This is a genomic window from Psychrobacter arcticus 273-4 (assembly GCF_000012305.1).
Taxonomy (GTDB): domain Bacteria; phylum Pseudomonadota; class Gammaproteobacteria; order Pseudomonadales; family Moraxellaceae; genus Psychrobacter; species Psychrobacter arcticus.
In genome coordinates this window covers 1,211,102-1,268,772 of the sequence record NC_007204.1, presented here as the reverse complement: position 1 = coordinate 1,268,772, position 57,671 = coordinate 1,211,102, and the positions used below count along the sequence as shown (strand labels likewise).

44 protein-coding genes (2 of these 44 running past the window's edge) are annotated in these 57,671 nt (G+C 43.3%); 11 read left to right on the top strand and 33 right to left on the bottom strand.

Translation table 11 applies throughout. The features are described 5' to 3' along the window. On the top strand, positions 1 to 1,673 hold the final stretch of the coding sequence (locus PSYC_RS05545) for an AAA family ATPase (RefSeq protein ID WP_011280337.1). Its footprint begins 2,251 nt before the window's first position; the window shows 1,673 of its 3,924 coding nt (coding positions 2,252-3,924); its start codon lies beyond the left edge, outside the window; the stop codon is at positions 1,671 to 1,673. Positions 1,674 to 1,851: 178 nt separating this feature from the next. On the opposite strand, the gene PSYC_RS05540 is transcribed toward PSYC_RS05545, so the two are convergent. Next, a complete protein-coding gene (locus tag PSYC_RS05540) occupies positions 1,852 to 6,711 on the bottom strand; it encodes an NAD-glutamate dehydrogenase (protein WP_011280336.1) in 4,860 nt (1,619 codons plus the stop codon). A gap of 439 nt (positions 6,712 to 7,150) precedes the next feature. On the opposite strand from PSYC_RS05540, the gene purD reads away from it, so the two are divergent. Together purD and PSYC_RS05530 are read left to right on the top strand one after the other, a co-directional pair. After that, on the top strand, positions 7,151 to 8,476 hold the full coding sequence (gene purD, locus PSYC_RS05535; RefSeq protein WP_041758004.1) for a phosphoribosylamine--glycine ligase: 1,326 nt from the start codon (positions 7,151 to 7,153) through the stop codon (positions 8,474 to 8,476). Between the two features lie 506 nt (positions 8,477 to 8,982). Then, a complete protein-coding gene (locus PSYC_RS05530) occupies positions 8,983 to 10,377 on the top strand; it encodes an ABC1 kinase family protein (RefSeq protein ID WP_187147117.1) in 1,395 nt (464 codons plus the stop codon). 163 nt (positions 10,378 to 10,540) lie between these two features. Here the strand turns inward: PSYC_RS05530 and PSYC_RS05525 are convergent, their stop codons facing one another. Beyond that, positions 10,541 to 11,206, bottom strand: coding sequence for a DUF938 domain-containing protein (locus PSYC_RS05525; protein ID WP_011280333.1), 666 nt, complete (start codon positions 11,204 to 11,206; stop codon positions 10,541 to 10,543). 203 nt (positions 11,207 to 11,409) lie between these two features. Here PSYC_RS05525 and PSYC_RS05520 point away from each other — a divergent pair, with 203 nt between their 5' ends. Then, a complete protein-coding gene (locus PSYC_RS05520; RefSeq protein ID WP_011280332.1) occupies positions 11,410 to 11,607 on the top strand; it encodes a DNA gyrase inhibitor YacG in 198 nt (65 codons plus the stop codon). A 63-nt stretch (positions 11,608 to 11,670) separates the two neighbouring features. Beyond that, the gene (locus tag PSYC_RS05515) at positions 11,671 to 12,852 is read left to right on the top strand and encodes an aspartate aminotransferase family protein (RefSeq protein WP_011280331.1); all 1,182 of its coding nucleotides are present in this window, start codon (positions 11,671 to 11,673) and stop codon (positions 12,850 to 12,852) included. Between the two features lie 154 nt (positions 12,853 to 13,006). On the opposite strand, the gene PSYC_RS05510 is transcribed toward PSYC_RS05515, so the two are convergent. The 5 genes from PSYC_RS05510 to PSYC_RS05490 form a co-directional block, all read right to left on the bottom strand. Then, positions 13,007 to 13,906 (bottom strand): LysR family transcriptional regulator, encoded by a 900-nt coding sequence (locus PSYC_RS05510; protein WP_011280330.1) that lies wholly within the window; start codon positions 13,904 to 13,906, stop codon positions 13,007 to 13,009. Between the two features lie 234 nt (positions 13,907 to 14,140). Then, the gene (dnaX, locus tag PSYC_RS05505) at positions 14,141 to 16,036 is read right to left on the bottom strand and encodes a DNA polymerase III subunit gamma/tau (protein ID WP_011280329.1); all 1,896 of its coding nucleotides are present in this window, start codon (positions 16,034 to 16,036) and stop codon (positions 14,141 to 14,143) included. 226 nt (positions 16,037 to 16,262) lie between these two features. Further along, positions 16,263 to 17,807: a lysine--tRNA ligase gene (lysS, locus tag PSYC_RS05500; protein ID WP_011280328.1), complete on the bottom strand. Its 1,545-nt coding sequence runs from the start codon at positions 17,805 to 17,807 to the stop codon at positions 16,263 to 16,265. Positions 17,808 to 18,058: 251 nt separating this feature from the next. After that, entirely contained in the window at positions 18,059 to 19,147 is a 1,089-nt protein-coding gene (gene prfA, locus PSYC_RS05495; RefSeq protein WP_011280327.1) for a peptide chain release factor 1, read from the bottom strand. Positions 19,148 to 19,531: 384 nt separating this feature from the next. Further along, positions 19,532 to 20,677, bottom strand: a complete 1,146-nt coding sequence (locus PSYC_RS05490; protein WP_011280326.1) for a beta-ketoacyl-ACP synthase III — start codon at positions 20,675 to 20,677, stop codon at positions 19,532 to 19,534. A gap of 574 nt (positions 20,678 to 21,251) precedes the next feature. Between PSYC_RS05490 and PSYC_RS05485 the strand changes: the two genes are divergently transcribed. Beyond that, a complete protein-coding gene (locus tag PSYC_RS05485) occupies positions 21,252 to 22,016 on the top strand; it encodes a DMT family transporter (RefSeq protein ID WP_011280325.1) in 765 nt (254 codons plus the stop codon). A gap of 358 nt (positions 22,017 to 22,374) precedes the next feature. Continuing rightward, positions 22,375 to 22,884: a lyase family protein gene (locus PSYC_RS11930; RefSeq protein WP_264622166.1), complete on the top strand. Its 510-nt coding sequence runs from the start codon at positions 22,375 to 22,377 to the stop codon at positions 22,882 to 22,884. Positions 22,885 to 23,121: 237 nt separating this feature from the next. Here PSYC_RS11930 and hrpA read toward each other — a convergent pair whose 3' ends face one another. Then, the gene (gene hrpA / locus PSYC_RS05475) at positions 23,122 to 27,393 is read right to left on the bottom strand and encodes an ATP-dependent RNA helicase HrpA (RefSeq protein ID WP_011280324.1); all 4,272 of its coding nucleotides are present in this window, start codon (positions 27,391 to 27,393) and stop codon (positions 23,122 to 23,124) included. Positions 27,394 to 27,837: 444 nt separating this feature from the next. After that, positions 27,838 to 29,259, bottom strand: a complete 1,422-nt coding sequence (locus PSYC_RS05470; protein ID WP_011280323.1) for an SLC13 family permease — start codon at positions 29,257 to 29,259, stop codon at positions 27,838 to 27,840. Positions 29,260 to 29,627: 368 nt separating this feature from the next. On the opposite strand from PSYC_RS05470, the gene PSYC_RS11665 reads away from it, so the two are divergent. Continuing rightward, on the top strand, positions 29,628 to 29,789 hold the full coding sequence (locus PSYC_RS11665) for a hypothetical protein (protein WP_011280322.1): 162 nt from the start codon (positions 29,628 to 29,630) through the stop codon (positions 29,787 to 29,789). Positions 29,790 to 29,877: 88 nt separating this feature from the next. On the opposite strand, the gene PSYC_RS05465 is transcribed toward PSYC_RS11665, so the two are convergent. Continuing rightward, positions 29,878 to 30,573: a YoaK family protein gene (locus PSYC_RS05465; protein ID WP_011280321.1), complete on the bottom strand. Its 696-nt coding sequence runs from the start codon at positions 30,571 to 30,573 to the stop codon at positions 29,878 to 29,880. Positions 30,574 to 30,684: 111 nt separating this feature from the next. Beyond that, positions 30,685 to 31,491 (bottom strand): enoyl-ACP reductase FabI, encoded by an 807-nt coding sequence (locus PSYC_RS05460; protein ID WP_011280320.1) that lies wholly within the window; start codon positions 31,489 to 31,491, stop codon positions 30,685 to 30,687. A gap of 362 nt (positions 31,492 to 31,853) precedes the next feature. Between PSYC_RS05460 and folE the strand changes: the two genes are divergently transcribed. Next, on the top strand, positions 31,854 to 32,450 hold the full coding sequence (gene folE / locus PSYC_RS05455; protein WP_187147116.1) for a GTP cyclohydrolase I FolE: 597 nt from the start codon (positions 31,854 to 31,856) through the stop codon (positions 32,448 to 32,450). 150 nt (positions 32,451 to 32,600) lie between these two features. On the opposite strand, the gene msrA is transcribed toward folE, so the two are convergent. From msrA to PSYC_RS05410, 9 genes are all read right to left on the bottom strand, one after another. Further along, on the bottom strand, positions 32,601 to 33,851 hold the full coding sequence (msrA, locus tag PSYC_RS05450; RefSeq protein WP_011280318.1) for a peptide-methionine (S)-S-oxide reductase MsrA: 1,251 nt from the start codon (positions 33,849 to 33,851) through the stop codon (positions 32,601 to 32,603). Between the two features lie 117 nt (positions 33,852 to 33,968). After that, on the bottom strand, positions 33,969 to 35,294 hold the full coding sequence (locus tag PSYC_RS05445; protein ID WP_011280317.1) for an iron-containing alcohol dehydrogenase: 1,326 nt from the start codon (positions 35,292 to 35,294) through the stop codon (positions 33,969 to 33,971). Positions 35,295 to 35,392: 98 nt separating this feature from the next. Next, positions 35,393 to 37,090: an ABC transporter ATP-binding protein gene (locus tag PSYC_RS05440; RefSeq protein WP_011280316.1), complete on the bottom strand. Its 1,698-nt coding sequence runs from the start codon at positions 37,088 to 37,090 to the stop codon at positions 35,393 to 35,395. Between the two features lies 1 nt (position 37,091). Then, entirely contained in the window at positions 37,092 to 38,174 is a 1,083-nt protein-coding gene (locus PSYC_RS05435) for an ABC transporter permease (RefSeq protein WP_011280315.1), read from the bottom strand. Then, positions 38,174 to 39,241, bottom strand: a complete 1,068-nt coding sequence (gene yejB, locus PSYC_RS05430) for a microcin C ABC transporter permease YejB (RefSeq protein WP_011280314.1) — start codon at positions 39,239 to 39,241, stop codon at positions 38,174 to 38,176. The genes PSYC_RS05435 and yejB overlap by 1 nt, the downstream gene beginning before the upstream one ends. Positions 39,242 to 39,319: 78 nt before the next feature. Beyond that, positions 39,320 to 40,099, bottom strand: a complete 780-nt coding sequence (gloB, locus tag PSYC_RS05425) for a hydroxyacylglutathione hydrolase (RefSeq protein WP_011280313.1) — start codon at positions 40,097 to 40,099, stop codon at positions 39,320 to 39,322. Positions 40,100 to 40,183: 84 nt separating this feature from the next. Next, positions 40,184 to 42,016 (bottom strand): extracellular solute-binding protein, encoded by a 1,833-nt coding sequence (locus PSYC_RS05420; RefSeq protein ID WP_011280312.1) that lies wholly within the window; start codon positions 42,014 to 42,016, stop codon positions 40,184 to 40,186. 249 nt (positions 42,017 to 42,265) lie between these two features. Continuing rightward, the gene (gene serC / locus PSYC_RS05415; RefSeq protein ID WP_011280311.1) at positions 42,266 to 43,387 is read right to left on the bottom strand and encodes a 3-phosphoserine/phosphohydroxythreonine transaminase; all 1,122 of its coding nucleotides are present in this window, start codon (positions 43,385 to 43,387) and stop codon (positions 42,266 to 42,268) included. Positions 43,388 to 43,539: 152 nt separating this feature from the next. Beyond that, complete coding sequence (locus PSYC_RS05410; RefSeq protein ID WP_011280310.1) at positions 43,540 to 44,445, bottom strand: hypothetical protein; 906 nt, start codon at positions 44,443 to 44,445, stop codon at positions 43,540 to 43,542. A 710-nt stretch (positions 44,446 to 45,155) separates the two neighbouring features. On the opposite strand from PSYC_RS05410, the gene PSYC_RS05405 reads away from it, so the two are divergent. Continuing rightward, positions 45,156 to 46,397 carry a tyrosine-type recombinase/integrase gene (locus PSYC_RS05405; protein ID WP_041757634.1) on the top strand — a complete coding sequence of 414 codons (1,242 nt, stop codon included), beginning with the start codon at positions 45,156 to 45,158 and terminating at the stop codon, positions 46,395 to 46,397. Positions 46,398 to 46,498: 101 nt separating this feature from the next. Here PSYC_RS05405 and PSYC_RS05400 read toward each other — a convergent pair whose 3' ends face one another. The 6 genes from PSYC_RS05400 to PSYC_RS11380 all read right to left on the bottom strand — a co-directional run bounded on the left by PSYC_RS05400 (position 46,499) and on the right by PSYC_RS11380 (position 53,153). Next, the gene (locus PSYC_RS05400; protein ID WP_011280308.1) at positions 46,499 to 46,969 is read right to left on the bottom strand and encodes a hypothetical protein; all 471 of its coding nucleotides are present in this window, start codon (positions 46,967 to 46,969) and stop codon (positions 46,499 to 46,501) included. Further along, the gene (locus PSYC_RS05395) at positions 46,966 to 47,583 is read right to left on the bottom strand and encodes a lysozyme (protein ID WP_011280307.1); all 618 of its coding nucleotides are present in this window, start codon (positions 47,581 to 47,583) and stop codon (positions 46,966 to 46,968) included. The genes PSYC_RS05400 and PSYC_RS05395 overlap by 4 nt, the downstream gene beginning before the upstream one ends. Before the next feature lie 51 nt (positions 47,584 to 47,634). Continuing rightward, positions 47,635 to 48,027 carry a hypothetical protein gene (locus tag PSYC_RS05390; protein ID WP_011280306.1) on the bottom strand — a complete coding sequence of 131 codons (393 nt, stop codon included), beginning with the start codon at positions 48,025 to 48,027 and terminating at the stop codon, positions 47,635 to 47,637. A 47-nt stretch (positions 48,028 to 48,074) separates the two neighbouring features. Beyond that, complete coding sequence (locus PSYC_RS05385; RefSeq protein ID WP_083756034.1) at positions 48,075 to 51,947, bottom strand: tape measure protein; 3,873 nt, start codon at positions 51,945 to 51,947, stop codon at positions 48,075 to 48,077. 45 nt (positions 51,948 to 51,992) lie between these two features. Further along, positions 51,993 to 52,304, bottom strand: a complete 312-nt coding sequence (locus PSYC_RS05380) for a hypothetical protein (RefSeq protein WP_011280304.1) — start codon at positions 52,302 to 52,304, stop codon at positions 51,993 to 51,995. A gap of 75 nt (positions 52,305 to 52,379) precedes the next feature. Then, entirely contained in the window at positions 52,380 to 53,153 is a 774-nt protein-coding gene (locus PSYC_RS11380) for a KilA-N domain-containing protein (RefSeq protein ID WP_011280303.1), read from the bottom strand. Positions 53,154 to 53,333: 180 nt separating this feature from the next. Between PSYC_RS11380 and PSYC_RS05370 the strand changes: the two genes are divergently transcribed. After that, positions 53,334 to 53,702 (top strand): Arc family DNA-binding protein, encoded by a 369-nt coding sequence (locus tag PSYC_RS05370; RefSeq protein WP_011280302.1) that lies wholly within the window; start codon positions 53,334 to 53,336, stop codon positions 53,700 to 53,702. A gap of 124 nt (positions 53,703 to 53,826) precedes the next feature. Here PSYC_RS05370 and PSYC_RS05365 read toward each other — a convergent pair whose 3' ends face one another. The 7 genes in view from PSYC_RS05365 to PSYC_RS11250 are tightly spaced (at most 59 nt apart) and all read right to left on the bottom strand, a layout consistent with a single transcriptional unit that may run on beyond the window. After that, positions 53,827 to 54,429 (bottom strand): hypothetical protein, encoded by a 603-nt coding sequence (locus PSYC_RS05365; RefSeq protein WP_011280301.1) that lies wholly within the window; start codon positions 54,427 to 54,429, stop codon positions 53,827 to 53,829. A gap of 59 nt (positions 54,430 to 54,488) precedes the next feature. Further along, on the bottom strand, positions 54,489 to 54,623 hold the full coding sequence (locus tag PSYC_RS11925; protein WP_011280300.1) for a hypothetical protein: 135 nt from the start codon (positions 54,621 to 54,623) through the stop codon (positions 54,489 to 54,491). 2 nt (positions 54,624 to 54,625) lie between these two features. Beyond that, positions 54,626 to 55,060: a hypothetical protein gene (locus PSYC_RS05360; RefSeq protein ID WP_011280299.1), complete on the bottom strand. Its 435-nt coding sequence runs from the start codon at positions 55,058 to 55,060 to the stop codon at positions 54,626 to 54,628. Continuing rightward, complete coding sequence (locus PSYC_RS05355) at positions 55,057 to 55,287, bottom strand: hypothetical protein (RefSeq protein WP_011280298.1); 231 nt, start codon at positions 55,285 to 55,287, stop codon at positions 55,057 to 55,059. The genes PSYC_RS05360 and PSYC_RS05355 overlap by 4 nt, the downstream gene beginning before the upstream one ends. 2 nt (positions 55,288 to 55,289) lie before the next feature. Continuing rightward, positions 55,290 to 57,203, bottom strand: coding sequence for a hypothetical protein (locus tag PSYC_RS05350; protein WP_011280297.1), 1,914 nt, complete (start codon positions 57,201 to 57,203; stop codon positions 55,290 to 55,292). Positions 57,204 to 57,212: 9 nt separating this feature from the next. Then, entirely contained in the window at positions 57,213 to 57,557 is a 345-nt protein-coding gene (locus PSYC_RS05345) for a hypothetical protein (RefSeq protein ID WP_011280296.1), read from the bottom strand. After that, positions 57,554 to 57,671 carry the end of a hypothetical protein gene (locus tag PSYC_RS11250; protein ID WP_011280295.1) on the bottom strand. 254 nt of this gene lie beyond the right edge of the window, so only the last 118 of its 372 coding nucleotides appear in the window; its start codon lies off the right edge, out of view; the stop codon is at positions 57,554 to 57,556. Before PSYC_RS11250 ends, PSYC_RS05345 begins: the two co-directional genes overlap by 4 nt.

Sequence of the window (57,671 nt, the reverse complement as noted above, 5' to 3'; positions counted from 1 at the left end):
AAGACCTATTAATTCAACATGATGACTTAACGGCAAGCATATCAGAGCTAAATATTGCTATAAAGAGTGATGAAAATCAGCAGCAGGTACTGATGAGCAAGTTAAATAATCTGACGACGGATATCAAGCTACACTCGCAGAAAGCAGGGACCATTGAGGATAAGATAGCCGCCAACTTTTTGGCATTAGCCGCTATTACTAGCAGTATTTTATCATTGGCAGATAAGTATCCGGCGGATAGCTATAGAGAATATTTGAGTATTGATTTTCAAAGAACAGACATTCAAAGCGCACTTAAGCAATTGGACGCTAGTATTGATGAGCAAACCATACTAGATAGCAGCGACTATGAGCGTCATATTAATAGATTACGTCAACAACGCAGCATGCTAAGCCAGCTAAAAAAGCATTTTAATGAGCAAAAAAATAGCCAGCAACAGCTAAGCAATACATTGAGTACGGTGCGCGCTCAAATTGACACCAAACAAGCTCAGCTCACCTCTGATGAAAGCGCTCTAAAAAGACTCGAACACTTGATAGCGGATAAAAATGTCGCTCTTGAGCAGGTCAAGAGCGACAGGACTGCAATTTTTGCAGACAAAAACACAGAGTCTGAAGACACACTACTGCGCAGCGCAGTCGATGACGCAAAAGCCAAACAGGCAAATGCTCAAAGACAGTTAGACAGCACGCAGCAAGTATTAGCGCAATTGCAAAGCAGACAACGACAGATATTGGCAGCATTGCAGTCTGCTACGACAGCACTGAATACGCAACAAGCTGTATTTCTGGAGCATCTAGAAGCGGCGCAGTTTATGGATGAAGATGCTTTTATCCGTGCACGCCTGCCTAAAGAAGAGCGTGATGCTTTACATCTCCGTAAACTTGCGATTGATAGTGCCTTGCAGCAGGCAAAGTCACAGTTAGATAGCACCCAGCAATCATTAGAGCAGAACCTGTCTCTTGCTATGACAAATGCCAGCCAAGAAACGATTGCTGCCCAACATCAGCACATTCAGATGGAGATAGATCAGCTCAGCCAACAGATTGGTGCTATTGTTCAAAAGCTCAAAGACAATGAGAACCAAAAAGGTCAACGAGCAGCCCAACTTACCGCCATCAATGTGCAAAAAGAAAAATTAAAAATTTGGCAGCAGCTGCATATTTTAATTGGTTCAGCGGATGGTAAGAAATATCGCACCTTTGCACAAGGCTTAACCTTTGAAGTTATGATTAGCCATGCCAATAGCCAATTACAAAAGATGAGTGACCGCTATCTGCTGATTCATGATGACAGCAATCCGCTTGAGCTTAATGTCATTGATAACTATCAGGGCGGCGATATTCGTAGTACCAAAAACTTATCCGGCGGCGAAGGCTTTATCATCAGTCTGGCGCTTGCCCTTGGATTGTCGCAAATGGCCAGTCACAATATCCGTGTGGATTCGCTGTTTTTGGATGAAGGTTTTGGCACGCTTGATGAAGAGTCGTTGGATATTGCTCTAGATACCTTGACTGGCTTGCAACAAGAAGGGAAATTGATTGGTATAATCTCTCACGTACAGGCGTTAAAAGATCGTATCTTGACCCAAATAAAGGTTGAAAAAATATCTGGCGGCTTTAGCCAAATCAGCGGTCAAGGGTGTCGGCGTATTGTGAATGACAAAGTATAATAAGTTAAAGTGGTTGATGACGATGTATGATAAAGAAGTACATTTAAAAAACTATCAAATGATACTGGCACTGCCATTTAGCACAAAAACATAAAAACATAAAAACATAAAAACATAAAAACCACCGTTAATGAATAACGGTGGTTTTTTATAATAAAAAATAGTTATTTAGTGCATTTTATTTATTCACTAAACCACTTAACTCACTCATCAAGACTGATAACGTTGATAAGCTGATATGACTATCATCATTGCTATCAAGTTTGTCCATCTCAGCAGTGATGCCGGCAAGCTGGCTGGCATACCGCGATTTCCAATCATTGAATGCTTGGATCGCATCAGGCTGAGTCAATAACGTATCCATCAGCATGCGTAAGCTGCGCGATACTTCATTGGCAAGTGCGTGACGGGCACGGCGATCCCAGTGATCCTGCTGCGGTAACGTGGCGATATTATCCATCATCCAATCAAGCTGCAAAACGTGATAAGCCTCAAAGTATAAAGTGGCAATCTCATCAACCGGACGTTCGTACTGCTCTGCTAAGAGTGCAGCATCAAGCGCATCAACATGGTATGGCAACATCGCAAACATTGATGCATCATTGGCGGAGAGACCATCTTCTATCAAGCTTGTGGTATCGGCTTGCAAGTATTGTGAGAATTGCTGCTCAATAAATCCGCCTGATTTGGTTAGCTTTTCAACACTATCTTCAAAACGGCTAATCATATCGGCCACTTGCAAATCTTGTCCAAAGGCATTGATAAACCAGACCACGCCGTTTTCGAGTGCATCGCGCAAACGTAGTTCAAGCTCGAGCAGCAAGATGGCATCCACTTGATTATCAAGTGCTTCTAGCAGCTCCCATGCTTTTGAGACATGGAATACATCACGCGCAATGGCATAGCCACGCACGATAGTGGCAAGCGTTTGTCCTGTTTCTTCATGCAGACGGAATAATGCTTCGATACCCAGACGGTTGACCACACTATTGGTCAGATACGTACTGATGATTTCACGGTGCAAACGGTGCTCGGTCATCTCATCAAAGAAGCGCGATGACAGCTCATCAGGGAAGTATTTACGTAATTCATTAACAAAATATGGCGCATCCGGTAAATCTGAGAGCAGTAAGTTATCATAAACCCACATTTTTCCGTAAGCCATCACAACTGCTAGCTCAGGATTAGTCAGACCTGTACCCGCTTTTTGGCGTTTGGTAATCTCTTCATCTAATGGCAAATACTCAATTGCACGATCCAGACGCCCTTCTGCTTCTAACATCTGAATAAATCGCTGATGATCACTTAAGTTTGCAGCTGCAAGTATTTGGCTCAGCTCAATTGCTTGCGGTTGCAGATAGTTTTGACGCAGCACCAATTCGCTAATGGTCTCGGTCATGCTCTCAAGAAGCTCATTACGCTGCTTCAACGTCATATCACCTTGCTCAACCACTTTGCCAAGTAAGATTTTGATATTGACTTCATGATCTGAGCAGTTAACGCCGCCTGAGTTATCGATCGCATCGGTATAAATGCGCCCACCAGTTTGGGCATACTCGATACGACCTCGCTGCGTGAACCCTAGGTTACCACCTTCACCGACGATAGTCGCACGTAATTCGCCACCGTTGACACGTACGGCATCATTGGCACGATCACCTACATCGTCATGGCTCTCCTCACTGCTTTTCACATAGGTACCGATACCACCATTCCAAATGAGATCTACTGGCGATTTTAGCAATGCGCTGATAAAATCATTAGGTGCTAAGCTGTCATCTGAGATATCGAACAGTACTTTCATCTCAGGGCTGATAGCAATAGTCTTGTCTTGGCGTGAGAAGATACCACCGCCTTGGCTAATGAGTGACTTTTCATAGTCCTCCCATGATGAGCGAGGTAGATCAAATAAGCGCTCACGCTCTGCAAAAGACGCCGCTGTATCTGGATTGGGATCAATAAAAATATGCAGATGGTTAAAGGCAGCCACCAGTTTAGTATGGGTTGATCTAAGCATACCGTTACCAAAGACGTCACCACTCATATCGCCAATAGCAACGACGGTAAAATCATCACGATTTTGAATGTCCATGCCGCGCATACGGAAGTGGCGCTTAACCGACTCCCAACCACCGCGGGCGGTGATGCCCATCGCTTTGTGGTCATAACCGACCGAGCCACCAGAAGCAAAGGCATCATCTAGCCAAAAGTTATATTCAGTAGACAAAGCATTGGCAATGTCAGAAAAGGTTGCCGTACCTTTATCGGCAGCGACCACCAAATACGGATCATCTTCATCATGACGTACGGTATTGGCTGGCGGGACAATCACCCCATCGACGATATTGTCGGTCACATCAAGCATACCGCGAAGGAATGTTTGGTAGCAGGCAATGCCCTCAGCTTGGAACACATCACGACCATCCGCCATCGTTTTAGTCTTAACGATAAAACCGCCTTTTGAACCAACCGGTACGATAACGGCATTTTTGACCATTTGTGCTTTAACCAAACCGAGTACTTCGGTACGGAAATCTTCCATACGATCAGACCAGCGCAGCCCGCCGCGCGCGACTTTACCGCCACGCAAATGCACTGCTTCAACGCGTGGCGAATAGACAAAGATCTCAAACATCGGCTTAGGTTTTGGCAGGTTTGGTATATCTGCTGCCAAAAATTTAAAGGACAAACGATCTTTACGTTGTCCATCCGCCTCTCTTTGATAAAAATTGGTTCGTACCATGGCGTTAATTAAATCCAAGTACCAGCGGAAGATACGATCTTCATCCAAGCTACTGACACCTGCTAATGCGGCGGTGATCTGCTCTTGAATCTGGCTGGTTTTGCTGGCTCGTTCCTCTTCACTATATTTAGGATTCATCCGTGCATCAAACAAACTGCCTAATGCCACGCTGATAGCGCTGTTTTTTACGATGGTTTGTTGGATATAAACATTTGAGAACGGTGCTTTCGCCTGCATCATATAGCGTGATAAGGCACGCAGTACCACCACATCATAAGTATCTAACTTGGTGGTCAATACCAACTCGTTAAGTGAATCACTCTCAACCTGTCCTGCCCAAATTTGCTGTAAGCTGTCTTCAAACTGCGCGCGCACCACTTGCATATCAATGGTATCGACGTGCTCTAAAATCAGCTCATACTCCTGCATCCAAATAGGTTGCTCAGGTAGATCAAACTCATAGGTCTGCGCTGAGATAACTGACACCCCAAAATTCTCTAGTACGGGTAAGACTTTGGATAAAATAACCGCTTTTTGGCGACCATATAGCTTTAAATGCAACTGATTGCTTGCATCACCTGTCGATTGATATAAGTGCCAAATCATCGGCTGCTCATCGCTCAATCCAGCCAAACGCTTGGTATCTTCAACGGCAGTACGTGCATCGAATCGCTCTTGGTAAGCGGCAGGTATATAACTTAAAAATCTACGCGTCAAGGCATTGGCATGCTGCTCACCCACGTTATCCAGCAGCATTTTTTGATAATTATCACTCCACGACTGCATCAAAGAGGACAGCTTGGCTTGGAGCGCAGCAGTATCCACCTCATGTACTTGACCTGGCACTGTACGGACATGCACATGGACGCGGGCATGTTCAGATTCATTAAACTCCGTCGTAAAGCCTGAAGATGTGCCACCATAGGCTTCTTTTAGGACATTTTGGACCTTGATGCGAAGTTCTGTATTGAATTTATCACGCGGAATATAGACCAAGCAGGAAACAAAACGCTGGTAATGATCGATACGGCAAAATAAGCGCAGGCTTTTTTTGTCCTGTAGCTGACTGATTCCTAGAACTGTCGGGTAAAGATCTTCAATGCTGGCTTGAAATAAATCATCGCGCGGCAAGGTATTAATGATATGCATCATTTTATGATACGCATGACCATCACGTGGTAGTTTTGCCATCGCCATGATTTTGTTAGATTTTTCTCGTAATAATGGAATTTGTTGTACGCTTAGCTGATAAGCTTGCGCTGTAAAGAGACCAATAAAGCGATGCTCACCGACGAGCTTGCCATTATCGTCAAATTTATGAATGCCCAAAAAATCCATATAGACTGGTCGGTGTACGGGCGATACTCGGCTTGATTTTGACAAGACCAGCACTTGCGGCGCTGTTAGCAGTCTTTTTAGATTGCTTGGCAGCTCGTCAAAGCTTTTTGAAAGCTGATCCTCACTACCACCGCGTAATAACCCAAGCCCACTGTTACCAATAGAAAATAAATCTAAATCACTGCGGTCGGCTTGATTGGCTGTGTTGCCAACACTATCAACCTCGACGCTGTGCCCGTCTTCTAAGCGGTACTCTCGATATCCCAAAAAGATAAAGTGGTCGTCTAGTACCCAATCTAAAAATGCTTGAATCTCTTGCTGAGAATAAAATACTTCCGGCAGTGTTTTTGTAGCAAGGTCTGCTTTTATATCGGTTAGCTTGGCGCGTATCTGCTGCCAGTCATCAACGACAACATCAAGTGTGTCTACTTTTGCCAACAGCATCTGTTTTAATGCTGCCAATTCATCATTGTCTTGATAAGAGATTTCACAGTGAATCAAAGACATGTGTGAAGTACCACTTTCTTGGGCGCTTTCAACTTTAGTGATCGCCCCATTTTCATCGCGTTCGACATTGACGATGATATGATAAGTACGATGCACATCGATGCCTTGCTCTTCAAGACTCATCAACAGTGTGTCGACCAAAAATGGTCTGTCATAGGCAACGATTTGGATAACGGTATGTGAGCTATGAAAATGCTGCTCTTCTGCAATGGGATTTAAAATAGCAAGCTGCGGCTGGCTGCGGTCATAGGCTTTTAGTAGCGTAAAATGATGCAGCGCCATCCCTGCTAAATCAGCATTACTGATGTCCTTTGCAGTCTCTTGATGTAGTGGCTGATAGTAGCTATGGATAAAGTGGTCAAATAATGATTTGTCCGCTTGTACATAACTGGTGGCAATATCGCTTATCTGGCTGATCCGCTCTTTTGCGATATTTAGAGAGTTTGGCATATCCTTTGTCCTTGCGCTTTTTTATAAGCTTCTTATTTATATGTTATGTGTGTATTGGCTAAGTTTACACTTATTGATCATTAACAATCATTGTTTGTCTGACTCCCGCTGTACGAATTATTTTGTGAGGTTGAACTGACCCGATAAGTCAATAATTTCACTCAACGCTCTGTCTCAGGTGGCAGTGTAACGCAGCTGCTTGCATAGCTAAAGCGTACAACATCATTTCATGAATCAGCAAGATGTCGATAACATTTACTAATGAGACGATTACGACCTGATACGGCTGAATATCGACGGACAGGCGCATAGCTATGACACATAGTCATGACAATGGCGGCGTTTTTTTGTTAGAATGGCGCAGGATATTGGACAGTATTTTGCTGGCTCGCTATTCACTCACTTATTATGAATTTTAATGCTAAGGGCAAGAGGTATGATGAATATTTTGGTGATTGGTGCAGGTGGTCGTGAACACGCACTAGCATGGCAGTGCGCAAAAGATAATAATGTAAAAAATATCTATGTCGCGCCCGGTAATGCTGGCACCGCTCTTGAACCCAAATGCCAAAACGTCATTTTGGAAGACGCAGCTGATGCAGGCGAGCACAGCGCCGTTATCGAGTTTTGTCAGAATAATGCTATTGATATGGTTATCGTTGGTCCAGAAGCACCATTAGTGACGGGTATTGTCGATGCTTGCCGTGCTGCCGATATCAAAGCTTGGGGCCCAACGGCGTATTGCGCTCAGTTAGAAGGCTCAAAAACTTTCGCCAAAGAATTCATGGCGCAAAACAATATTCCAACGGCGGCTTATCAAGGCTTTACCGATGCGGTAGCGGCAAAAGCTTACATCGATGAGCAAGGTGCACCTATTGTGATTAAAGCCGATGGTCTTGCTGCTGGTAAAGGCGTCATCGTTGCTGAGACGATCGAACAGGCGCATGAAGCCATTGATGATATGCTGGCGGATAATAAGTTTGGCGATGCCGGTAGCCGCGTGGTGATTGAGCAGTTTTTGCAAGGCGAAGAAGCCAGCTTTATTTGCATGGTAGATGGTGAAAACATCCTGCCAATGGCAACCAGCCAAGACCATAAGCGTGCCTTTGAAGGTGATACGGGTCCAAACACAGGCGGCATGGGTGCATACTCTCCTGCACCGGTTGTCACTCAAGAGGTTCATGACAAAGTCATGGCACAAGTGATTCAGCCAGTCGTTGATGCAATGAAGGCGGCAGGTCATCCTTATACGGGATTTTTATATGCTGGACTCATGATTGATGATGCGGGCGATCCTTATGTGATTGAGTTTAACTGCCGTTTTGGCGATCCAGAGACGCAGCCTATTTTGATGCGCTTGCAATCGTCGATGGTAGATTTGGTCGCACAAGGACTTGAAGGTAAATTACCGACCGAAGCCAACTGGGATGAGCGCCCTGCGCTTGGTATTGTCGTTGCCTCCAAAGGCTATCCTGAAACCTCATCAAAAGGTGATGTGATTGCAGGCTTGCCAGAGTTAAATGCCGACAACCAAGATGCCGTAAAAGTGTTCCATGCGGGCACAGCCTTTGCTAATGAAGATGCCCTTAGCAATGAGAAAGAAGTAGTAACCAATGGCGGTCGCGTATTATGTGTGACCGCATTAGCAGATAGCATCTCAGATGCGCAGCAAGCAGCATTAATGGTCACTGCTGCCATCAGTTTTGATGGTGCTCATTATCGCCGTGATATCGGTCATCATGCTATTTCCCGTGAAAGTATTTAAAATTAGCAGTGATATAGTCAATTCACTTTAGAAAAATACAGGCTACTGGTATCATACTTGTACCTATTTTAGTCTGAACTTACTATAAGCAGTACTAATAACAACTTTTGATGAATTCGACCTCGCCTGATGCTGGGTCGAATTTTTTGATGGGCTATCGTTTTTAAAGGATGCTAAAACTAACAGGCAAAAAAATTCTCTCGAATTTCAGTGTGGTATAGTTGAAATACTTTAAAGTCGCTACCGTATTGCTGGTGTAAATTTTTTGCAGCCTCTGTCTGCGTAGGCACAGCAAGCAAGAAAAATTTGCACCAGTAGTACGTGTTGTATCGATATTACTTTTCACCGACTATATTCCAAATTCCAAAGTGAATAACGCCGCTTGGCTAAGCTGCATAACCTGCCTTCTTTATATGATACAATTCTGTACACTCATAGCACATCTCCCTTGTATTGTAGGTACATCACCCACAAATCAATACCAACTCGATGAAATGACGACATCTATGGCAAACAATACCTCTAAGTCTTCTAATAATAAGCAGTCTATCGATAATTTAAAAACTTCGGGGTTTGATCGTCGTATGTCGATTGCCAAAACCTCATTAAACATCGGTCGTCGTTGGGCAGGTAATAGCGTGTCTGGTATGTTTCTTAATAAAGAAGCGCGTACAGCACGCAACCAAATATTTATGGAGGAACAGGCGCATTATTTGGCAGAAGAGCTTGGCAAATTAAAAGGCTCTGTAGTAAAAATCGGGCAAATGCTGGCGATTTATGGTGAGCATATCTTGCCACCTGAGATTACCCGCGCCTTACAAACGCTTAACGATGACACCGCTACATTAGCATGGCCAAAAATAGAGCAAACTTTGCGTCAGTTATTGGGTAATAAATTGCATGAACTTCAGGTTGACCCTGTCCCTATCGGGACGGCATCCCTCGCCCAAGTTCACCGTGCAACCGTAATAGCCACAGGCGAACAAGTGGTATTAAAAATTCAATATCCGGGTGTTTCTGATGCGATTAACTCTGACTTAGCTCTATTTAAAAGCCTGTTAAAGGTTAGTAGTATCGTGCCACAAACCCGTTCACTCGATGCATGGTTTGAAGAGATACGTGATTTATTGCATCACGAAGTTGACTACGAAGCGGAAGCTGCTACGACTGAACGGTTCTATGACCGTTTGCTTGACGATATACGTTATGTAGTACCCAAGATTAATCGCACTTATTCGACCAAAGGCTTGCTTTGTATGTCTTATGAGCCGGGTATCAGCGTGGTTTCTGATGCACTGCAATTATTGCCTCTTGAGCGCCGAAATGCTATCGGTCAGGCGGCTATCGAAATCATGATACAAGAGATTTTCGTTTGGGGTGAGATGCAAACGGATCCAAACTTTGGTAATTATCTTGTCCGTGTCGCACGCGATGAAAATGAGGTTGATAAACTGATATTATTAGATTTTGGGGCTATTCGCCAGTTCGATAATAATTTATTGACGATTGCTCATCATTTATTGCGTGCCGGTTATTATCATGACCACCAATCCATGATGAGTGCGATGACCGGTTATAATTTTTTTGATACTATGAGTGATAAGGTGCGTTCAGATATCGCCTCATTGTTTTTGTTGGCAACTGAACCTTTTAGTGATCCTATAATAAACACTGATATGCCTGTCAATTGTCTAGATAAACAACAGCGCTATATTTGGGCTAACAGTAAGCTGCACACTCGCCTCTCAAATGACGCGACACAAGCGATGCAGTCTTTTGAGTTCAATCTACCGCCCAAAGAATTTATGTTTATCAGTCGAAAATTTATTGGCGCCTATACTTTTTTGACAGTGCTTGATGCCCGTACTGACTCTAATAATCTAGTAAAACCGTTTTTATAAATTGATTTTTAAGTCTGTAATCAACGGATTTTTGGACCGCCTTTTTAGGGGCGGTTTTATTTATGACAATTAAATATTGCTTAGGCTATTTTATATTATTAACTTGAATATAGCGTTCAATAATAAGTTGTCATTATTTTATATTTTTACTTAGGCTATTACTTTAAATAGTTAAAGTGTCTGTCGTCCACTTATCAAATCTGGTTTGATAACCCTTGGGTTTCTTCATACTCAACTCCCAGCAGGTTTCTTGGCGTGCTAAGTATTTAACTTCAAAATGTGTGCGCTGACTGCTGCTTGCAACCTGACTACGAGTATTGGGTAGACACCAAACTTCATTCGCTTGCTGCTCAGCATTGTCCATATACGTTTCGATGTTGGTCGCTAGTATTATTTTCCCACCCGCCTGTAAACGCGACAGTAAAAACTCAAAAAACGGCATATTAAGCCACTGCTGATTGGGATTATGCTGCTCAGGATTAGGATATAGGATATAGATACTATCGATACTGTTTGGCGCAATGGCATGTACGATCCATGCGATTGCATCAGCATGAATGGCTGTCAAGTTGGCTGAATTTTGCTGCGCTGCCAACTTTTTAAATGCCTCAAACTTATTGCGAGTACGCTCAATCGCAATCAGATACTTATCAGAATTCTGCATCGCAAAGCTTAAAGCATGCTTGCCCTTCCCTGCCCCAATCTCCAAAACTAGCGATAATTCAGGTTTAAGCAATGCAGCTGGCTGCATAAAATCACGCGGCGCTGAAAGTCGTTGTGGTTGAAATGCCCGTTCTTGCTGATGTGAAAGCTCAAGATTGTCAGTCATTTGCTGTCCTTAAATTATTTGTCATTTGTCATTATTCGACTGCATGCTATTATATAGTCAATGTAGCTCAATAGTAATATCGCGATATTGATTATCTATCGACTAATAGCACTCTCAAGCAAATTAATAACGCTATGACTGAATAATCAACTGTTTTTGAACAATACTTTATTGATAAAACCAAGGATTTACCTACTTTTATTATGACTGAATCTACTCCCAGCTCGAGCCCTTCACCCAAAACTTATCCTTGTCCACGTTGTGGCACTCAAACGCTGTGGCAAGACAATAAATATAAGCCGTTTTGTAGTCATCGCTGCAAGCTGATTGATCTTGGCGCATGGGCAAATGAGGACTATACCTTGCCTTCGGAGTCGACGCCGTTTTCTGATGAGCTATAACCGCAAGCCTTAAGCACTTTACCCTCTTACTTTCATCACTTTATTATTTCAAGGATGCTGTACATGTCTGCTACTTACTTGATGCCCACCTATCTTCGTCAACCTATTAGTTTTACCCGCGGCTCAGGAAGCTGGCTGTATACTCGAGATGAGACACCTTATTTAGATGCATTGACCGGAATCGCGGTGTGTGGATTAGGGCATTGCCATCCGCAAGTAACCGATGCTATTCAGCAGCAGGCAGCGACGTTGGTTCATACCAGTAATTTATTTGGTATCGATTGGCAAGAGCGTGCTGGTGAAGCATTATGCAATGCGGCGCAAATGGACAGTGTGTTTTTTGCCAATAGTGGCGCTGAAGCAAACGAGGCGGCACTAAAATTGGCACGGCTATATGCGCATCAGCAAGGATTTAAACGCCCAAAAGTTATTGTGATGGAGCAATCTTTCCACGGTCGTACCTTATTATCATTATCCGCTACGGCAAATCCTAAAGCGCGCGAAGGCTTTTATACCTTAGATGATGATTTTATCCGTGTGCCATTTGGTGATATTGCCGCCATTGAGCAAGCAGCTCATGATTATGAGGATATTTGCGCGGTATTTGTAGAGCCTATTCAAGGTGAAGGCGGTCTTAATACGGCGTCCAACGGCTTTAGTTACCTTGAGCAGATACAAGCCGTATGCAACACCCATAATTGGCTGTTCATGCTCGATGAAGTGCAAACAGGTAATGGACGTACGGGTAAATATTTCGCTTATCAGCACAGCAGTGCACGCCCTGATGTATTAACGACAGCTAAAGGCTTAGGCAATGGCTTCCCCGTTGGTGCCTGTATGGTACGTGGTCGCGCTAATGGCTTGTTTGGCGCTGGTAGTCATGGCTCAACCTATGGCGGCACACCGTTAGCCAGTCGCGTGGTACATAGCGTATATGATGTATTGGCTAACAGTGATATCATGAAAAACGCAGTCACTGAGGGACAGTTCATTCGTGATGGCATGGTTGATGCGTTTGGAGAATATGGCGTAAGCAGTCGCGGCGCTGGAATGATGATTGGGATTGCCTTGCCTGAAGATATGGACTGTAGTAATTTAGTCGATCGCGCGCGTGATGAGCAAAAACTCATCATCAACGTCACGGGCGCTCATGTCATTCGTCTGCTACCACCACTCAATATGAGCCGTGATGAAAGCTCACAAGTGGTAGAGCGCCTCGTTAACTTATTGAAACCCTCTTTTTAAAAGCAATTATGCAAAAGCATTTGAACATAACCTTAGCAATTTCAATTAAAGTATTCTGAAATTGCTAACAAGAAAAAGCCTATAGATAAATTATCTATAGGCTTTTTCTTGTTACTAATCAATCAGCTGCATTGGCATTTAAATAAATTAAGCCTTAGTTTGCATGGAAATATTTTTTTAATACCTCTAAGCAGCGGGTGATTTTTGCAGGCTGTTGCTCACGGTTTAAGGTAACAGCATAAAGCACAAAACTTGGCATCTGGTAGCCGGTCAAAACTTCGACCAAATTGCCAGATTCCAGCTCCTTTTTGACATCCATTTCCATCATTCTAAGGATGCCATGACCTTCTTTGGCGATGGTCATGGCCATAAAGACATTATTAGTATGGATACGCGAAGTCATTTTGATACGTGTTTTTTTACCAGTCTCAGTCTGAGTGAGCTCAACATTATTTGCATCCTTCATGATATCAATGCAGATAAGCTGATGATCTGCCAAATCTTTTGGCGTTTCGATTTTTTTATGCTGACGCAAATATTGTGGTGAAGCCACCAACATTTGACGCACATCAGATAATGGATGATTGCTCAAAGTTGAGTCGTTGATATTAGGGCTCATACGTACCGCAATATCGATCCGCTCATCAATCATATCAATATAATTATTGTCTGCAAAATAGGTGATACTAAGGTCGTCGTGCGCTGACATCCAAGTCGATAGTGCAGGTAAAATATGATTGACACCAAGCTCAGGGGTCGTTGCAATACGCAAGCTACCTGCCAGCTCGTCACGTAATTGATTGACTTTTATTCGACCTTGCTCTGCAGCACTTACCACATCTTTTGCCGCTTCATAAAAACTGGCACCCGCTTCTGTTAAGCTAAGCTTACGGGTTGAGCGATGCAATAACACCACACCGAGCGTGTTCTCTAAAGAACGTATTTGCTGACTGACTGCACTGGTAGTAATACCCAACTCGCGAGCTGAACCACTAAAGGAGCCGTGTCCGACCACACTAGCAAACACAGCCATACCACGTAAATTATCTAACATATTCTCATCCAAGCTGCTTTTTAGTTGTTAATATAACTTAACCATTATAACGGATAATGATAAATCTTACAGTTTTTTAATATTAAATTCAGAGTAAGATATAAGCATTTCTCAGTCAATAAAAGCAAAAACATCAAGGTGATAGAGCAATATTACCTTGATGTTTTAATATATACGATAGTTTTAATAAAGGGTTACTTTTTATAAATAACCAATCAATAAATTTACGACTGTTTAATATAACTGAACTTTGCCCATTTTGCCTTCGCCGCGCTCGGTTAAATATTGCATCACTGGTGTATTAAACAATCTTGACTCTGCTACTGTTTTGGCTTGGACGAGACGTTTTTGTTGACGACGCTCTGGGGTTTTATCATCGGCTTGCATAATACTGCTATCAATTCGTAAACTGATGGCAGCAGCAGGAAACTGTAGCTGCATCTTTGTCGCTAGCTGCTCAAACGTTGCCTGCAAATGCTTACTATCGACTGCTGTGACAAAGACGGCTTCGGCATTACAACTGCCTGTCATCATACCCTGACGCGCAAGCGCCAATTCATCTTGAGCTAAACTACCGGCTTCACGAGCAGTTTGCAGCCAATAGTCCCATTTTTCTGCTGTCCACTCACCTATCAATTCTTGCGGCGGACAACGTAGAAGCGCACGAGGGTCTTCAGGCTGACTAAATAATTGAGAATCATTTATAACGGGTTCAACAACGGGTTCAAGCTGATTGCTAGATAACTCTAAACTGTTATGAACGCTATAATCATTGTACTGGCTTGATTCACTAGCAGGGTCATTTGAGTGATATTGCTCATTTTGATTAACAATATTATCAGCCCCAACCCTGTTTTTCTCACTGACACTGATATCAGCATTGTCATAAATGATATTATCGGCTTGGGCTTGTGATTCTAATGACGATGGCACTGGCTCAGTAGTGGTGGCTGATGTAGTGCTAGAGATGGTGGGACTATAATGCTCTATAGCCGTTACCGTACTATCAGGTACCTTGACTAGTATCTCATCAACCGGCAAAGGACGAAAAGCCAAAAGACGTAAAATACACATCTCAAGCGCTTGCATAGGCGTACTGGCAAGCTTGACGCCTTCACGTGCTTGTACCACGATTTCATAATAAAGCTGTAATACGTCAGGGCTCATATGCTGGGCAAGCTGATTAATATGCTGTGCTTGCGCTTCATTTACGTTGAGAGCGACTTCGGGCAGCAGCTGACACAATGCCAACTGATGCAATAGCTCAGCGAGTCCATCAAACATACTAGATGCATCGACCATTTGCGCACGCATCTGCTCAATATGAGCAGCAACAGCAGGTTTATCATGATGATAAATATCTGTAATTAAGCTGACTAAATCGGCCGCATCAATCAAGCCAAGCATCGAATTAACGGTCACATCATCAAGCGCACCTTGACCAAAAGCAATGGCTTGGTCAGTCAACGATAAGGCATCACGTACCGAACCTTTTGCCGCACTGGCCAATTGCCAAAGTGCAGGCTGCGTATAGCCTACTTGTTCTTGGGTTAAGACATTGGCTAAATGCTCACTGAGTAAACTCTGCGATAAAGGACGCAATACAAACTGTAAACAGCGAGAGATAATAGTAATCGGCAGCTTTTGAGGATCAGTAGTTGCTAATAGGAACTTGACATGCTCAGGCGGCTCTTCCAAAGTCTTAAGAAGCGCATTAAAACTGTGTGTCGACAGCATATGCACCTCATCAATCAGGTACACTTTATAGCGACCTTGGCTTGGCGCATACGGCACATTATCAAGTAGCTCGCGCGTGTCTTCAACTTTGGTGCGAGAAGCCGCATCAATCTCAATCAGATCAATAAAACGCCCTTGATCAATCGCTACGCAATTATCACACACGCCGCATGGGGTACTGGTAATACCCGTATCACAGTTTAAACACTTAGACAAAATACGGGCAATGGTCGTCTTACCGACTCCGCGCGTACCTGTAAATAGATAAGCATGATGTAGACGATTATAATCAATCGCATTAATCAGTGCCTGTGAGACATGCGTTTGCCCGATCAACTCGTGAAAGTTTTTGGGTCGGTATTTGCGGGCTAAAACTTGATATTGCTGCGTCATAATGAATGCCAATGTGGGTCGTAAGTATATAAGTAAAGCATCAAATCAGCGATTTAGTACTAGCATGGGCTTATGGCAAGCGAACTATAGTCGGTGAAAAGTAATATAGATACAATACGTACTGCTGGTGCAAATTTTTCTTGCTTGCTGTGCCTACGCAGACAGAGGCTGCAAAAAATTTACACCAGCAATACGGTAGCGACTTTAAAGTATTTCAACTATATCTTTAACCCTCAAGCTTACGGCGCATATGTGGGAATAAAATCACATCACGAATACTGGCAGAGTCTGTCAATAGCATTACCAAGCGATCAATACCAATACCTTCACCAGCAGTCGGCGGTAAGCCATAAGACAATGCCTCGATATATTCTGCATCAAAGTGCATCGCTTCATCATCGCCAGCGTCTTTTTCAGCCACTTGACCAAGGAAACGCTCAGCCTGATCCGCAGGATCATTCAGCTCACTAAAGCCATTCGCCAATTCACGACCACCAACAAACAGCTCGAAGCGGTCAGTAATCTCAGGATTGTCATCACTGCGGCGTGCTAGTGGTGAGGTTTCAGCAGGGTATTCAGTGATGAATGTTGGCTGACGTAATTGATGCTCAGCGGTTTCTTCAAAGATAATGGTCTGCAATTTACCCACACCAAAGACATCTTTTACCTGCTGCTTAAGCGTTGTCGATGCGTACTCTGCGAGATAATCACGATCATTGATACGTGCCATATCGAAGTTTTCGGCATATTTGGCAATCGCATTAGACATAGATAGACGCTCGAAAGGCGCTTTTAGGCTGATATCTTCTTCTTGATAGGTAATCTCAGTGGTACCCAAGATATCTGTCGCCAATTCGTTAAATAAGCGCTCAGTCAAATCCATCAAATCATGATAATCAGCATACGCCTGATAAAACTCAATCATGGTAAATTCAGGATTATGACGGGTTGACACGCCCTCATTACGGAAGCTGCGGTTAATCTCAAATACTTTCTCAAAGCCACCAACGACTAAGCGTTTAAGATAAAGCTCAGGAGCAATACGCAGATATAATGGCATGTCTAACGCATTATGATGAGTCACAAACGGACGCGCCACCGCACCACCTGGAATGGGATGCATCATAGGCGTTTCCACTTCCATAAAACGCTCATTCAACATAAATTTGCGAATACCGCTGATGACTTGGCTGCGTACCATAAAAGTATCACGGGTCGTCTCATTGGTCATCAAATCAAGATGACGGTTGCGATAGCGGGCTTCCACATCTGCTAAACCATGAAACTTATTTGGCATTGGGCGTAATGCTTTGGTCAATAATTGCATCTCTTCGATATGTACGTACAAATCACCTTTACCAGAGCGACCGATGTAACCTGATACGCCAACGATATCACCCAAATCTAGCGATTTGATGTCGGCTAACGTCTCTTCATCTAGCTCTTTGCGTGCCACATATAATTGGATACGACCTGTCATGTCTTGGATGACAATAAATGCACCACGGTTGAGCATGACGCGACCGGCGACATTCACCTGTGTTTTTTCGCCTTTAGCATCATTATCAGCAATTTCTTGTTTTGAGATACCCTCAAAAGCCGTCTGCAAGTCTTGCGCATAATCCGTACGTTTAAACGTATTCGGATACGGTTGTTTGCCTGAAGCAACGATATCCTCCAGCTTGGCTTGAAGCTGAGCAATCAGTTCGTTGGCGTCTTCTGGGATTTGCTCTTGGTTATTTTGCTGATTTTGATTGTTGGGCTTTGACATAACACTCTCAAAATTATTAGATAATTAAAGGAATAAACGAACATTAGAAATTTAAAATAAAGGCTTAAAATAAGAAGCCCAGATAAGGCAGCTGTCGTTGATGAAGACGTGACGCTACCAGCAGATAACCAAAACGCCATCAACATCGCAACAATAGTCAGCGCGATTTTGTTAAACGATCATACTAGCGAAGGTTTAGTTATCAGTTGCATTGTGTACGCCTCTTATTTTATAGGCTTATGAATCTCTTATTAAGCACCACCAACACTTGCCATCAAGTCCGCTTGGTGCTCACGTAACAACGCATCAAGGATTTCATCCAAGTCACCTTCCATAATCGAATCAAGCTTATATAAGGTCAGGTTAATACGATGATCAGTCATACGGCCTTGCGGGAAATTATAGGTGCGGATACGCTCTGAGCGATCACCGCTACCAACCAAGTCGCGACGTATCGTATCAGCTGCATCTACCTGTGCTTGAACTTTGACTTGCTGAATTTTAGAAATCAGCATTTTCATGGCTTGCGCACGGTTTTTATGCTGACTGCGTTCTTGTTGACACTCTACCACGGTACCGGTTGGAATGTGCGTCAAACGTACGGCTGAGTCAGTGGTATTCACGTGCTGACCACCGGCACCGCTTGAGCGGAACGTATCAAAACGAATGTCGGCTGGGTTCAAATTAACCGTGTCATCAATCTCAACTTCAGGCATAACAGCGACGGTACAGGCTGACGTATGCACGCGACCTTGGCTTTCAGTATCTGGGACACGCTGCACACGATGCACGCCAGACTCAAACTTTAGGCGACCATAGACGCTATTACCAGACACACGGGTAATGATTTCTTTGTAACCCCCATGTTCACCTTCATTGGCTGACAAAACCTCTAAGGTCCAGCCTTGAGCTTGCGCATACTTTTGATACATACGGAACAAATCACCAGAGAAAATTGCCGCTTCATCACCACCTGTCCCTGCACGAATCTCCAAAAATGCTGGTACTTTATCATTAGGGTCTTTTGGCAGCATCATGACATTAAGTGCTTCTTCCATCTCTACAATAGTATCGCGAGCACTGTCAATCTCTTCTTGCATCATCTCTTTCATGTCAGGATCTGAAGCTTCTTTTAGCATAGCTTCTGCATCAGCCTGATCCGTTTCTGCACCAACATAGTTCTGCCATAAAGTGGTGATATCCATCAAGTCACTATGCTCAACGGACAGCTCACGGAATTTATTGTTATCATTGATGACACTCGGGTCTGATAATAAGGCAGTGACCTCTTCATAACGGTCTACCATCTGGTCTAAACGCAGGCGTAAGGATTCTTTCATAAAAGGACTTTTAATTGAATAATTGAAATAAGACCGTGATTATAGCAAATTTTTGCGCTTAAATTAAAACCTCTCAGCAATCTTGTCAATATATGGATAAACTTTTCTGCTAGCTCCACAATATCGACGCTTTTTTCTAATATAGTTGAAATACTTTAAAGTCGCTACCGTATTGCTGGTGTAAATTTTTTGCAGCCTCTGTCTGCGTAGGCACAGCCAGCAAGAAAAATTTGCACCAGTAGTACCTGTTGTATCGATATTACTGTTCACCTACTATAATTTGAATACAGCATAAGCTTTGCTTAAAATTTGAGTAAAAAAAATAGCCAAGAATATTCTTGGCTATTTAGATAAGGATGAGAGATCAAGATTAAGATTTAAAAATTAGACCTTGCGGACGATTACCGACCCAATAGAGTAACCGGCACCAAACGAGCAAATAACACCCAAATCACCTGAGGCAAGGCCATCTTTATAGCGATGGAAGACAATCATTGGGCTGGCTGAGCTGGTATTGGCGAATTCAGCAATGACACTTGGCACAATAGCTTTGTCTGCTTCTTTACCGATGACCGTACGCAAGATTAAATCTAGCATATTGGCATTGGCTTGATGTAGCCACATCATTTTTACATCAGAGGTTGGGATATTATTCTCTTGTAGATGCTCAGTGATAACTTCTGACACTTTTGGACAGACTTCACGGAAGACCTTACGACCATTTTGCAAGAATAATTTATCGGTTACTGGCTCTTTAAGATCAGGATACATATCGGTCTGCGCTGCCAAAAACTCTGAGCGATCCATAAACCCGTATTCATTTTTGATGTTGGTCGAAAACTGAGTAAATAGCTTAGCATTCAGTATCTCGTAGCCTTTTGGCGTATCGAGTTCTTCGACGATACAAGCGGTTGCAACATCACCAAATATAAAGTGACTGTCACGGTTACGCCAGTTTAGGTGAGCTGAAGTAATTTCAACGTTGACCACAGCGACGCGCTTAGCAAGACCTGATGCGATAGAACCATGTGCTTGTGATAGACCAAAAGTCGCTGCACTACAAGCCACATTCATATCATAGGCAAAGCCGCCCACCATACCGATCGCATTTTGAATCTCGATAGAGACGGCTGGATAAGTACGCTGAAAGTTTGAGCAAGCAAGGATGATACCATCTAAGTCATTGGCCTCAAGTCCAGCATCAGCTAAGGCGTCATTTAACGCAGCCACACCCATTTCTGCCATGATAGACAGCTCTTCGCCCAAGTTACGATAAGCGATAACAGGTGCCATGATTTCAGGGTTTAAGATGCCGTCTTTTTCCATCACATAGCGTGATTGAATACCAGATACTTTTTCGATAAAAGCCGCTGATGAAGGCTGAAGTTCAGTAACGGTTCCTGCTTCAATGTCAGCCGCGTGCTTTGCATTATAATTTTCAACATACTGGTTAAAGGACTCTACTAGTTCTTCATTACTGATGCTAAAAGGAGGGATATACAGGCCTGTGCCTGTGATACAAGTCGTCATGATGCGCTTCCTTGTCTACTACTATAGGGCTTGAAATAAGCATAAGGTGAAGTAAAACAACAGTCATCTGATTTTGGGTGAATGACTGTAAACTTAAAATAAGTGCCTTTATTATGCCTGAATATTATTATATTTCTAATACTTTGTTACAAATAACTGGCTTCTTGCCAAGAATAAGTAAAGATTGGCTTCATTTTGCGGCAGCGGCGCTATAATCCGCCTTGCTTACTCACGTTATTTGTATAAATAATTGGTCTGCATTTTGATGGTCTAAATCTCTATTAAGAAATATCAAACTTATTCCCTATTTTGGAGTGTCAATGGTGGAAATGTTGAATGGGTTGGGGGGATTACCGGGTTACCACGGTATTTAAAGCTGTTCTATTTTATGAAAAATCTCACTTACTGATTGTAGGAATTATTTTTGAAAGTCACGCTTTATACTCTGATTGCGTTCATAGCATTTGCAGCAAACTCTCTATTTTGTAGGATGGCTTTAGCAGAGGGTGACATAGATGCTTGGAGATTTACTATCATCCGCCTATCAAGCGCGGCTGTTTGCTTGGGTATTATCATGGCATCTCAGGCGTACTACTTACGACATCGAGCATCAAAGATTGGTCAACCCTTTGATAACAGACTATTAAGCGAAAAAGGTAGTTGGCTGAGCAGCATAAGCTTAGTGATTTATGCGCTGTGCTTCTCAGTTGCTTATGTCGAGCTTGAGACTGGCACTGGGGCGCTGATTTTATTTTCAGCGGTTCAGCTCACCATGATTGGTTGGGGTATTTATAAAAAGGAGACATTGAGTCATTTGCAATGGATTGCCTTTGTTGTCGCTATCGCAGGGTTTGTCTATTTGATGCTACCGTCGGCGGCGATGCCTTCATTACTCGCTGCCATGCTAATGGCAATCAGCGGTGTAGCATGGGGTATCTATAGCATACGTGGCAAAATCTGTCTCTCACCGCTGCGAGCCACAGGCTTTAATTTCATCAGAAGTCTGGTAGCGATACCGATATTATTATTCACTGGTTTTATATATCAAAACATTATGGATGTGCAACTCATTCATTTAGACAGTATCACCATGGAGGGGATATGGTTGGCGTGTGCATCAGGGGCAGTTACCTCTGGTATAGGCTACAGCATCTGGTATATGGCAATGCCTTTATTAAAAAATACGCAGGCGGCCGTTATACAGCTTTGTGTACCTGTGCTTGCAGCATTACTGGGCGTAGTGATTTTGTCCGAACCAATGACTTTAACTTTTATAGTAGTAAGTGCTGTCATTTTGAGCTCAGTATTGGTCTTTATTTTAAATAAACAGCCATATTAATCACAATATAAGGCGCTTATGCTGAAATGTTGTCTATAATGCTCATTTGATGCGACATCGCAATAGTGATAACAGGGTTTTTATAAATATCACAGGTGATGGACGTTTTTATCAGGGCCTTTATTGAATGACAACCACTACTCGCCAAGAATATGACTTACTCGGTCATCGCGATGTTCCGTCTGACGCTTACTACGGCATCTAAACCTTACGTGCCTCTGAAAATTTCACCGTCAGCGGTGTACGCTTACATCAGTTCTCTACCTTTATCCGTGCCTTTGCTACTGTTAAAAAAGCCGCTGTCATTGCCAATCGTGCTTTAGAGATATTGGGCTATGAAAAAGGGCGATATCAGCATGTGCATCCAAATAACCATGTCAACCTTTCACAGTCGACCAATGACACCAATCCAACAGCGTTAAATGTCGCATTAGACGACTACTGTACACGTCTGTTAGATAAGATGGCAATGCTGCATCAAAGCCTAGTCAATAAGAGCATCGAATTTGCCGACCAATTAAAAACGGGTCGCACCCATCTACAAGATACGGTACCGATGACAGCAGGTCAAAAGTTTAATGCTTTCGCAACAATGGTCAAAAAAGAGATGGCGCGTATTGAGTCAACTCGTGCACTCTTTCACGAGATTAATATGGGCGGTACGGCTATCGGTACTGGCTTAAATGCGCCTGCTGGTTATTCAGAGCTGTGTGCTGAGACCTTACAAGCGCTAACTGGACTTAGTGTGGCTGCGATACCGCCGCCCGCCATCAGCGCCGCTGAACAAATATCCATAGCTAGTAGCACACGCTGGGCATACCAACGCTTGATGATCAGTACTCATAAATACAGAGAAGTCCATTATTGATAAAAGCATCGACAAAAAGCCAATGCGTCACGGCGACTTCTTCGATAAGTATTACTTCTGGAAAGGCTTGTAAGGTATGAGCTTAGCAGCCAGTGTCATGATAATGTCTAAGATATCCATATAAGCGGTTGAATAATCTTTTTGATAATACAGGCAATAGTGTCATGCTTTTAGCAAATGGTAACTAAAAGCATGACCATAAAAGTTTGCGAACGGTTATTGAAGTGCTTACCTTTGCTAGCTCATTTTATCCCATATCTTACTAAGACGCTTGGGTGATACCGCCATACGGGTTTTCATCGGCTGAGCAAACAGTTGAATGCGATACTCCTCGACCATCCAGCGGTAATCGCTGATGGCTTTATCATTAGCACGTCCTGCCAGTCGCTCCATATGCAAATCGAGTGCATAGACACCATCTAGGTCAGCTTCGATATTGTGCTCAAGGCGGTCGATACGAATCTCTAGCGCCTCCAGATAGCGTGGATACTGTTGCCAGTGGCTGTAATCCATGCGATAAACAAAATCAGCCAAATGTAAATCTCCTAACTGATCCTCAATATCTTCGATAGACTCACCAAATATCTCTCGATCAAGCATCAGCAGGCTTTGGCGGATACGCTGCCAGCGGGTATAGACGTTTTTGAGCGTTTTTATGATCGTTTGACCGATCAGCAAGAAGTTACTTAGCACCACATCGAGCGTTTGGCTGTATTCTTCAGGAGTAAATGGCAACTCCTCGCTGAGCCCAACCGCAATATCATCCGCACTTTCAGGTATGTCTGCCGTATGATCAAACAATACATAATGCTCTTCAAGCGCTGCATCTAGAGTCGCATCAATGATGATGGTTTTCAGCTTTTCCATATCACCAAGGGGCGCAAATGCCAGTTTGAATATGTTATCGACTTGACTAGTCAGCTGTTTTTTCTTTGACCCAAGTTTGCTTTTGATTAAGGTTAAGACCCCAATACGGTGCGCCTGCAATGCTGCGTTGACATCGGTATATTGATGGATAGATACTGCTTCACCTGCCTCGTCAGTGACCAAAGCGGCGAACTGTTTCATGACCACGCCTGCGCTATGATGGTTTTTACTAAAGGCGAAGTGTTCAGGAAATTCTGTATGCGCGCCTTGCTGCTCATTCACCGCTTGGCGAGTCTGAGAGGCATGGCGAATCTGCAATGTTTGTAGATCGCGACCTTTTTCAATGATACGGTTCTTATCATCAACCACGCAGATTTGCGGCTGCAAATAACGATCAATACTAGACGGATTAAAATGCTCTGGGGTGACCGACATAATGCCACGGCGGTTAAGTGCTTGGCAAAGCTGTTTTAATAATCCCTGTCCACCCGCAGGCTGCAACTCATCAAACAAACTATCGGCAGTATCAGGAATAGGTACAATCTGACGACGAATGTCTTTTGGTAATGATTTCAATAATTGCAGGACCAGCTCAAAACGCCAGCCCGGTACGCCCCATAATAGCTCAATCGCGTCAAGCTGCGGTAGCGCGACAAGCGGCACACGGATGGTCACCCCATCGTCATCGCTTGCTGGATCAAAGATATAGCGTAATGGCAGTTTTAAATCGCCAAGCTTCCATATTTCTGGAAAATCGCCTGTAGTCGGTGCTTGGCTATTAAGCACGTCCTCATCGGTAAAGAACAGGTATTGAGTATCGGTTCTTTCAACCTCAACACGCCAGTCTTCAAACGTTTTACGGCTTGCAATATGCTCAGGAATTTTTTTATCATAAAACTGATACAAGGATTCTTCATCGACCAATAAATCACGGCGGCGTAATTTATCCTCAATGCGTTCAATGTCAGCAATTTTATCCATATTGTGCTGTAAGAATGGTGCTTGTCTACCTAAATTTCCAGTAACCAGACCATCTCGAATAAATATCTCGCGCGACTCACTTAAATTGACTTGCTCATAGTTGGTCAGCTGCTTACTGATAATAATAAGACCGAATAGACTAATCTGAGCATAAGCTTTGACGCGACCGGTTTTTTTCGACCAATGCGGCTCGAAGTAGTGATATTTTAATAAGTTACCGGCAGCCGAGATAATCCATTCTGGCTCAATCTTGGCAACAGTGCGCATAAATACTTGTGAGGTTTCGACCATCTCAAACGCCATGACCCACGGCGGTATTTGCTTAAATACCGTACTGGCTGGGAATATTTTGGCTTTTTGCTGACGAGCTGCTAAATATTCGCCACGATTTTCAGTTTTATGGGCGATAATGGACAATAAGCCTGTCAATAAAGCTCTATGCAAATTGGCATATTTAACCGCTTTTAACGCTTCATCATCGACGCCCGTTGGATCACTATTGGCTAATTCAGCATTTTCAGTATTAGATTTGGGATTAATAGCATCATCATTCAGTTTAAGCTCGGTAACCATTTGCACCAGCTGGCGATGGGTCTGCTGCCACTCACGTACCCGCGGAAAGCTAAGATAGTTTTTCTTAGTAAACTGTTTTCGCTGATTGCCAGACAACTTATTACCGTCCTCGTCTTTTTCAAACAGCGCTTTCCATAAACTTAAATAAAATAAGAAGTCGGAGTCATCTTGGCGGAATTCTGCATGCTTTTGATCGGCTTGAGTGCGCTTATTCGCCGGACGCTCGCGTGGGTCTTGCACCGCAAGCGCGGCAACCACAATCAGCATTTCACGGATACAGTCAAAGTCGGAGCCAGCGACTAGCATACGCGCCAGCCTTGGATCGATTGGCATACGTGCCATCTGTTGCCCGATACGAGTCAATTTTAAATGATCGAGACCTTGTCGTTTTGACTTATTGCTTACATTGCTAACCGCTTGCTCATCTTTTTCGACAATCGCGCCAAGCTCATTTAGCAGTTTATGCCCATCGGTAACTAAACGACTATCAGGCGGCTCAATAAATTCAAAGTCATCAACGCTACCTAGGCGCAGATTTGCCATCTGCAAAATAACTGAGGCTAAATTGGTGCGTAAAATCTCAGGTTCTGTAAATTCTAGACGACCAGTAAAATCTTCATCACTATATAAGCGAATACAAACGCCCGGCGCAACACGACCACAACGACCTTTACGCTGATTAGCGGCTGCTTGCGATATTGCCTCAATCGGCAGGCGCTGTACACGTGAGCGATACGAATAGCGTGAAATACGCGCAAAACCCAAATCAATCACATAACGAATACCGGGTACGGTCAATGCCGTTTCGGCGACGTTGGTGGCAATAACAATGCGCCGACCGCGACCTGAAGGCTGAAAGATACGCTGCTGTTCTTCATAAGTCTGACGTGCAAACAATGGCAGTACTTCGGTATGCTTAGGTCCATGACGCTCAAGCACCTCTTGTAGCTCACGTATCTCAGCTTCAGTCGCCGCAAATATCAAAATATCTGCTTGGTCAGCATGACCTTTATTTTGTGCATCGCTAAAGCATTCCTCTACAGCAGCAACGACCGCACGCGGCAGGTTCTCTTCAAAATCGTCATAGCTGTCATCATCCGAGCTGGTTACCGGCTCATCTGTCAAGGGACGATAACGCACTTCGACAGGGAAGCTTCGTCCTTCAACATTGAAGATAGGCGCCGGTATGTTACGCTTCAGCTTATTGTCATAGCGGCTAAAGTATTCACTAAAGCGTTTGGTATCAAGCGTTGCAGAAGTAATAATAACTTTTAAATCAGGGCGCTTGGGCAGCAATTTTTTAAGATAACCCATAATAAAGTCGATGTTTAAGCTACGCTCATGTGCTTCATCGATAATAATAGTATCGTATTTACTCAAAAAACGATCATGACCCAATTCAGCCAACAAGATACCATCAGTCATGAGCTTAACGACTGATTGTGCCGTGCCCTGCTCATTAAAGCGAATCTTAAAGCTGACAGTATTCCCCAATTGCTCACCCAACTCTTCCGCAATTCGGTTAGCGACACTTCGAGCTGCCAATCTTCGTGGCTGTGTATGTCCTATCTGCCCACGTATACCACGCCCTGCTAGCATTGCTAATTTAGGCAGTTGGGTCGTTTTACCTGAGCCTGTCTCGCCAGCGACAATAATCACTTGATTATCTATAATGGCCTGGATTAAATCATCAGCACGTTGACTAACGGGTAAATCTAGATTCAGTTTCTCTGCCAATTTGTTTGGCATACTATCTATACGCGCTTGCACCGCTTGTTGTGAGCGGGTTTTTAACTGTTCATATTGAGCGCGTTTTTTATCCAAATCATTGCTATTTTTAGCGTCGTGTTTGTCATCTGTATTGGTATTTTGATTAGCAGCCGGCTTTTTAGACGATTTCGCACGTGCCAGCTCACGCTCAAGGCGACTGAGATGATACTCATCTTTTGCAAGCACAGGTAACCTCTCAAAAGAAACAGCGTTTTGAGGTTTTGTATTCTCTTGCTGTTTAGTGTTTACATTAACGTTCAAATTTTCAGCTTGTACATGTTGGTTGCTTTCTTGATTATCTCTTAGAATATCAGGCATATTTACTTAGGCTATTTATTGTTTGGAAGTGGTTAGATTATGGGGATAATTGAGCGGCGATTCAAGTGACTCGTATATGGTCTAGACTGGCGTTACTACTGATAAATCGTTTACGTTATATATATCGTCTATATCTATAGTTGAAATACTTTAAAGTCGCTACCGTATTGCTGGTGCAAATTTTTCTTGCTTGCTGTGCCTACGCAGACAGAGGCTGCAAAAAATTTACACCAGCAATACCTGTTGTATCGATATTACTTTTCACCGACTATACCTCTTAGATAAACCTAGTCAGCTAATAGTCATTTCAATCTGCTTTGAGTCGCTAGTAGACTAATGATAGCAAGCATACAGACACTATTGTTACTCTTAAATGAAAAACCCAATGTTCAAGAGTCACTTAAACATTGGGTTTTTTCGGTTATAACTCTCTTGACTAATAAGTTATAGCAAGAAAAAATATGCCCACAAACCTAGTACAAATGTAGCAATAACATTAAGTATAAGACCAACACGTATCATCTCTGTCTGCTTAATAAGACCTGTACCAAAGACAATAGCGTTTGGTGGAGTGGCAACCGGTAGCATAAACGCACAAGAAGCACCGATACCGATAATCATTACTAATATTGCAGGTGGCAGACCCATTTGCTCAGCAATGGCAGCAAATACAGGGACTAACAAGGCTGCAGAAGCAGTATTAGAAGCAAATTCTGTCAAGAATATAATGAATGCCGAGACTGCAAGTACCACTACGATAAGCGGTGCAGAGGACAGTCCATTAGCAACTGCTTGACCAAGAACCAAAGATGCTCCTGAAACTTTTAAAACCGTTGATAGCGCAATACCACCACCGAACAACATGAGTACGCCCCAGTCGGTGTTATCAGAAACTTGCTTCCATGACACCAAACCTAAGCTGACCACCGCTGATGCCGCTAACAGCGCCACAATAGAATCAACATCATCAATATTAAGTGCTTCACCAATTTGTTTCGAGAGTATCCAGCTCAGCGCTGTTACGATAAAGACAATAATCGTTAGCACACGTGGCTTATTCCATGCAATAGGCTCATCTTCGTTAAGCGTTACTTGACGATTAAGGTTAGGCTTAAGGAACCAATACATTGCACCGAGCAGTAATGGCAACAGCACTAACATCATTGGAATACCAAACTTCATCCAATCGACAAACGCGATATCAAGCGCTTTGGCAGCAATAGCATTGGGTGGCGAACCAACAATCGTACCCAAACCACCAAGGCTGGCAGAATAAGCAATACCTAATAGAACGAATACAAAAGTACCACGGTCTTTTTCGCGGTCAACCTGCGTTAGAATACCAAGCGCCAGTGGTAGCATCATCGCTGCAGTAGCCGTGTTCGATATCCACATCGATAAAAATGCGGTTACCCCAAATATTAAGAATACCGCATTTCTAAGATTGCCACCTGACATTGATAGAATCTTGAGCGCAATCTTTCTGTCTAATTGCTGCATATGCAGCGCTGCCGCTAGCGCAAAACCACCAAAGAATAAATAAATTATTGGGTTGGCAAAGCTTTGTAAGCCGATTTTAGCATCGAAATCCGGTAAACCGATCAGCGCTCCTATGACAACCACCAATATCGCTGTAATCGTCACATGTATCGCTTCGGTTAACCATAACACGCCGATAAAGAACAACATGGCGAGGCCTTTATTGGCACTAATATCGTACGGCAATACATTATATATAAACAGACTGATAACCGCCGCCATGGCGACAACCATCAATCCTTTACCTGTACCTTTCGGAAAGGTATCCGTAAATAAATACTCGTTGCCATCGTTAGGAAGATGGCTATCTAGTTTTTTCTCTGACATATAAATGCCCTTATTGTGCCCAAAGACAGTGTTAAAAATTATAAATATAAATACGTATTTCAGCAGTTAATGACAGCTTTATAATTGTGGCTACCAAAATACGGTGCCATCATAACAGAAATATTATCAATATAGACATTATGAATAACCCTATCAAAAGTATGGTCTTCGTCTCATTTATCTAAAACTAATTGGCTATATAAATATACTTTTAAATCTAAGATCTATTTTAAAGAACCATGAGTCGGGATGATACAAAGTTACATACCATCACTAAATATGCTCATATTTTACCTGTACAACTCATAAGCTGTATCACATACTTAGTTGGTGAATAACACGTTAATAAAAACAAATAGGAGCCCCTCATGGCAGATGACAATAAAACTGACTCAACGACTAAAATGGCACCAAAAGATATCAACCAAGATGGATTGGCCAAAAAAGATCAGCAGCGCACCGACGATTCTGCGTTAGATATGATGCAAGGGTTGCATGAACACGAAGACCATAAAGAAGACGATAAGTAATCTATGTCGATTTGATTGAATAAAAACAATAGCGTCTGATTGTTAGATAGCACTTTTAAACATAAGATTTAAAAATGAAAAGCGCTCATCAAACTGATGGGCGTTTTTTTCTTGGCTGTCTTTTTTCTGGTAGATTGTCTGACACATAGTTGTATACGAACGCTGCGCTCAAAACAATAGTAATGGGCAAAAACAAAGCGCCATAGCCCACTCTGGCATATAAAAAAGCGCCTACGGCACTACCAGCGCAAAAGCAGTACCAAATAATTGCCTGAAACCCTAATGTCGGTTTACTGATGCGCCGACCAGCGAGCCAATTACCGATGGCAGCGCCCATATCTGAAGTTAGCCCTGTTAAATGCGTGGTACGAATAACTGCCCCGCTATATGTCGCAACCATCGCGTTTTGTAAGCCGCATGCCATAGCGGCGGCAAGCTGTCCTAAATAATCATGCTGCTGGTATAACCAATAGCTCAGCAATAACAATGCCGCTTCCATATAAAGCGCACTGCCATAACGCCGACCAAGCTTCAATGACGTCTGACCGATGACAAAGCCACTCAAAATTGCCCCTGCCAAAAAAGACAATAACAGCGCGCCGATATACAAAATACTGCGAGCATCCAAATACGCAATCGCTGCTGCAAATAGGCTGACGTTACCCGTGACATGAGAGACCGATAAATTGGTAAATCCCATCAAGGCTGCCGTATTAACGCAGCCTGCACTAAATGCCAGTACTGCTCCGCCCCAAAATATCCATCTTGGCAATCTGGTTATCATATTCGCCGCCTAATGGCTCATCAGCAAAAAGCCCATAGTATAACCAAAAAAGACAGCCGATTGGCTGCCTTCCTTATTTCTCAATATGAATGATTGAGAATCACCTTTTAACTATTTCGTCTCATCAAGCATCATTAGCTGCTCGCTGATGGCAACGGTATTAAAACCGGCGTCAACGAACATAATCTCACCGGTGATGCCTGATGCCCATGGCGATAATAAAAATAGCGCGGCATTACCAACTTCAGCTTGAGTGATATTGCGCTGAAGTGGCGCAATCTTTTCACTGATATCGAGCATTTTACGGAATGACTTGATACCACTTGCTGCAAGTGTACGAATAGGACCTGCCGAAATCGCATTGACACGAATGCCCTCACCGCCCATAGAGGTTGCAAGATAGCGAACACTGGCTTCAAGACTCGCCTTTGCCATACCCATAACATTATAATTTGGCAATACTGAAATACTACCCTCATAAGTCAACGTCAGCATCGAGCCGTGACGCATGGCTAATAACTCGCGCGAGGCTTTTGCCAATGCCACAAAGCTATAGCTTGAGATATCATGCGCAATATGACTGCCCTCACGGGTTGTCGCATTGACAAAATCACCATCAAGCTGATCCATTGGTGCAAATCCAATCGCATGTACCACACCATTAATGCCATCGCCCCAATGCGCAGTTACTTGCTCAAAACAAGCAGCAATAGACTCATCTGATGCCACGTCACACTCAAGGACTAAGTCAGCCTCAAACGCTTCTGCTGCCATATCCACACGTTTTTTGATTTTGTCATTAGGATAAGTCAGGATTAACGACGCACCTTCGCGATGTAGTGCTTCAGCAATTGCCCAGGCGATAGAAAGCTTGCTGGCGATGCCGGTGACGACAAAACGCTGTCCTTGTAGTAGCATAATATTTCCTTTTAAGTCAATTTAGGTGATTTAAATGATAGATTATTTTTAATAGTTGGCTAACAAATAGCGAGTGAAAGTACAAATTGAAAGATGACTTATTATACACGAATTGATTTAAGTAAACAGTCGTAAACCGTATTTGCTTACACTGTATTAATGCCTGATCCCGCTTAATAATACCATCTAATATTGATAAAACGGTTAACTACTAGCCACAGCAGTATGAAGTTAAGTAGATTTCAAGTATAATCACAGCCCTTCCAGCTTGCACAATTTTTATAAAAATCCTTTACAACCGTTGTTTGTAACCAAGGATTTAGCGTTAAGCTACACCCACATTTTGGATGGCTGCCAAACTTATGAGCAATACCGCAACAATAGCATCAGATTATCAAGAAAGCATCGAATCCTATCGTCAGCTCATCGCCTCAACGGGTGAGGACTTGCATCGTCCAGGACTTGAAGACACCCCAACACGTGCCGCCAAAGCGTTTGCGCATTTGACCAAAGGATATCATCAAAGCTTAGATGAAGTGGTCAATGGCGCTGTATTTCCATCGACCAATCGCGAGTTGGTTTTAGTACAAAATATTGAATTTTATTCATTATGTGAGCATCATATGTTGCCTTTTCATGGTGTTGCGCACATTGGTTACTTACCAAACGGTCAAGTATTAGGACTGTCTAAATTTGCTCGTATCGTCGATATGTTCGCTCGTCGTTTGCAAATTCAAGAGAATTTGAGTGAGCAAGTGGCACAAACTATTATGGATGTGACTGGCTGTCGCGGTGTAGCTGTGGTAATGGATGCGGCCCATATGTGTATGATGATGCGCGGTGTTAATAAGCAGCACTCCACTACGCGTAGTACGGCTATGCTAGGTGAGTATGTACATGATAACCAAGCACGCAATGAGTTTTTAGATGCTGTACCAAAGCGTAGACCTGCTTTCTAATATACTAAAAACATTAAATTAAAAACGTTAAATTAAAAACGTTAAATTAAAAAAGGATACCCAATTAGGTATCCTTTTTTAATGGGAATTACTCATGATGTTCAATAATTGAACCGTGTTGAAAATCCATTAAATGTCCTCAAACGATGCCTAGCTACCTGATTTTACGTCATTAATCCACTTACCATAACCTGCTGCTTCCATTTGCGCTAGCGGAATAAAGCGCATCGCCGCTGAGTTCATACAATAGCGTTTACCCGTTGGTGCCGGACCATCGTCAAATACATGACCGATATGTGAGTCTGCATAACGACTACGAATTTCAGTACGGGTGCCAAATATTCCTCGATCTGCCTTTTCCACAACCAAGCTAGTATTCAGTGGACGGGTAAAGCTCGGCCAGCCTGTACCAGAGTTATATTGATCACGAGACGAGTACAACGGTTCACCTGATACCACATCGACATATAACCCAGGTTCTTTATTATCCCAGTATTCGTTATCAAAAGCGCGCTCAGTACTGTCTTTCTGAGTGACATTATATTGAATGTCACTTAGTGATTTTTTAAGCGCCGCTTGTGTCGGCTTTATAAATGTATCTGGGTCAAAGCCTGTGCTTGCTTTAACTGTCGCCGGCTTTACTGCAGCTGACGAGATATTAGACATTACTGACTTTGCACTGGTTGCCGTCGGTTTGAATTGGCTAAAATCTAGCTCATATTTTTTACCATAGACACTTTCAATGAATTGGTAGCGACCAGAGTTAAATGTATAAGCCTTATAACGTAGTGGATTTTTTTTGTAATAGTCCTGATGATACTCTTCTGCTGGATAAAATTCGCTAACGGGCATAATCTCAATCACTACTGGCTTTTTATAGACACCAGAGGCTTGCAGCGATTGCTTAGCAGCTTCGGCTATCTGTTTTTCTTGCTCGCTACTATAAAAAATAGCTGGGCGATACTGCGTACCTCTATCTACAAACTGACCCTTGTCATCGGTAGGATCAGCAATTCGCCATAGCGCTTGAACGATACCATTGTAGGTAATCTTGGTCGGATCATAATAGACTTGCGCCGCTTCAGTATGCCCTGTACCACCAGCTGATACAGTGCTATAAGTTGGATTTTCAGATTTACCACCCGTATAACCTGACACGACCTCTACCACGCCAGGAATCTTTTCATAACCCGCCTCGACACACCAAAAGCAGCCACCAGCGACAGTCGCTACTGCCAAATTTGGATCAGTAAGCGCATAAGGATTGTCGATGGCAATGTCTTTTACAGTGGACGTATTTTCAGTGGAGGCGCAACCGACATAAAAAGCACTGCTCGCTACTATTGCCATGCCCACGACTTTAGCTGGTAACTTATCATTCACTAATAATCGGTGTGTCATGAAAGGCTCCTAAGGGTAATATCATGTAACTATCGTAACCTTTAGGTCTCACGGAAATATTCCTAAAGTGTTGTTTATATACACCATATCCAATTAATGGGGGTCAGTTCAAATCCTCTATGCAACTTTATCATTTTTAGCGTCAGTACCAGCAGCATCTTCACTTGCCTGCTTAATCTTCAATAAGATATCTTTTATTTCAGACGCTGACAGATAAGTCGGTACCGCATAAGTATCACTGACTTCTTTAGCCGCTGCTTTAGCAATACTATCAAAATCACTGGCTTTCATACCTTTAACTGTTGGATCGATGTTTAAGGTTGCAATCAATTCACGTACTTGGGCGATGAGATAATCGGCGATATCGCTATCACTGCTGCTAGCTTGACCAGATTTTACCATGCCCGTTTTTCTAGCCAGCTCAGCCAATCTCTTTTTGCTCGCTTGACGATTGACATCAAGTACATAAGGTAACACGATGGCATTGGCGCGACCATGAGGAATACTATAATACGCCCCTAGCTGATGAGCGATGGCATGGACATAACCAAGGCCTGCTTTATTAAAGGCAATCCCGCCGTAGTGAGCCGCAATACCCATTGCTTCTCTGGCTTTGAGATTGCCGCCGTCTTCGTATACTATTGGCAGATTCTGCATAACTGACTTAACCGCAGAGGCAGCATAATAATCAGTCTCTACGCTAGCATTGGCACTCATCCAAGCTTCTAGGGCATGTGTCAACACATCGATACCCGTATCCGCTGTGATATGAGCCGGCATACCTTTCATGATAACTGGGTCAATAGCCGCTGCTAATGGCACCATTCTTGGATCGATAGATAGGGCTTTTTGATGAGTTTTATCGTCTGATACAACCGCACCAAGTGTCGCTTCCGAACCAGTACCAGCAGTTGTAGGCACACAGTACAACGGTACAGAAGGCTTTCTTGCTTTAAGAATGCCGATAAGCTGCTGCGGCTTGCAATTGTTGCCTTGTGACATGGCTATCATTTTAGCTGCATCAATGACCGACCCACCGCCGATTGCAATAATTGAATCGCATTTAGCATCAACGGATATGCGTAGTCCTTCTTCAACCACTTTAAAAGTAGGGTCTGGTGTAATACCGTCATAGACTTTATAGCTGATATTTTTACTATCTAGATAATCAGTGACTTTGGCTGGTATGCCGAGCTTATTTAGCACTCCATCAGTCACGATAAAGACATTGGTGCTACCTTCATTAATGAGCATATCGCATAGCTCATCACAAGAGCTCTCGCCGACGAATAACATCGGTCTTCTAATCGGAATAATATAAGCGAAGGCTTTTAGTACTTTGGCGCGTGTCTTGGCAACAGCTAAATAGCCAGTATACTGTAATCCATTGCTACTGACTAATTTGCTACTTACTAATTTAGCAATACTGTTTTGTTTTTTCATGGGCACAAAAATCCTTTTTTAATGATATTTTTAATGGCAATAATGACCGTTTTAACTAACCGACTAAAATACTGTTTAAATAACTCTATTTACTTAGGCTATATCATACTCGCCTGAAATAACTGCTTCGCATACGGATGCTGTGGCGTATTGAAAATATCTTCGGTACGTCCAGACTCTATGCACTTGCCGTCTTTTAGCACCATAATATGCTGACATAAAGCACGTACTACTTTTAAATCATGACTGATAAACACGTAGCTGATTTGCAATTTCTCCTGAATCTCACGTAGTAAGCTAACTACAGTCACTTGTGTGGTGCTATCAAGCGCAGACGTCGGCTCATCCAATATTAAGAGACTTGGCTGCATAATAAGGGCGCGCGCAAGGGCCACCCGCTGACGCTGACCGCCCGATAGCTCATGCGGATAACGCTGCGCAAACGCCAATGGTAAATGTACAGTAGCGAGACTCTCCATTACCGCCTCCTGACGTGTTGCCTTATCAACGCCCTGCACTAATAACCCTTCTTCAACTATCTGCAATACGGTCATACGAGGGTTAATACTGGCAAATGGATCTTGAAAAACCATCTGAATTTGCGAACGGAAGGTGCGCAGCTCACGTTTTGATAACGCCGCCATATCTTGTTCATTGACCATTATTTGACCACTGATACGCGCTTGATTGCTGAGTAATTGACTTAACGCGAGCGCAATCGTTGTTTTCCCAGAGCCTGACTCACCAACGATGCCTAATGCCTGCCCTTTCTGTAGCGTCATACCGACATCTTTTACTGCCTCGAACCAACGTTTGGTACGGCCAAATAGACTTTTTTCAATCGGGAACTGTACTTGTAGGTTATTTACTTTCAATACGGTTGATTGCTGACTTTTAGCATCAAATAAATCTAAGGCTGGTCCAAAGTCTTGTTTGATAAGCGAGCGAGTATATTCTGCTTTAGGCTGACCAAACACCACTGCAGTTTGCCCTTGCTCAATCGTCCGTCCTTGGTGCATGACGATCACTTCATCACTGTAGCGCCTGACCAGATTGAGGTCATGGCTAATCAATATCATCGCCATATTATGTTGACGTTTAAGATCATCTAATAGAGCGAGAATTTCATGTTGCAAGGTCACATCAAGCGCGGTGGTCGGCTCATCAGCGATTAAGATGTCAGGCTGCTGCGCTAATGCCATCGCAATCATCACCCGCTGACGCTGACCACCCGATAACTCATGTGGATAGCGATTCAGCTTATCAGCAGGATCAGTGATATTGACATCATTTAACAAGGCGATACTTTTTTCGCGCCATTGTTTCTTGGGTACTCCGCTTAGACGTAGTGATTCAGCAATTTGCTTGGCAACCGTATGCAATGGATTGAGCGCCGTCATTGGCTCTTGGAACACCATGCCGATGCGCTGCCCACGCACAGCACGTAGAGCTGCATTACGTGCCTTATCATTGGCTATCGGTAGTGAAGTCATTGCTGTTGCATCTGCTAAATCCACCTCACCCGTAACGGTCAAGCTGTCTGGTAGCAAGCCTAATAGCGCAAGACTGGCGATCGATTTACCAGAGCCTGACTCACCAACGATGGCTAGGGTTTGTCCTTGCCTGAGCTCATACGTTAGCTTATCGACTAAAGCAGTACCCGCAGTGGTGGCAATGCTAAGCTTATCCACTGTCAGCATGAGCTTATTTGGTATATTGCTATGATTGTCGCCTAAAAGATTTTTTTGCTCAGTATCAGTTGTCATATTGGCAGTTGTCATATTGGCAGTTGTCATATTAAGAGCGCCTCGGATCAAAGGCATCACGCAGCGCTTCGCCCACGAAGATGAGCAATGATAAAATAAAGGTTAAGCTAAAGAATCCAGATAAAGCCAACCAGGGGGCATCAAGATTGTTTTTTCCTTGGACCATCAGCTCGCCGAGTGACGGCGACCCAGGCGGTAAGCCATAACCCAAGAAGTCTAACGCTGTTAACGCAACAATATTAGCCGTTAAAATAAATGGCAGCTGCGACAAGCTCGACGCTAACGCATTGGGCAAGATATGCCTTAGCATAATCTGACTGTCTGACACCCCAAGATTACGGGCGGCACGGACATAATCAAAGTTACGTGCGCGCAAAAACTCTGCTCGCACCAAACCGACCAAACCCATCCAACCGAATAGCAGCATCATGGCAAATAGCATGGTGATACTAGGGCTAAATAAGCTGACTAAAATAATAATCATAAATAGCTGCGGCATCCCGCCCCATACTTCCATGAAGCGCTGCCCTACTAAATCTACCCAACCACCGTAATAGCCTTGTATCGCACCAACGATAACACCAATCAATGCACCCACTAGCGTCAATGCCAAACCAAATAATAATGACACTCGCATGCCATACAGTATCCGCGCCAGCACATCACGACCCATATCATCAGTACCAAGCCAATTCTGACTATTGGGTGGGGCCGGATATGGCATGCCCAGCTCAACGTTTGGCGTCTGATCCGCAAAGGGAATAGGCGGCATCACGTAAGACCCCTGATCATTAATCAAAGTCTGCACCGCAGGATCTTTGTAATTGGCTTCGGTCTCAAACACACCACCAAAAGTCGTTTCGGGATAGGCCTTTAATACTGGAAAGTAATAATCACCTTGATACTGCACCAGCAGCGGCTTGTCATTGGCAATCACATTGGCTGCCATACAAATAACAAATATCAGCGCAAAAACAAACAGCGATATGACACCAAGACGATTTTGACGAAAGCGATTAAGTCGCGCCTGCCAGATAGGGTTTAGGCGACGTTTTTTTTCTATAGAAATAGCAGATGCGCTTGAGTGCGTTGAAGGTAATGGATGATTTGACATTAGCGCCCTTCAAAGTCGATACGGGGATCAATTAAGTGATAACTTAAATCACTGATTAATTGTAATAACAATCCTACTAGAGTAAAAATAAATAAGGTGCCAAATATCACTGGATAATCGCGCTGCTGAATGGCTTCGAAACCTAACAATCCTAAACCATCAAGCTTAAAGATAATCTCAATTAAGAAATTACCCGCAAAGAAAATTCCCACGATAGCCGCTGGAATACCCGCGATAATAATCAGCATGGCATTACGAAACACATGTCCGTACAAGACTTGACGCTCACCCAAGCCTTTGGCACGAGCGGTAAGCACATATTGCTTGCCGAGCTCCTCTAAAAAGCTAAACTTGGTCAGATAGGTTAGGCCAGCAAAACCGCCAACCGTACTTGCCAATAGCGGCAACGCCAGATGCCAAAAGTAGTCTTTCACTTTACCAATGACACTTAACTGATCAAAATTCTCGGAGGTTAACCCTTGCAGCGGAAAAATATTCCAGTAGCTGCCACCAGCAAAAAACACGAGCAAAATAACAGCAAATACAAAGACCGGTATTGCATGCCCGATAGCAAGTAGCATGGCAGTGACTTTATCAATCCCTGAACCATGATGCATGGCTTTATAGACACCAAGTGGAATCGCTATCATATAAATCAGCAGCGTACTCCATAGTCCAAGCGAGATTGATACGGGTAGCTTTTCAACAATCAAGTCTGTCACTGATTGCCCTTTAAAAAACGACTCCCCAAAATCCAGCTGGCCATAATTTTTTAGCATCAGCCAAAAGCGCTCAGGCGCAGATTTATCAAAGCCGTATTGCGCATTAATTGCTGCCACCATCTCCTCTGATAAGCCGCGAGTCCCTTGATAGGTACTATTATTACCGGCACTACCTGCACCAAGATTACCGCCCAAGGCATTGTCTTTTGCGCCTTGCTCAATCATGGCGAGTTGCTGCTCAACAGGACCACCAGGCGCTGCTTGTACAATGACGAAGTTTGCCAGCAATATCAAAAATAGCGTCGGTAATATCAGCAATAACCTTTTTAGGATATAACGACCCATAATGACGGCTTCCTAACAGTAAGTAATATGGCAATAGACAAATAAACTTCTAATACTGAGCAAATTATCGATTAGAATCTAGAAGTTATTTTTAAGTTCACGTAATGCGGCAAATATAGTCAAAGACTTTTCATCCTCAATATTCATTTCAGATTTCACCCCTGCTATCACACTTGCCTCTTGTGTGCGCAAAAACACATTTATCGCACGCTCGTGCTCTAGAGTAACCGGCAATGTCGGAATACCTTGTGCCGTTATATCTTCAGCTTGTGCCAGGGCTTGCTGCATCGCCTCATTATCAGGCTCAATCGACAACCCAAAACGTAGATTACTTGCAGTATATTCATGCGCAGGATACAGCAGCGTGTCAGCTGGCAGTCCATTTAGACGCTCAAAGCTGTCATGCAACTGCTCAATTGTCCCAGTAAAAACCCGTCCGCAACCAGCACTAAATAAGGTGTCACCACAAAAGCAGTGCTTACTGCCATCGATATCTAATATATAAGCCACGTGGCTGGCGGTATGACCGGACACATCCCACACTTGCACAGAGCAACCCCACGCACTTACCGTACTCCCATCTTTTATGGTCTGATCTTCATCGACATTATGCTCAGTATGCGCGACCAAATGCGTCATCGGATAAGACTCTTGTAACTCTGCGACGCCGCCGATATGATCATAATGATGATGAGTCGTCCAAATTGAGGTCAGCTCTAACTCACTTTCTTCTAAGTAAGCAACGACTGGTGCCGCTTGACCTGGATCAATGACAATGGCTTGCTTGTTACTCTCATTAATTAATATCCAAATGTAGTTGTCATTGAACGCTTTGATTGGGTGAATACGAATACTCATACTAAATCCTTACCAGTGGTTATCTTTATTGCTAATGTCTATTAATTTTTTTCAAATCACTTTTGCTGTCACTACCATTATCACTTATTGTTTTAAATACTGGTTAACCCGAGCTTCTGCTTTTTTGTCCGTCCACCAGTAATCAATACCGATGGCATTAGATGGCAGTTTTTCAGTATGACGGTATTGATTCCAATACGCGACATTGGTACCAGACTTACCATATAGCGGCACTAAATAATGACCTGCACGCAGCAGGCGATCAAGCACCTGAGTATATAGTACAATTTCGTCGCGATTTTTAGCATTAGCAAGCAACGTTGTCGCTGTATCGATAGCGGCATTTTTTATGCCGGCCGTATTATGATTGCCAGGCTCATCAGCCGCCGCACTGCCCCAAAATGCTGCTTGCTCAGCACCAGGAGATAAGCTCTGGGCAAATACATCGACCACCATATCATAATCAAAACGACGCACACGCTCATAATATTGTGGACCATCCACTTGGCGTAGCGTCGCATCAAAGCCTAAACGCTTTAGATTACGAATATAAGGCAACAGCACCCGACCCATGGTTTCGCCCGTCATCAAAATCTCAATCTGAGCCAGCTTACCATCAGGCTGATATAGCTTCATATCATCATAATAAAATCCAGCATCTAACAACAGCTGCCGCGCTTTTAACAACCCTTCACGATTAAAGCCACTACCGTCACTGGTTGGCAGCTGCCACTCCATTAATACCGTTTTGCGTTGCACTGGTTCAAGCTTAGATAATAATGGACTTAACACCTGCATCTCTGCATCTGTCGGCGTACCAGTGGCGGCAAGCTCTGAGCCATGAAAGAAGCTTTGCAAACGCTCATACTGCCCATGAAATAAGGTTTTATTCATCCATTCGAAATCATAAGCTGCGGTTAATGCTTGACGGACACGAATATCTTGAAAGATAGGCCGACGCATATTCATGACGAGTGCTTGCATCGGCACTGGATTTTGACTGCTTATGGCTTCTTTATTGATAAGACCCACTTTTACCGCTGGGAAATTATAACCAGTTGCCCAGTTGGACGCTTTATTCTCTGGGCGAAAGCGATATTGACCAGATTTAAAACCTTCAAAAGCAATTTCATCACTTTGATAATAGACAAACTTAATCATATCAAAATTATAACGACCACGATTGACCATCAAATCACGACCCCAATAGTCAGGATCACGTACATAGCTGACCGAACGCCCCGCATCGACGCGGCCTAGTTTATAAGGTCCACTACCCATCAATGGCGTTAAGCTGATTTTTTCAAAATCAGCATCGATAGAAGACTTAGCAAAAACAGGAAACTGACCAACCGTTAATAAAATCTCTTTATTGTCATCGGAGGCAAAGATAAATTTTACTTGTTGTTTATCAATAACCTGAATATCTTTAATATCACCTAAATAGCTGCGAATATACATTGGCCCTTTGTTCAGTATCGCGTCGTAAGTCGCTTTTACATCGCCACTGGTCACCGGTGACCCATCCCAAAAGCGCGCGGCAGGATTGATATGATAAATAATCCAGCTGGTGTCATCAGGGTCATAAGTGACCTTACTTGCCAGCTGCGGATACATGGTAAAGGCTTCATTTAATGAGCCAGTCATCAAGGTATCATATAGATAGTCGGTACCAGCCATCGCCACACCCGTGGTCATCCATTTATTAGCAGCATTAAAAGTGCCGCGCGCATCAAGCGATAACGTACCACCGATTGGCGCATTTGGATTGGCATAAGGCATAAAGGGCGCATCAACATACTCAGCAGGACTATTATGACCAAGCGCAGTAGTGGTGATTGGCACTGCGATACTGACTGGTATCCAGCTCACCATTGCCACTAATAGAACGGTTTTTAGCATGGTATTTTTTATCATAATAAAGTTATAACAAACCCCTGTGCTAGCCCAATAAATATGGTGAGAATTTACTTAAATGCTGCAAGATAATTGAAAACCGTAAGTACCGCAAAATTTTATCATAGCAAACTTAGGTTTTTTAACCTAATGGTTTGCAGCGTTAACGTTGCTGCATAACGCATTATTCACCCTAAAGTAACGCTAATTCTCATAAAAAAAGACGCAACTCATAAAAAAGTGCGTCTTTTTTCCAAAAACCGTACTAACTTAAGCGTGTTTCTTTTCAAACGCAATCATAAAGTCGACCAGTTGCTGTACCCAGTCTAACGACACCGCATTGTAGATACTGGCACGCATACCACCGACATCTCGGTGACCTTTTAGATGCAGTAAACCTGCTGCCGCTGACTCTTCTAGAAATACCTTATCAAGACTGCTGTCAGCCAACGTAAACGGCACGTTCATGATAGAACGATACTTAGGGTCGACTGGATTGCTATAAAAGCTACTATCATCAATCGTTTTATAGAGCAAATCCGCTTTTTGTTGATTGATTTTGCCGATAGCAGCAACGCCGCCTTGCTCTTCTAACCAATCAAAGACCAGCCCTGCCAAGTACCAAGAATACGTCGCTGGCGTGTTTGACATAGATTCTTTTTCGGCTTGATGTTCATAATTCATTAGTAGCGGGCACCACTCACTTGCCTGCCCTAATAAGTCTTCGCGAATGATGACAATAATCAGTCCTGCTGGGCCGATATTTTTTTGTGCACCGGCGTAAATCATCCCAAATTTAGACACATCAATCGGCTGTGACAAAATGCAAGATGACATATCAACGATAATGGGCGCATCAACTTGTGGTGGCTCAAATACTTGCAAACCATGAATAGTTTCATTGGCACAGTAGTGGAAATACGCCGCATCTTTGCTCAGGTTCCAGTCACTTTGGGCTGGCACATCAGTAAAGTGACTGTCTTTGCCTGTGGCAACCAAATTAACCTCACCAAGGCCTAGATTGGCATAACGCTGTGCTTCTTTAATCGCTTTACCTGACCAAGCGCCCGTCGTTAGATAGTCTGCGCGCCCACCATTTAACAGGTTCAATGGAATGGCTGAAAACTGTAAGCTAGCGCCGCCTTGTAAAAACAGCACTTTATAATTGTCTGGAATGTCCATCAATGAACGCAGTTTGGCTTCCGCTTTTTCAGTAATGGCGATGTACTCTTTACTACGATGGCTGATTTCCATCACCGATACGCCACGTCCTTGCCAGTCAAGCAACTCTGCTTGAGCACGTGATAATACAGCGGTCGGTATCGTAGCAGGTCCAGCCGAAAAGTTAGGTAAACGGTGATGTTCAATTGTAGAGGCTGCGTTTGTAGACATGACTATCATCCTAAGTTTGATGGGATCATCGTTGTTAGTTGGGATTTAAAACTTATGGGATTTAAAAATTAATAATTAACACACTTCTTACGTTTTTATTTTAGTTGCTAACGACTGTATTGCTTATAACAAACGAATCAAAACCTTCATGGTTAATCAGCCGCACCAGAAATCATCTCCCAAAGCGTGCGCTTTAAGCTGCTATCAGTAAGCATTTCATCTAACGTTGGTGCAGTAGTCAAATTGGGATGATCAAGCCCTTCAGGCAATGGCGTTAGTGTCGCTACTTTTATCTCTTCGCTGCGCCCAATTTTGAAGACATATCCAGCAAAACTGGCATTGGCAAGCTCAGCAGTATCCATCCCCTCACAGATAGGGAATGATGTCGTCTCACAAGAGATTGATAGTGCTTGTGTAATATTTTGCCAAAGTTTCTGGCTGTCATTATTAAGCGACTGAATATCAGCGATGACTACCCAATCGCCATAACGACCACCTTGTAAGTCGAACGGCGCTACTTTAAAAGTATTGTCATAATGATTGTCATTAGAGAATGCCTGCTCCTCAAACGGGGCAACGGCCTGTTGAACGACCGTGTCTATCTTAGAGCCAACTGTGGTATCAGGGCTAATTGCATCAAAACTATAAGTAACGGGGCTTTGCTCGTTAAAGGTATGCGCGCTTATGTCTTGGAGATCGTCAGTTGCCGCTTCATTATAAGGATAATCAGAGACATTATGGTCAGTACCTCTATTAGTTGCTAAGTTTGCTATAGAAGCTGCACTATCTGATATTTTAACGTTTGCTTCATCTGGATTTACGATACTGACAACTGGCTGTTCAGTATATGGCTGTTCAGTATATAGCTGTGTATTGATATTGCTAGTAGTAGAAACAGACTGAGCCATGCTGGGCATTACAGTAGGTGCTGCAATATCAGTGATATTAAGGGTTTCTGAGCTTGGCTGTACCCAGTGATTGATACCCATCATCGCTAAAATCTGACGCTGCTGTATACGACGCTGTAATACCAGCTGCGGGTCTTGGATATCACTCATGCAACTCTACTATCCTACGTATCTAAAATGGGTTTATAGACTTTCAATGACAAAGAAAATATTGAGAAAATAAATAATGTTAAAAAAGCTGCCGAATGCCTAACCAATGACTGACTATCGTATCGTGTAACATCGCTGTATGCAATGCGCTCAGTCAGCGCTGGTAATAATTATAACCATAAGGCTGACTGATAGCTGACTAATAATAGCAGCTTTGCTATGACTGCTCTCTACATTGTCATTATAATCTATTTGGTCGTAACCCTGTTGCCTCTGTCGATAATTATCATGCTGCTAAAGGCTGGGATTAAAAAGCGTAAAGCTAGGGACAGCCAAACAAACACTTTCATCATCAGACTCTAAAATGCTTTGTATTAATCTTATTGTTAATAAAAGTTACTACATTGTATTTTAACTTATATATTTTACTTAAAGTTTAAAATAAGACAAAAGCTAGGCGAAAAAAAGCCCTTTACAATGAAGGACTTGTTATATAAAACGACCATTTTTTAACTATTTATAAAAACTGCTATCAAAATTTAGGCAAAAAAAAGCGACTCCATCAGGCAGTTTGTTTGATATGGTTTGCAACAGCCTGACAGACCTTGCAACACCCCATGATTACAGCCTTTTTAACTCACTGCTATTGCATACCGTTCCAAACTGTTGCAATCTATGTCAAATCAAGTGGTAATCAAACGGTAATCAAAATGGCTAACCAAAAATTAAAAGATGCTGGCATTAAAACCGACTCACAAATCAAACAAGCTATCAAAGAGCATGACAGCGGTGATGAAGTTTACACTATTCAAGGTTATAAAGGTTTGAATCTTTATATTCGAGATAATAAGACTACTACATTTCGCCATCGATTTACTAGCCCTGTTACGGGCAAACGTAAAAACTTTACCCTGGGCGCCTATCCCGTTTTTACACTTGAGCAAGCCCGTGATATGTACCGCAATAATTTATCATTGTTAGCTGGCGGTATTGATCCGGTATTTCACCATCAAGATGCTCACAATAAAAAGCGAGCTATGCCAACATTCAGCGAGTTGGCAGATGAGTGGCTGCAATCACAGATAGCGTCAAAACAGTTTGAGCATCGTACTATTGAGCAAAAGCGCACACATATCGCTTATGCTGCAGCATATATCGGGCGCATGCCTATTGATCATATTAAGACGCCTGATGTACTGCGAGCAATCAAAGATATTGAAAAGAAAACCATACCGACGGCCAAGCGCGTACGCGGTGTATGTCAGCGCATTTTTGCATTAGCTATCGGGCAAGGTTATATTGATAACAACCCTGCTATAGCTGTGGCTGACTTAATGCTGCCAAAGCCAAAGACAGAACACCATCATGCGATTATTGAGCCTATAGCGTTTGGCAAGTTATTAAGCGATATTGATAGCGTCACTGATTTTTACGGCCATGCTCAAAACATACTAAAGCTGCAAGCTCTGCTGTTCCAGCGTAACGGTGATATGTGCTCAATGCGTTGGGATGCTATCGACTTTGACGCTAAGACATGGACGTTCAGCCCACAGAAAACGGGCAACCGTGGCGATATGGTGGCTAGCCTAGTAGTACCGCTACCAACACAAGCTATCGAGCACTTACGAGCACTTCACGCACTTACGAGCAAAACGCCATACGTGTTTTATAATAGTAGGCGCAAAGAAAAATTTGAGCATCAGCAACAGCTCAACAAATTCTTGTGGCGATTAGGATATAAAGACGTTCACACGCCTCATGGGTTCCGCGCATCTGCTCGAACGCTAATGGTTGAGCAATTAGGTATTAGTGAGACGTTGGCAGAATTACAGCTTGGCCATAACGTGCGTGACGCCAACGGCCGTGCCTATAATCGTGTGACAATGATTGATAAGCGTAGAGACATGATGCAGCGTTGGGCGGATTATTTAGACCAACTTAGACGTGTTTAGACCAACTACCGAGTAATTTCAGTTATTTCCATTTTGGAAACAACTCAAATTTCAGGCAAATAAAAAAGCGCTCCTCAGATGTGAGGAACGCTAGTTATTAATCACCGCTTATTGGCACTTTGGATTGCTCGTAAGTCGTTTGCAATTCTATCAGCCGTTTCTGCCATGCTGATATATTGTCCGCTGCATTCTTTGAGTAAGTTGCCTGTCGTTCTGGAATACTCGATTCTAAAGTTGGCATCGGCTGCAGCGTTGGCACTGAGCTTGTCGATTGTGTCTGACAGGCTGGCAACAGCATCACGGGCGCTAGCAGCATCAGCAATGATAACTTGCTCACGTGCTTTCGCGTCATTAGCTGCCTGTATTGTCTGCTCATAAGCTTGTCTCTCAATTTGTCTTGCTGTTTCAACGTAGTTTGCTTTCAGTGTTGTTAGCTGAAGTTCGTGATCTGTCTTAATCTGCTTGATAGCATCGCCGCGACTTGCATACAGCGACCATACTGCTAGCAGCGCAATGATTAAAACAGTGATAGCTATTTCACGCCAAAACTTTAACAGTAAGATTAGATTCATAAATCACCAGATGAGGCAAAAAGTTTGCGCTCTGCTGCTCTACGAGCAATCAAGCCGTCCAGCTCAACGCCGTTATCAAAAACCCATCTACCAAACTGAGTGGACGCGCCTTTATAGTCTTTTGCGTTTAGCAGTCGTAGCAATGTTGATTTACTTACCTGCCCTTCGCCAAGATTGTAGATAAACGAGCACATAGCATCAAACTGACCTTGTGTTAATGGCACTTTTACCAAGTCGTCAACGACAGGATAGGTCATACGCGCCAAGTCGTCTTTTAATAACTGCTCTGCTTGCTCGCGTGTGATTACAAGCCCTTGATAGACTTTCATACCGCCAGAAGCCGATGTGTGCCCATAGCCGATAGTCCAAACCTTACCGGTATCCTGGTAGGCTTTTAGCTTTAAGCCCTCATAAAACTTGAGTAGGTCAATACCCTCTTTCGACATCGCACGATCATCGTTAACAGACCACCCGGTAAGCGCCGATATAAAATCTTGCAGCACATCAGCTCTGACTACCGATAGGACCGCATTCGCGCCATCAACTTGCGTTTGCGTCAGCTTGCCGTTGCCCTGTTTTGATTTCAACCATTTAAAAAACTCATCATGTGACATATTCCACCCCAAAAAAAACCCCAATTAAGGGGCTATATTTAATACTGATTATTATTTGCCAAATATCGCAAACGCCGCGTCTTTAATCTCTCTTGCTATTGATGATATTGGCTTCCCTTGCATGAGCGCCACTGCTTGATAAACAATGCCTATCGCTAGCATGCCGAAAACTGCCCATACGAGCATGATCGCCCCATGTGTCATGACGCTATAATTTTGATAGCCCATAAACTCAATATGAGCTGCACCGCCAAATAGTGAGATAGTAACTGCGATTGTAAACTTAACAATGACTGATAGATTTACCTGTATCTTGCCGTCCCTGCCAATGTCACCTGATAGCATTAATCCGAAGATAGCGCCAATGACTGCAGCGAATACTTTCGGCAGAAATACCAAGAGCTTTAGCAAAATAATGTCCCAAAATGGCGTGTTGTGTGGCATGTGCCTTTCCTCAAATTTTAGATAATAAAAAACCACTCATTGAGTGGCTAGTAACCTGCGATTGCTTTACTTGCTTGTAATTCTTGCATCATGCGCTCAAACACTGCCGCTTGAGATTCCGGCACACTTGCATTTGCTGTTATGCCGCCCAGTGTAAACTTGACGTCATAACTCTTGCTACCAATAGTATTGCTGCCCGTATCAAAACTAGGCTGCTTATTTAGACTGCTAACCGCTTGCAACGCTGAATCAGGTATCTTATTAAGACTTGATTCGTACTTACTTTTCTGACGCTCATCGTCACGCGCGCGACTCGCTATTTCAGCAAGATATACTGATGCGCTTTTAAACTTTTCGATATCAGAAGCAGTCATTACTTGACCGTCTTTAAAACCTTGCAGCTTACCAAAATTTAGCGTGCCATCTGCTGTACCTTGCTTGGCGTATAGTTTGCGAGCTTCTTCTGCCGCACGTTCTACAGATAGACCCGCTGATTTAAAAAAGTTTTCAACCGCCAGCTTTGATCCGAATTGATTACCTTCAGCCGGCGCTTTCTCAGTGCCATAAACTCGCAAGTTTTTAAGCGTTTCATCACCACCAGAAACCGCTTGCGCTTCTTTGACGTCTTTAATCTTTTGCTGCAACTTATCGTAAGCAGATGCTGCATTGTTAGCTGATTGCACCATGGCATTACCTGCACTGCCTGCACTTGATGCTATGCCGTCATAAGCTGTTTTAATACGACCAACAGACGTTGTTACCTTATCGTTTGCCTTGGCTGATTGTCCCATTTTTTCAACGGTTACACGCTTCTGTTCATCAAGAACAACTGTTACGCCGCGCTCAGCAGCCATTCGCTTTGTGACCGCATCAATAACGCCGCCATTGGCTGCGATGTTAGATTTGGCAGTCTTTAAAAACGCCTCATCTATCTGTTCAGCTGTGGCTTTGCCGTCTTCTAAAATAATATTATATGCGTCAGTGTGAGCTTTAGAGTCTTTACCTAATTCTTCGCGGGTTTTTAACCCCAAGAAGCCGTAAGCTTCGGTAACGCCATTAATTCCGTCTTTTAGGATATTGGCGCGGTTTTCGACTTGCTCTAAGCCGTCTGCAAGCTCTTGACCTGTTATTTTTCCTTCTTTATACAGCTCATTCCATGTGATAGTAAGGTTTTCTATCTCAGCAGTATTAGATGCCTTATTGGACATTTCAGTTAGCGCATTAATCACTGCACCGCCTGCGTCATAACCTGCCTTTTCTAAATCATCATAGCCATCTACTAATTCATTAAGCCCTTCTTTAGATTTCATGAACCCTGCGGAAAGACCTACACCCGCCGCACCTGCCAGTTTATCTATCTCGTCCTTAGTGCGCGTGCTAGCCAAGGTTGATTTGTCAAGCTGCGTGACTAACACCCCACCTGTTTCAGTCGCTTGTACTGCTAAGCCTTGCAAGGCTGCTGCCTTCTCTAGCTCGCTTGTGACGATGCCATTATTGTCTTTAATGCTCTTAGCAGCATAACGGGCAAAGTTTTCCTCAATCTCTTTGTAACGCTCATTAGCCATGTTGATGCCGAACGCCATATCTTCGCCTGATATTTTGCCCTGGCTACCAAGTGCACTAAGAGATGAAATAATATCATCGACCGCGCCTATCGTTTGCGCCTTTGGTACTGCATCAGTCAGCGATTCACGCATTGAGGTGCCAGAAACCTGAGCTTTTATTGCGACCTCTGCAAAGCTCTCGCCAACGCCAAGATAGGCAGCCTGCACGCCTTTTGCCGATTCAATGATGACTTCGCCAGTATCACTAATAGTTGCTTGCAAGTCCTTTTGCGCTAAATCAAGGCGGTCATCATCGCTGACGATCATGTTATTGGCGGCAATCTTGGCGAGTGCTACCTTGATATACTGCTCTTCCATTGCTTCCGCTGATATAGTGCCCTTAGCCACCATTTCATCGTAATTATCGGTTGCCACCTTAAGTGTGTCATTAAGCCTATCTTGAGCCGTCTTGTTCATTTCCGTCCAAGCTTTACCGGTTGATGACTGAAAATCCATCATCTTTTGCTCTGAACGTGCGTGCAACTCCTCTTGCTTACGCATAAGCTCTTCGCCCATAGTGGACGTTTCGCCGTTCATTTTAGCGATGCCGATTAAGACGCTACCAATAATTCCGCTAACAGTGCCAAACACGCTATCAGCGATAATCGAAAAGCCTTTTACACCATCAATCATAACGCCCATAGCGACGCTGGCTTGTTGGATAAATTTTGTTATCAACCCTACCTTTTCGCCTGATTTAGAGGTTAAATCCATGATGCTTATCAGGTCACTAAAGCCCGTGTATAAATCCTTTATAGTCGTAAATAACACGCTTACCATTTCAACTGTCTGTTCAAACTTAAGGTTCAAGGCCGCCATAGTCGCAGGGTCAATATTTTTTATTGCCTTGCTAATATGATCAATCCCCGCAGCCATTTTGCCTGATTGATTGACTACTTCATTGATATCACCAATGAATAAGAACAATGTGTTTTTCATCGTCTGAACAGCATTGCCAACGGTAGCAGGTAGCGTTTCAAACTCTTTACCTATCGCCTCACCCTGCGAGCGTACCGCATTAATGACTACCTCTGACGTTAACTTACCATCTTGCGCCATGGCTCGTAGTTCACCACGAGTCACGCCCAGACCATCCGCCATTGCCTTAGCCAAACGTGGGGATTGTTCCATGATGCTGTTAAATTCTTCGCCACGTACTACGCCAGATTGCAATCCCTGAATTAATTGGGTGATTGCAGCGTCCGCACTGGCAGCGCTGCCACCTGACAGCTGAATAGCTTGGTTAATAGTTTTTGTAATACCTAAAACATCATTTTGCGCTAATCCTAACATCTCGGACGCTTGTGTGATACGAGCGAATAGCTCGCCTGTGTTTTCTACACTTGAGAGTGTTTCAGCAGCAATTTGCTTAACGCCATTAAAGCCATTAACAAAGTTTGCGCCCTCACCTGTAGCAAGCTTAATCTTAGCCTCTAACAAGATGAACGCATCAGCTGTTTGGATAATCTCACTTATACCAATACTAAGACCTGCCGCTGCCAAAAGCCCTGCTAATCCACTCATAGCATTTTTAAGCTTACCGACGCCACTGCTTAGACCTCCCGTACTTACATCTGTCCGTCTTATCGTGTCATCAACACCATTTAACTCATTCTCAAGCCGTCTGATTTGCTCCTCAGCCGCTCGTGTTGCTCGCTCGATTTCAGCTGCAGGACGACCGCTATTATTCTGAAAATCAACCAATGCTCGGCTGATACTATCAATCTCACCACGTATTGTTTCCGGCACCCGTATGTTGGCCATGCGATAGAGTGCATTACGCGCATTGTCAGCGGTTGTGCTGGCACGATTCATCGCACCTGACAGCTCATTTGCTAAGCTGACACTGGCGCTACGAGCACCGTTTAGCTCTTGCTCTAATCGATTGACGTTAGCGGCTGCCAGCTCGATATCCTCCGGACTGGTATTGGTCTGGCTTAATCGTACTGCCTCCGAACGTGCAACCTCCAGTTGTCTGCCAAGTCGTATGACTTGCAGCGCCGACGCTTGCATTGCTGACTCAACTTGCTCACCTGATATATTAGCGCCTGCGCCCATCTGCCGTAACTGATCAGCTGTGGCTCTTATCTCAGCCGTCAGTCTATCCGAGCTAATATTATTAAGCCCTGCCAGCATGGTTGATGCTCGCTCGGTATCAGTATTCATCTGCGCTACGTTGCGCTGTACTGACTGAGCATACTGCGTAAACTTATCACGCGCTTGGTTGATGCCGTTATTAAACTGCTCATTAAGTACACGCAGTTGCACGTTAAAATCTAAATCACCTGACATTGTCTCACCTCGAATTTTGGGCATAAAAAAGCCCACTAATTAAAGTGAGCTTATTAATTTATTCTTTAGTTATTTAAAGGCGCTTGCCCTATCGGGTTTGGGTAGTTTTCCAGCTTTAATATGGCGCTCGTCAATGTAGTAGCGATTCAAGCTATCACAATCAATAAATACTACTGGTTTTTTACCCGCTTTGCTTTTATTGTCTGATAATCCAGCATAGATCATGACCTCGCCTTTAGCTTTTCTGCTAACAAGATGAACTGCTTTATCTAACAGATTGTTGATGCGTTCAAAGCCGTCATCGCCCCAAACTTTATAGTTATCTGGGAATTGCTCAGGCGTAACGTAATTAATATCTATCATGGGTTTTTCTGGTGTCATAACAATCTCTTTTAGGTTAAGTGAAAAAGCCCTACAAATAAATGTAAGGCTCTTGTTTAATTATAAATCAGTCTCTTAGAGAAAGAGCTTGCCTTGCTTGTCTACTCGTTCAAGCTGTTCTGGAGTCAAACCATTCCATTTCTGCTCATTAAAACTGTCGAAAATAGTATTTTGCGCTCTTTTTATTTCACTGACCTTTTCACTAACTTGTGCAAGTAAGGTAGATAAGTCTTTAGTCATCCAACACATCTGCTCGGTCTTGACAAAACCAACATCATTCCACATGCGATTATTCATAAGGACGCCATCACTTACCGTTTTTACTGGTTTTTGACGAGCTAATATCATCTCGTAAACAAATGCGACTGCTTCAGGAAGTAATGGCGCGGGTATCTGCGTCACTTTCTCATAACCAAAATGATTGGCGACTATGGTGTACACCTCACTACGCAATGTATTACCTATTGCTAACTTATCGCAAGCAGCAACTAGGGATTCTCGTTGTTTGGCATCAGTACGTGTGATTAAAGCATCGAACGTTCGAACAACAGCTATATGAAATTTTGCACTTATCCACATAGCGTAGGAATAAACTAATTCCTTGCAAACCCATGTACCCTGATTAGTACCGCCACGCTGCACTCTTAGAACCTCTTCAGGCGAGTTGCAGATCTGCAACTCGGTCACAATCTCTTTAGTTTGCTCATTTCTCAGAAAAAATGCAGGTTTGTGTTTTACCCTTCCTCCACTTGCTTTATGTAAATCATTAAGAGAGTAAAGACCATCAATGGTGCTTACTATATGGTCAAGAATAGTGATTTGTGGCGCGTAAACTGTTAAACTAGTCATGTTAATTCCTTTTGATTTGGGTTAACAGCCTCATACAATTCCGTCGAAAGTAATGTATGAGGCTTTTTTGTGTTTGCTTATAGCCTTTTTGCTATAAAGCATGTTTATTAAATCATAATGCTTTATTTATTGCAAGCATTATGCTTTAATAATATCACTAACTCATAAAAGGATACTAGAATGTCAGAAACAACCCAAGCGAACTTTCGTATGCCCAAAGAATTGAAGGATATTATCGAAAAATCTGCCAAGGATAATGGGCGTTCGATTACCCAAGAATTTGTTACTGCTCTTGAAAACACCTATGTATTAAAGGGAAAACCTAAACGCAAGATAATATTTACTGAATATAATCCAAGCTCGGGTTTTGATGATTACAGTCCAAGTAACAACGAAGCTGTCCGTATGGATTGCGCTAAGTTTATGTCTAGCTTTTTTGCAGATCATCCAGACCATGAGTTTATGCAACTTGAAAGCAAAACGATTACTGACAAAAAAGGGCATGAGATTCTTATTGGCGTTCGCATTTGGTATAGCTACCCAGCTTAATACCACTCTGAAAATTTGCAGACTATACAATAGTTAGTTCCTAAAATATGCAGAACAGTGATTCTATATAGCCTACAAAGAAAAACCCACCATTTAATCGGTGGGTTTTTTATTTACAATGAAGTCAGTCAGTACATTTTTTAACTATCTCGTAATACTTGGCGAACGCTTCATACTTTCCAACAATATCTTGCGTGATACTAGCATCGGAATCTGCCATAAATTTCAAATATCCCGTAAGCTCTGAATCCATACCCACCAATAAGTTTGCTTGCGCCCTTGTAAGGCATGGCGTGACAACAAGTTTATCTGCCTCACGCCTTAATGATTGCATATCTTGAACTACATTAGATAACGCTATTCTCGATGTTCTGCTTGCTAATATGCTAGCGTCACTCCATCGATCCATAACATCATCAAGTTTAGCCCTATCTTCTGTCTGCGCGTTAATGTCTTGGTACTCAACTCCACCTTCTGTCTGAGATTCTTTAGTGGCTATTATCTTTTGCGCGGCAACCGGCATTCCCTCTAATTCCTCTCGATCCTGTTGAATCTGAGTATTTCTTGCTTGGTCTATCTCTCTGATTTTAATTTGATTGCGCAATGCCTCGGTTTCAGCCACACGAACAGCGCGAGCCTTTTGAGACTGAGCACTGCTATAGTAATTAAAGCCAATAAAAGCAAGCAAGACTATTGCTGCAATAATGAGTATTTTTTTAATGTCCATTGCTGGATATCCAATTGATTGGTTATTTACTCAACTTTAACCGATTGTAAATTGTTACGCTAGTCTTTCATAAACTCTTTCCAACCTTTCGCATCTGCCTGCGCTACTCGCATAGCAATTGCCATATTCTTAATATCTTGCTGCTTGTCTCTTGCCAGCGCATGAGACAAGCCCCACCATTCACCAAAAACCATATCTAAGATGTCAGATTCTCTGAGTCCGATTTTGTAGAATGGTAATAAGCTGTCGAACCAAGTAACGCTAGTTGTGCCCCCAGCTGCTTTAGGGGTGTGAAAATCTGACGCATAAAAAAATCACCGCTGAACGCTACCACCTCCTGCATGACGGTGAAGAAGTCGAGCGGATCAAGCTCTTGATAAAATGATGGTGATTGATCGGTTAATATCGTAGCTAGTATCACCGCTTCATCTGCAAAGGTGCCAATAAGTGCCATCAATTCGCTCTCTGGCATACCTTTTTTAGCCTTAACAATGCGCTCAAACTCAGCAACAAAAGGCTGAAAGGCGCGCGTCACTTCGGTCAAGTTTTTAACCTTCACGCGCTTGATGACAATCTCTTGTCCTGCTACTTTGATAATCTTTGAGCTATCGTCTTTTTTAATGTCTGTCATATATCTATCTCTACATAAGTTAAGTTTGGGGCTTGGGAAACTATCTGCCCATCCCTGACAAAAACCTTATCGCCAACAACATAAGCCACGCTACTAGTCGCAACCGATATGCCACCGCCTAATACCTGCACGTCATAGCTATTGCCATTACGTGCAAGTACAGTAGCGATTTGCTGCGCTGATTGCTCAGTGATACCCTTAAATAGCATCCATAAATTACCGCTCATAATCACCCCTTGTCAAAATGACGCTCAACATTGATGGACTGGTCAACCTCTAACGCTCTATTACTAGATGGGCGACCTGTGATAGTCGTACCTCTGACCATACCCACCCACGACTCACCATCATTCACGCCGATTAAGGTTGATGGTTTTAACACGCCAACATCAGCAACCAGTGGCATTGAGATACCAATATTACCAATATCGCCCGTGTCACTCAGTATCATCTTGCCTCGGCTGATAGCTGCGAGTTGGTCGGTCATTAAGTCGCTTGTGATCATCGGCGGTTGATAACCTCCGGCTGTACCTGTGCGCTTAATCAAGCCGCCAAAACTCGTGTCATGCTCACCATAGAGCAATACGCCGTTATAAGCCGGCTTATTAATACGGCCACGACTACGGCTAGTAATCAGTGATTGAGTCAAGTTAATGCTAGGCGTCTGCAATGCCCATTCCCATGATTTAATGGGATATTGCTCAAGCATGTGGATAATATCAGCACTCATATCAGCATTGATAAAGCCACCGGCTGCCTCTGCTATCCACTGCAAGCTATTGATAGGCGTTTTGCCAGTATAGCTATAAGTATTGGCTGGCACGTTCCAGCCGTTCACTCCTGCAAGCTGCCAGTCAAGCGTAAAGCCTGACGGTACGCCGCCTCGGTTTAACTCATCCTCAGCTATCTGTCTCGCGCTTAGTGCTGTGGTGTATTTAAAGTCACGAGCGGCAGCATAAGGACTTGCCAGCAGCATCGCGCGTGATTTTCCTTTTATCGTTAATGAGCTTTCGCCAAACGAGATGCTATCGTCACAACCATCTAAGATAAATCGCCATAGATTGCCGTTACACGTAAACTCAACACCTATCCGCTGCTCTAATGCCGTATTGACTTTTGATAGCTCAGACAACGGCACAGTGGCGCTAAATGACCATGCGTAGCTATTACTATCGATGCCCACGCTAAAGTCTAGCAGTTTAATCTCACGCCCATCATCTGAGCGCGTTAATGACACGCTGTTTGTCACAAATGTAACTCCTGTTTTGTAGTCTGGCAGAGGGTTTTGATATTGACAGCTTGCACCAAAACTTAACTCAGTTTGAGCGGCGTACCACCTACAAGTAAAGTCAAGCAATACTAGGTCAATCGATTTTATCGGCACAGAGTTGTCTATGATGATAAAGCGTTCTGAGTGTGCACTATAGATAACTTTGGCTGTCTCTATTAACTCAGCAAAATCATTAGCTAGTACCTGCGCCGCTCGATTCGAGTAATTGCGATATCTTCCAAGCCAATCAGCGCCTTCGTAAACAATCTGGCGCTCAGTTTGACGCTTAAGCATCGCCTCATAGCCAAACCAATTACTAATACTAATACGGTCAGCACCCTCATTACTAATAGCTCGACTATGCGCCATAAATGCCTGAGACTCGTATAACTGTTTGCTTGGTGTGCCAATAAGCTCTGACGACTCAAACACTGGCTTACTACTTGTTTGTAGTTTCTCATTGCTCTCAAATATAGCCTGATTATCAGTACCAATAAGTGATGATTGCTGCCAATTTACAAGCACTTGAGTAGATAATTGCTCGTTACTCTCGTAGCCACTACGCTTATCAATACCTGTCAATTTACCGTTTTGCATATCACTACTAACATCATGAGTTGCTAGACGGTCAACGTTTGAGTCATAACTTGCTGTACCTGATGCTGTGGCGTTAAGCTGATAAAAAGCATGGATGCTAACGCCGGTCAAAGGCTCGGCACTAAGAGCTTGTCCTGCTGAGGTCGCATTGATGTTTGCTGATATGCGGACATTAACATCATTATTTGCTGCGCCTGACGCACCAAACTGGATATCACTGGTTGGCTGCCGCAACTCGGTAAAGTTTAGCTGCGAGCTTGGTATAAAGTCAGCCATAATATGCCCTTAGATGGTGATACTTAACGCTATTAAGCTAACATAACCGCCTGAATAAATACTTGCTTTATCGAGCACTATCTCAGTACTCACATTAAACTCAGCAACCTCGACGCCTGCGCTATCTACTAGCTTGGCGTTGGTTGGCTGCCCTGATATCGTGGCTAACACCTTTGTAGGTAGATTAAACGTTAAAACCCCATTAACTATACTTTGCTCAATAGGGTTAGGCATATCAAACACCGCAGCGGCTTCTGTACCGATATATATTGACAGTTTGGCATTAGTTCCTACGTTTAACGTGTCTACCAAGCCTTGTAGCATGGCGTTTTTAGCGTTACTTGCTAGTATCATACCATCACCTTGGTAGCTCTTATTAAATCTTGAATAACGGCGTTATATTGCACTGTATCGCCGTTTTCATCTAACGATACAATGTAATAATCAGGGTTTAGCGCAAGCCCATCA

Coding starts and splice junctions, on each gene's coding strand:
- dnaX (WP_011280329.1), bottom strand. CDS start 16,036: ATGACGCAGCAATATCAAGTTTTAGCCCGCAAATACCGACCCAAAAAC.
- folE (WP_187147116.1), top strand. CDS start 31,854: ATGAGCAATACCGCAACAATAGCATCAGATTATCAAGAAAGCATCGAA.
- msrA (WP_011280318.1), bottom strand. CDS start 33,851: ATGACACACCGATTATTAGTGAATGATAAGTTACCAGCTAAAGTCGTG.
- yejB (WP_011280314.1), bottom strand. CDS start 39,241: ATGGGTCGTTATATCCTAAAAAGGTTATTGCTGATATTACCGACGCTA.
- PSYC_RS05390 (WP_011280306.1), bottom strand. CDS start 48,027: ATGCCACACAACACGCCATTTTGGGACATTATTTTGCTAAAGCTCTTG.
- hrpA (WP_011280324.1), bottom strand. CDS start 27,393: ATGCCTGATATTCTAAGAGATAATCAAGAAAGCAACCAACATGTACAA.
- PSYC_RS11665 (WP_011280322.1), top strand. CDS start 29,628: ATGGCAGATGACAATAAAACTGACTCAACGACTAAAATGGCACCAAAA.
- PSYC_RS05445 (WP_011280317.1), bottom strand. CDS start 35,294: ATGAAAAAACAAAACAGTATTGCTAAATTAGTAAGTAGCAAATTAGTC.
- PSYC_RS05345 (WP_011280296.1), bottom strand. CDS start 57,557: ATGATACTAGCAAGTAACGCTAAAAACGCCATGCTACAAGGCTTGGTA.
- PSYC_RS05465 (WP_011280321.1), bottom strand. CDS start 30,573: ATGATAACCAGATTGCCAAGATGGATATTTTGGGGCGGAGCAGTACTG.
- PSYC_RS05380 (WP_011280304.1), bottom strand. CDS start 52,304: ATGACACCAGAAAAACCCATGATAGATATTAATTACGTTACGCCTGAG.
- PSYC_RS05460 (WP_011280320.1), bottom strand. CDS start 31,491: ATGCTACTACAAGGACAGCGTTTTGTCGTCACCGGCATCGCCAGCAAG.
- PSYC_RS05440 (WP_011280316.1), bottom strand. CDS start 37,090: ATGACAACTGCCAATATGACAACTGCCAATATGACAACTGATACTGAG.
- lysS (WP_011280328.1), bottom strand. CDS start 17,807: ATGTCAAAGCCCAACAATCAAAATCAGCAAAATAACCAAGAGCAAATC.
- PSYC_RS05485 (WP_011280325.1), top strand. CDS start 21,252: ATGGCATCTCAGGCGTACTACTTACGACATCGAGCATCAAAGATTGGT.
- PSYC_RS05350 (WP_011280297.1), bottom strand. CDS start 57,203: ATGGCTGACTTTATACCAAGCTCGCAGCTAAACTTTACCGAGTTGCGG.
- PSYC_RS05360 (WP_011280299.1), bottom strand. CDS start 55,060: ATGACAGACATTAAAAAAGACGATAGCTCAAAGATTATCAAAGTAGCA.
- PSYC_RS05510 (WP_011280330.1), bottom strand. CDS start 13,906: ATGTTAGATAATTTACGTGGTATGGCTGTGTTTGCTAGTGTGGTCGGA.
- PSYC_RS11380 (WP_011280303.1), bottom strand. CDS start 53,153: ATGACTAGTTTAACAGTTTACGCGCCACAAATCACTATTCTTGACCAT.
- PSYC_RS05355 (WP_011280298.1), bottom strand. CDS start 55,287: ATGAGCGGTAATTTATGGATGCTATTTAAGGGTATCACTGAGCAATCA.
- PSYC_RS05385 (WP_083756034.1), bottom strand. CDS start 51,947: ATGCCCAAAATTCGAGGTGAGACAATGTCAGGTGATTTAGATTTTAAC.
- PSYC_RS05515 (WP_011280331.1), top strand. CDS start 11,671: ATGTCTGCTACTTACTTGATGCCCACCTATCTTCGTCAACCTATTAGT.
- serC (WP_011280311.1), bottom strand. CDS start 43,387: ATGTCTACAAACGCAGCCTCTACAATTGAACATCACCGTTTACCTAAC.
- PSYC_RS05470 (WP_011280323.1), bottom strand. CDS start 29,259: ATGTCAGAGAAAAAACTAGATAGCCATCTTCCTAACGATGGCAACGAG.
- PSYC_RS05490 (WP_011280326.1), bottom strand. CDS start 20,677: ATGACGACTTGTATCACAGGCACAGGCCTGTATATCCCTCCTTTTAGC.
- PSYC_RS05395 (WP_011280307.1), bottom strand. CDS start 47,583: ATGTCACATGATGAGTTTTTTAAATGGTTGAAATCAAAACAGGGCAAC.
- PSYC_RS05405 (WP_041757634.1), top strand. CDS start 45,156: ATGGCTAACCAAAAATTAAAAGATGCTGGCATTAAAACCGACTCACAA.
- gloB (WP_011280313.1), bottom strand. CDS start 40,099: ATGAGTATTCGTATTCACCCAATCAAAGCGTTCAATGACAACTACATT.
- PSYC_RS05525 (WP_011280333.1), bottom strand. CDS start 11,206: ATGACTGACAATCTTGAGCTTTCACATCAGCAAGAACGGGCATTTCAA.
- PSYC_RS05520 (WP_011280332.1), top strand. CDS start 11,410: ATGACTGAATCTACTCCCAGCTCGAGCCCTTCACCCAAAACTTATCCT.
- PSYC_RS05435 (WP_011280315.1), bottom strand. CDS start 38,174: ATGTCAAATCATCCATTACCTTCAACGCACTCAAGCGCATCTGCTATT.
- PSYC_RS05410 (WP_011280310.1), bottom strand. CDS start 44,445: ATGAGTGATATCCAAGACCCGCAGCTGGTATTACAGCGTCGTATACAG.
- PSYC_RS11925 (WP_011280300.1), bottom strand. CDS start 54,623: ATGGTTTTTGGTGAATGGTGGGGCTTGTCTCATGCGCTGGCAAGAGAC.
- PSYC_RS05365 (WP_011280301.1), bottom strand. CDS start 54,429: ATGGACATTAAAAAAATACTCATTATTGCAGCAATAGTCTTGCTTGCT.
- PSYC_RS05540 (WP_011280336.1), bottom strand. CDS start 6,711: ATGCCAAACTCTCTAAATATCGCAAAAGAGCGGATCAGCCAGATAAGC.
- PSYC_RS05420 (WP_011280312.1), bottom strand. CDS start 42,016: ATGATAAAAAATACCATGCTAAAAACCGTTCTATTAGTGGCAATGGTG.
- PSYC_RS05530 (WP_187147117.1), top strand. CDS start 8,983: ATGGCAAACAATACCTCTAAGTCTTCTAATAATAAGCAGTCTATCGAT.
- PSYC_RS05370 (WP_011280302.1), top strand. CDS start 53,334: ATGTCAGAAACAACCCAAGCGAACTTTCGTATGCCCAAAGAATTGAAG.
- PSYC_RS05400 (WP_011280308.1), bottom strand. CDS start 46,969: ATGAATCTAATCTTACTGTTAAAGTTTTGGCGTGAAATAGCTATCACT.
- purD (WP_041758004.1), top strand. CDS start 7,151: ATGAATATTTTGGTGATTGGTGCAGGTGGTCGTGAACACGCACTAGCA.
- prfA (WP_011280327.1), bottom strand. CDS start 19,147: ATGAAAGAATCCTTACGCCTGCGTTTAGACCAGATGGTAGACCGTTAT.